At 41.3% G+C, this 55,289-nt stretch carries 42 protein-coding genes; 14 read left to right on the top strand and 28 right to left on the bottom strand.

Going from position 1 to position 55,289, the window contains the following annotated elements; all coding sequences use genetic code 11:
- The first annotated feature begins 449 nt into the window (after positions 1-449).
- The 4 genes from pcaF to A9Z07_RS14225 all read left to right on the top strand — a co-directional run bounded on the left by pcaF (position 450) and on the right by A9Z07_RS14225 (position 6,766).
- Positions 450-1,658 (top strand): 3-oxoadipyl-CoA thiolase, encoded by a 1,209-nt coding sequence (pcaF, locus tag A9Z07_RS14210; RefSeq protein ID WP_062846724.1) that lies wholly within the window; start codon positions 450-452, stop codon positions 1,656-1,658.
- A gap of 16 nt (positions 1,659-1,674) precedes the next feature.
- Entirely contained in the window at positions 1,675-2,457 is a 783-nt protein-coding gene (gene pcaD, locus A9Z07_RS14215) for a 3-oxoadipate enol-lactonase (protein WP_069579504.1), read from the top strand.
- Positions 2,458-2,614: 157 nt separating this feature from the next.
- A complete protein-coding gene (locus A9Z07_RS14220) occupies positions 2,615-4,024 on the top strand; it encodes an MFS transporter (RefSeq protein WP_069579506.1) in 1,410 nt (469 codons plus the stop codon).
- 324 nt (positions 4,025-4,348) lie between these two features.
- On the top strand, positions 4,349-6,766 hold the full coding sequence (locus tag A9Z07_RS14225; RefSeq protein ID WP_139126648.1) for a penicillin acylase family protein: 2,418 nt from the start codon (positions 4,349-4,351) through the stop codon (positions 6,764-6,766).
- Between the two features lie 70 nt (positions 6,767-6,836).
- Here the strand turns inward: A9Z07_RS14225 and A9Z07_RS14230 are convergent, their stop codons facing one another.
- The 13 genes from A9Z07_RS14230 to A9Z07_RS14290 form a co-directional block, all read right to left on the bottom strand.
- Positions 6,837-8,324, bottom strand: coding sequence for an NAD-dependent phenylacetaldehyde dehydrogenase (locus A9Z07_RS14230; protein ID WP_069579509.1), 1,488 nt, complete (start codon positions 8,322-8,324; stop codon positions 6,837-6,839).
- A gap of 43 nt (positions 8,325-8,367) precedes the next feature.
- The gene (locus A9Z07_RS14235) at positions 8,368-9,975 is read right to left on the bottom strand and encodes a GMC family oxidoreductase (RefSeq protein WP_069579511.1); all 1,608 of its coding nucleotides are present in this window, start codon (positions 9,973-9,975) and stop codon (positions 8,368-8,370) included.
- 66 nt (positions 9,976-10,041) lie between these two features.
- Positions 10,042-11,259, bottom strand: coding sequence for a hypothetical protein (locus tag A9Z07_RS14240; RefSeq protein WP_139126649.1), 1,218 nt, complete (start codon positions 11,257-11,259; stop codon positions 10,042-10,044).
- Positions 11,260-11,402: 143 nt separating this feature from the next.
- On the bottom strand, positions 11,403-13,718 hold the full coding sequence (gene tynA, locus A9Z07_RS14245) for a primary-amine oxidase (protein WP_171258983.1): 2,316 nt from the start codon (positions 13,716-13,718) through the stop codon (positions 11,403-11,405).
- A 203-nt stretch (positions 13,719-13,921) separates the two neighbouring features.
- Positions 13,922-14,836, bottom strand: a complete 915-nt coding sequence (gene feaR / locus A9Z07_RS14250; RefSeq protein ID WP_004771104.1) for a transcriptional regulator FeaR — start codon at positions 14,834-14,836, stop codon at positions 13,922-13,924.
- 143 nt (positions 14,837-14,979) lie between these two features.
- Positions 14,980-15,939, bottom strand: coding sequence for a p-hydroxyphenylacetate 3-hydroxylase reductase component (locus A9Z07_RS14255; RefSeq protein ID WP_171258984.1), 960 nt, complete (start codon positions 15,937-15,939; stop codon positions 14,980-14,982).
- A gap of 66 nt (positions 15,940-16,005) precedes the next feature.
- A complete protein-coding gene (locus A9Z07_RS14260) occupies positions 16,006-16,959 on the bottom strand; it encodes a PDR/VanB family oxidoreductase (protein ID WP_062846715.1) in 954 nt (317 codons plus the stop codon).
- Between the two features lie 34 nt (positions 16,960-16,993).
- The gene (locus A9Z07_RS14265) at positions 16,994-17,731 is read right to left on the bottom strand and encodes an SDR family NAD(P)-dependent oxidoreductase (protein WP_069579519.1); all 738 of its coding nucleotides are present in this window, start codon (positions 17,729-17,731) and stop codon (positions 16,994-16,996) included.
- Between the two features lie 9 nt (positions 17,732-17,740).
- The gene (locus A9Z07_RS14270; RefSeq protein WP_069579520.1) at positions 17,741-18,226 is read right to left on the bottom strand and encodes an aromatic-ring-hydroxylating dioxygenase subunit beta; all 486 of its coding nucleotides are present in this window, start codon (positions 18,224-18,226) and stop codon (positions 17,741-17,743) included.
- A gap of 10 nt (positions 18,227-18,236) precedes the next feature.
- Positions 18,237-19,514: an aromatic ring-hydroxylating oxygenase subunit alpha gene (locus A9Z07_RS14275; protein ID WP_069579522.1), complete on the bottom strand. Its 1,278-nt coding sequence runs from the start codon at positions 19,512-19,514 to the stop codon at positions 18,237-18,239.
- Between the two features lie 30 nt (positions 19,515-19,544).
- Complete coding sequence (locus A9Z07_RS14280) at positions 19,545-20,069, bottom strand: nuclear transport factor 2 family protein (RefSeq protein ID WP_069579523.1); 525 nt, start codon at positions 20,067-20,069, stop codon at positions 19,545-19,547.
- Between the two features lie 41 nt (positions 20,070-20,110).
- Complete coding sequence (locus A9Z07_RS14285; protein ID WP_062846713.1) at positions 20,111-21,277, bottom strand: acyl-CoA dehydrogenase family protein; 1,167 nt, start codon at positions 21,275-21,277, stop codon at positions 20,111-20,113.
- 18 nt (positions 21,278-21,295) lie between these two features.
- Positions 21,296-22,408, bottom strand: coding sequence for an amidase (locus A9Z07_RS14290; protein ID WP_069579525.1), 1,113 nt, complete (start codon positions 22,406-22,408; stop codon positions 21,296-21,298).
- Between the two features lie 147 nt (positions 22,409-22,555).
- Here A9Z07_RS14290 and A9Z07_RS14295 point away from each other — a divergent pair, with 147 nt between their 5' ends.
- Positions 22,556-23,023: a MarR family winged helix-turn-helix transcriptional regulator gene (locus tag A9Z07_RS14295; RefSeq protein ID WP_004771095.1), complete on the top strand. Its 468-nt coding sequence runs from the start codon at positions 22,556-22,558 to the stop codon at positions 23,021-23,023.
- 52 nt (positions 23,024-23,075) lie between these two features.
- Here the strand turns inward: A9Z07_RS14295 and A9Z07_RS14300 are convergent, their stop codons facing one another.
- From A9Z07_RS14300 to A9Z07_RS14315, 4 genes are all read right to left on the bottom strand, one after another.
- On the bottom strand, positions 23,076-24,068 hold the full coding sequence (locus A9Z07_RS14300) for a 3-hydroxybutyryl-CoA dehydrogenase (RefSeq protein WP_069579527.1): 993 nt from the start codon (positions 24,066-24,068) through the stop codon (positions 23,076-23,078).
- A 1-nt stretch (position 24,069) separates the two neighbouring features.
- Positions 24,070-25,176 (bottom strand): NAD/NADP-dependent octopine/nopaline dehydrogenase family protein, encoded by a 1,107-nt coding sequence (locus tag A9Z07_RS14305; RefSeq protein WP_069579529.1) that lies wholly within the window; start codon positions 25,174-25,176, stop codon positions 24,070-24,072.
- Positions 25,177-25,260: 84 nt separating this feature from the next.
- Positions 25,261-26,271 (bottom strand): helix-turn-helix domain-containing protein, encoded by a 1,011-nt coding sequence (locus A9Z07_RS14310; protein ID WP_069579530.1) that lies wholly within the window; start codon positions 26,269-26,271, stop codon positions 25,261-25,263.
- Positions 26,272-26,359: 88 nt separating this feature from the next.
- The gene (locus A9Z07_RS14315) at positions 26,360-27,703 is read right to left on the bottom strand and encodes a spinster family MFS transporter (protein ID WP_004771091.1); all 1,344 of its coding nucleotides are present in this window, start codon (positions 27,701-27,703) and stop codon (positions 26,360-26,362) included.
- Between the two features lie 396 nt (positions 27,704-28,099).
- Between A9Z07_RS14315 and A9Z07_RS14320 the strand changes: the two genes are divergently transcribed.
- Positions 28,100-28,492 carry a hypothetical protein gene (locus A9Z07_RS14320; protein ID WP_005256493.1) on the top strand — a complete coding sequence of 131 codons (393 nt, stop codon included), beginning with the start codon at positions 28,100-28,102 and terminating at the stop codon, positions 28,490-28,492.
- 69 nt (positions 28,493-28,561) lie between these two features.
- Here the strand turns inward: A9Z07_RS14320 and A9Z07_RS14325 are convergent, their stop codons facing one another.
- Positions 28,562-29,413 (bottom strand): LysR family transcriptional regulator, encoded by an 852-nt coding sequence (locus tag A9Z07_RS14325; RefSeq protein ID WP_069579532.1) that lies wholly within the window; start codon positions 29,411-29,413, stop codon positions 28,562-28,564.
- A 122-nt stretch (positions 29,414-29,535) separates the two neighbouring features.
- Here A9Z07_RS14325 and A9Z07_RS14330 point away from each other — a divergent pair, with 122 nt between their 5' ends.
- Complete coding sequence (locus A9Z07_RS14330) at positions 29,536-30,240, top strand: FMN-dependent NADH-azoreductase (protein ID WP_069579534.1); 705 nt, start codon at positions 29,536-29,538, stop codon at positions 30,238-30,240.
- Between the two features lie 323 nt (positions 30,241-30,563).
- On the top strand, positions 30,564-30,923 hold the full coding sequence (locus A9Z07_RS14335) for a hypothetical protein (RefSeq protein WP_005256487.1): 360 nt from the start codon (positions 30,564-30,566) through the stop codon (positions 30,921-30,923).
- 527 nt (positions 30,924-31,450) lie between these two features.
- Here the strand turns inward: A9Z07_RS14335 and A9Z07_RS14340 are convergent.
- Complete coding sequence (locus tag A9Z07_RS14340) at positions 31,451-31,891, bottom strand: hypothetical protein (RefSeq protein ID WP_062846708.1); 441 nt, start codon at positions 31,889-31,891, stop codon at positions 31,451-31,453.
- 143 nt (positions 31,892-32,034) lie between these two features.
- On the bottom strand, positions 32,035-33,396 hold the full coding sequence (locus A9Z07_RS14345) for a PQQ-dependent sugar dehydrogenase (RefSeq protein WP_069579536.1): 1,362 nt from the start codon (positions 33,394-33,396) through the stop codon (positions 32,035-32,037).
- 168 nt (positions 33,397-33,564) lie between these two features.
- Between A9Z07_RS14345 and A9Z07_RS14350 the strand changes: the two genes are divergently transcribed.
- Together A9Z07_RS14350 and A9Z07_RS14355 are read left to right on the top strand one after the other, a co-directional pair.
- Positions 33,565-34,092 (top strand): GNAT family N-acetyltransferase, encoded by a 528-nt coding sequence (locus tag A9Z07_RS14350; protein WP_081406438.1) that lies wholly within the window; start codon positions 33,565-33,567, stop codon positions 34,090-34,092.
- A 289-nt stretch (positions 34,093-34,381) separates the two neighbouring features.
- Complete coding sequence (locus tag A9Z07_RS14355; protein WP_069579539.1) at positions 34,382-35,308, top strand: LysR family transcriptional regulator; 927 nt, start codon at positions 34,382-34,384, stop codon at positions 35,306-35,308.
- Positions 35,309-35,379: 71 nt separating this feature from the next.
- Here the strand turns inward: A9Z07_RS14355 and A9Z07_RS14360 are convergent, their stop codons facing one another.
- The 3 genes from A9Z07_RS14360 to A9Z07_RS14370 form a co-directional block, all read right to left on the bottom strand.
- Positions 35,380-36,540, bottom strand: a complete 1,161-nt coding sequence (locus A9Z07_RS14360) for a M24 family metallopeptidase (RefSeq protein WP_069579542.1) — start codon at positions 36,538-36,540, stop codon at positions 35,380-35,382.
- Positions 36,541-36,619: 79 nt separating this feature from the next.
- The gene (locus A9Z07_RS14365) at positions 36,620-37,693 is read right to left on the bottom strand and encodes a porin (protein ID WP_062846703.1); all 1,074 of its coding nucleotides are present in this window, start codon (positions 37,691-37,693) and stop codon (positions 36,620-36,622) included.
- A 271-nt stretch (positions 37,694-37,964) separates the two neighbouring features.
- Entirely contained in the window at positions 37,965-39,242 is a 1,278-nt protein-coding gene (locus A9Z07_RS14370) for an MFS transporter (protein ID WP_069579547.1), read from the bottom strand.
- A gap of 524 nt (positions 39,243-39,766) precedes the next feature.
- Between A9Z07_RS14370 and A9Z07_RS14375 the strand changes: the two genes are divergently transcribed.
- A complete protein-coding gene (locus A9Z07_RS14375) occupies positions 39,767-41,278 on the top strand; it encodes a hypothetical protein (RefSeq protein ID WP_069579552.1) in 1,512 nt (503 codons plus the stop codon).
- Between the two features lie 95 nt (positions 41,279-41,373).
- Here the strand turns inward: A9Z07_RS14375 and A9Z07_RS14380 are convergent, their stop codons facing one another.
- The 4 genes from A9Z07_RS14380 to gudD form a co-directional block, all read right to left on the bottom strand.
- Complete coding sequence (locus A9Z07_RS14380) at positions 41,374-42,087, bottom strand: FadR/GntR family transcriptional regulator (protein ID WP_005256470.1); 714 nt, start codon at positions 42,085-42,087, stop codon at positions 41,374-41,376.
- Between the two features lie 240 nt (positions 42,088-42,327).
- Positions 42,328-43,914 carry an aldehyde dehydrogenase (NADP(+)) gene (locus tag A9Z07_RS14385; RefSeq protein ID WP_069579554.1) on the bottom strand — a complete coding sequence of 529 codons (1,587 nt, stop codon included), beginning with the start codon at positions 43,912-43,914 and terminating at the stop codon, positions 42,328-42,330.
- 30 nt (positions 43,915-43,944) lie between these two features.
- Complete coding sequence (gene kdgD, locus A9Z07_RS14390; protein ID WP_069579556.1) at positions 43,945-44,856, bottom strand: 5-dehydro-4-deoxyglucarate dehydratase; 912 nt, start codon at positions 44,854-44,856, stop codon at positions 43,945-43,947.
- 265 nt (positions 44,857-45,121) lie between these two features.
- Positions 45,122-46,456 carry a glucarate dehydratase gene (gene gudD / locus A9Z07_RS14395; RefSeq protein WP_069579558.1) on the bottom strand — a complete coding sequence of 445 codons (1,335 nt, stop codon included), beginning with the start codon at positions 46,454-46,456 and terminating at the stop codon, positions 45,122-45,124.
- A gap of 279 nt (positions 46,457-46,735) precedes the next feature.
- Between gudD and A9Z07_RS14400 the strand changes: the two genes are divergently transcribed.
- The 3 genes from A9Z07_RS14400 (at position 46,736) to A9Z07_RS14410 (ending at position 50,717) form a co-directional block, all read left to right on the top strand.
- Entirely contained in the window at positions 46,736-48,100 is a 1,365-nt protein-coding gene (locus A9Z07_RS14400) for an MFS transporter (protein ID WP_069579562.1), read from the top strand.
- Between the two features lie 70 nt (positions 48,101-48,170).
- A complete protein-coding gene (garD, locus tag A9Z07_RS14405) occupies positions 48,171-49,718 on the top strand; it encodes a galactarate dehydratase (protein ID WP_069579563.1) in 1,548 nt (515 codons plus the stop codon).
- 123 nt (positions 49,719-49,841) lie between these two features.
- The gene (locus tag A9Z07_RS14410) at positions 49,842-50,717 is read left to right on the top strand and encodes a DMT family transporter (protein WP_069579566.1); all 876 of its coding nucleotides are present in this window, start codon (positions 49,842-49,844) and stop codon (positions 50,715-50,717) included.
- Positions 50,718-51,359: 642 nt separating this feature from the next.
- Here A9Z07_RS14410 and A9Z07_RS14415 read toward each other — a convergent pair.
- The coding region (locus A9Z07_RS14415; protein ID WP_319822840.1) for a calcium-binding protein at positions 51,360-55,289 on the bottom strand (3,930 nt) is incomplete at its 5' end.

The raw sequence follows: 55,289 nt of genomic DNA on the forward strand, positions 1-55,289 counted from the left end.
CAGGCGTTGACGGGTGCTCAGTTGATTGATGCGACTCAAGCTTAAGGATTGAAATCCCCCTAAATCCCCCTTTGTTAAGGGGGACTTCACCTAAACAATAGAGTGAGGTCTCCCTCCTTTTTAAAGGAGGGATTAAGGGAGGATTAAAAGGAAAAAGTGACGAAAACTAGCTGTTGGTATGGGATTAAACACCTTAAGACTCCGTCGTACCAAGCTTTTATTAATTAATGGCCAGTGCTACTACCGTCACTGCCTGTAAATGAAAGTGATTTTCGAAAATCATTTGTATAGGCAATGCCTTACTTTTTAAGGATAAAAAGTAACAAAAATCCTTTGTTGGACTGATGGTATATCCATATACCACAGTCCAACAGGCGACATCCATGTCGCCATCGCGAAATAATGACTGAGAATGGCTGAAAGGCCCGAAGTAAAGGACAAGATTTAAAATGAAAAACGCTTATATCATCGATGCCATCCGTACTCCATTTGGTCGTTATGCAGGTGGTCTTGCACCATTACGTGCAGATGATTTGGGAGCCATCCCACTTCAGGCCTTGATGCAACGCAACCCAAGTGTCGATTGGCAACAAGTGGATGATGTGATCTATGGCTGTGCCAATCAGGCGGGTGAAGATAACCGTAATGTTGGACGTATGTCAGCATTATTGGCAGGCTTACCTTATCAAGTGCCTGCAACCACAGTGAACCGTTTATGTGGTTCATCACTGGATGCCATTGCCATGGCTGCGCGTGCCATTAAAGCCAACGAAGCTGACCTGATTATTGCGGGCGGTGTGGAAAGTATGAGCCGTGCCCCTTATGTGATGGGAAAATCTGACAGTGCATTTGGTCGCAGCCAAAAGATTGAAGACACCACCATGGGCTGGCGTTTTATCAATCCAAAGCTCAAAGAAATGTATGGCGTGGACACCATGCCACAAACTGCGGAAAACGTGGCAGAGCAATTCAATATCAACCGTGCTGATCAAGATCAGTTTGCTTTAAACAGCCAGCAACGTACTGCAACTGCACAAGCCAAAGGCTTCTTTGCCCGTGAAATCATCCCTGTAACGATTCCACAGCGTAAGGGCGATGCCATTGTGGTGGATACGGATGAGCATCCACGTGCATCAACAACTTTAGAAGCTTTAACCAAACTTAAAGGTGTGGTGAAAGCAGAAGGCACAGTGACAGCAGGTAATGCCTCTGGAATTAATGATGGTGCTGCTGCCTTATTGATTGCTTCGGACGAAGCCGTCGAAAAATATCAACTCAAACCACGCGCCAAAATCATTGCAGCCACCACAGTGGGTGTTGAACCTCGCATTATGGGCTTTGCACCTGCACCTGCGATCAAGAAACTACTTAAACAAGCCAATCTCTCTTTAGCGCAAATGGATGTGATTGAGCTAAACGAAGCTTTTGCTGCACAAGCTTTGGCAGTCACCCGTGATTTAGGTTTGGCAGATGATGATGCCCGCGTCAATCCGAATGGCGGTGCAATTGCCCTAGGTCATCCATTGGGTGCGTCTGGTGCGCGTCTAGTGACCACAGCTTTAAACCAGCTTGAACAGATCAAGGGACAATATGCCTTATGTTCGATGTGTATCGGTGTCGGTCAAGGCATTGCATTGATTATTCAACGTGTTGATTAAAAATTAAGGAAGAGTAATGTCAGTTTTTCAGTCTGCCGATGCACAGATCAATTATCAAACTTTTGGAGATCCCAACTCCCCTGCACTGGTATTTTCCAATTCTTTGGGGACCAACTACGGGATGTGGCAACAGCAGTTCAATTATTTTAAAGAACGCTTTTATGTGATTTGTTATGACACACGTGGTCATGGTGCATCATCAACGCCGCAAGATCCTTATACCCTGCAACAACTGGGTGAAGATGTCATCCGTTTACTGGATCATTTGAAGGTTGAAAAAGCCAGTTTTTGTGGAATTTCCATGGGTGGCTTAACGGGTCAATGGCTTGCGATTCATTATCCACATCGATTTAGTCATGTGATCATTGCCAATACTGCGGCAAAAATTGGTCAGGAACAAGCATGGCTGGATCGTGCAAAATTAGTTAGAGAACAAGGTTTACAACCCATCGCAGCGACTGCCGCATCTCGATGGTTTACAGATCCCTTTATCCAAAGCCAAACGGCGATTGTCAATAACTTGTGTAACGACTTAAGTGCTGGCAGCGCAATGGGTTATGCCAATTGTTGTGAGGCTTTGGCTAAGGCGGATGTTCGTGATCAACTCAAAGCGATCCCTATTCCTGTTTTAATTATTGCTGGAACACAAGACCCTGTCACTACAGTTGCTGATGGGCAATTTATGCAACAGCAGATTCCAAATGCCCAGTTAGTAGAAATCAATGCCTCGCATATTTCGAATATTGAACAGGTCGATGCATTCAATCAGGCAGTGTTCGACTTTATTACTACAACTTAATTAAAACAAAGTGCTGCTTCATAAGCAGCGCAAGATCGTAGCACTAAAAACACGTTCCACCTGAATAAGCTTTGCCATAGAAATATATTTATTTAAATCAATAGTAAGCCATTATTTTTTGACCGATGTGCCTTGGTCGCTGCATAAGGATCATGCAATGCATAATAACAACTCACAACACCATACGGTTTCAGCACCTTCATTTTTCTCTTCAAATCTGAAACGAGCTTGGCTAATTACGGCACTTTTAGTGCTGTTTCAGATGATTAATTTTGCAGATAAAGCTGTTTTAGGTCTTGTTGCCGAACCCGTCATGGCTGAATTAGGACTCACGGCGACCCAGTTTGGTTTTATTGGCAGTGCCTTTTTCTTTTTGTTCGCAATCTCGGGTATCGCCGTTGGCTTTATTGCAGAAAAAGTTCAAACCCGCTGGTTACTTCTGATCATGGGATTAAGTTGGGCACTGTTACAGTTCCCTATGCTATTCGGTGGTGGTTTAACAACCTTATTGATCACACGAATAGTACTCGGTGCAGCAGAAGGCCCTGCTTCATCCATTTCATTAACCCATGTACAAGGTTGGTTTGAACCCAGTGCCCGTGGTTTCCCAAGTAGCCTTGTCGCTTCAGGAACCATGCTTGGGCCAATTATTGCAGCACCTATTTTGGCCTATATCATTGCGCATCCAGATTGGGGCTGGCGTTGGGCCTTTGGCTTTCTGGGTATTATCGGCATCATCTGGAGTCTTTTCTGGCGTTGTATCTGTAAAGAAGGCCCTTATAGTCATTTTCATCAAGCCCAAAATTCAGCGACTTCTTCTATAACAGAAAGCAAAGAAGCTGAGACCAGTCGCCAAAGCATCATAGATTTTGTAGATCAATTAAAACCCGTCCCAATTTTCAAAATCTTTTTTTCTCAAATGTTTATTGCGGCCTTCCTCGCTGGCTTGGGCTGCTTTTGGTCTTTAGGATTTTTAACCACTTGGGCAGTTAAATATATTGCATCCATCCATCAGTTCTCGCCTGAAATGATTGCCTTTATTTCTAGCTTTCCGTGGATTTTAGGCGCCCTCACCTTGGCACTTGCTGGCTATATTTCAAAAGTACTTCTACAAAAAGGACAAAGTGTTCATATTGCTTTTGGTGTTGTTTTTGGCTTACTACTTCTATGTTCGGGTGCTGCCTTTTATTTGCTCTCCTTTTCAACGGGAAGTCTCAATCTGATCCTGATCACGGTTGCAGCAGGATTTTCCATGTGTTTTCCGCTGGCAACCATGACCGTCAGTTATAGTGTTTGTCCACAGCAACGTGCCGCAGTCATGGCAACACTGGTGGCAACCGCCTCTATAGGCGGAATCATTTCCCCAACCATGATTGGATATTTAATGGACCATGCAGGTTATATCAACTCAGGCAAAGGCGTTCCACTCAGTCCACAGATGTTAGAAAATTTAACGATAGGCATGAATCAGGGATTTAGCTCTATTGGTTTGTATCTGGTTGTGGTTGGGATTCTCAATATCGTATTACTGAATCCAGATCGGTTAGCTAAAAAATTGATGCGTTAGTTCTGCTCATTCGTCAAACAATCATCTTAATGCCCCGAGCAAAAAGCAGATGATTGTTTGATCTATTATTTTTCTTAAATGAATTTCTCGAAACCGATAAAACCTTGTCTCATAAAGTATAAAGATATACCCACAAGGTAATGGAAAATTACATAGATAAATCATCATAATTTTATTCAATGAACAAGGTATGTTCAGCGGTGTATTTCACTCCCTTCAACAGAAGATTTTCAAGTCATGTCTTTGAAACGATAACGACAATAAGGATATTTAAAATTGATCAATCATAGCCCCCTCTATAGCGCTACTTTGCTTAAAAATGGAATGTTAGCGTTAGGTTGTACTTTGCTCATAGGATGTAATTCACCTTCAAATTTAGAAACAACGCCTCACCCACAACAAATCACAATTAAGCGAGATCACTTTGGTACGCCCCATGTCTATGCAAAAGATAGTTATGGGCTTTTTTACGGTTATGGCTATGCCGTCGCAACTGATCGTTTATTTCAGATGGAAATGTCAAAACGTACAGGTTTAGGTACGGTCGCTGAAGTATTGGGTCCCGATTATGTGCAATATGATATTGCAACCCATAGTCGCTTTAACCCTGAAAATATCAGACAACAAATTGCGCGACTCTCTCCTGAAGATCGTGCAATTTTTGAGGGTTATGCAGCAGGTTTCAATAAACGCGTCAAAGAAGTTTTAGCCAAACCAGCACTCATGCCAAAAGAATTTGTTGATTATGGCTTTAAACCCTCAAGCTGGGAAACAGAAGACATAGCAATGGTTTGGGTCGGCCTCATTCTCAATCGCTTCTTTTCAGCCAGTTCAGAAGTTTCAAACTTAGACTTGCTCACCCAACTACAAAAAGAAAAAGGGCAAGCTGAGGGTCTGAAAGTCTATCAACAATTACGCTGGCTAGATGATCCCAAAGCGCCAACAATTATTCAGTCCGAACAAGCACCACAGTTTTCAGCACAACAGCAAACTATCCCGAAAAAGGTTTTGCCTATCTCCAATCAGGCAGCAGAAAAATATTTAGCACAAGCACGTATTGCGCTGGGTAAAAGCGTGATTGATGGTGTTCCAACAGCTAGCAATGCTTGGGTAGTAAAGGGAGATAAGACCATTGAGGGTCAGACTGTTTTATATAATGGCCCGCAACAAGGCTGGTATACCCCTGCGATTACCTATGCAATTGGACTACACGGCGCTGGCTATGACCTAACAGGAATTACCCCTGTCGGTTTACCTGCCATTTTATTTGGCACCAATGGCAAAATCGCATGGGGTTCTACGGTAGGCTCACTCGATACTAACGATGTTTACCAACTCACTTTAAATCCAAGCAATTCAAAAGAATATTTATACAAAGGCGCTTATATTCCATTTGAGCACAAGCAAGTAAAAATAAAAGTTAAGAATCAGGCCGACCATATTTTAGATGTTTATAAGAGCAAACAAGGCTTTGTCAGCACATGGGATGAAAAAAATCACACCGCCTATGCTCAAAAACGTAGCTGGGAAGGTGTAGAAATTGAAACCTTATTAGGCTGGGCCAATGCAGCCAAGGCCACCAACTGGAATGAGTTTCTTGCTCAAGCTAAACGTGTCGCAGCCTCTATTACTTGGTTCTATGCCGATACCAAAAACAATATTGGGGTCGCTGCGTTGGGACGTTTACCGATTCGCCCCGAAAACCAGCATATTCAACTTCCTGCACTTGGCGATGGTTCAATGGAATGGCAGGGTTTCTACGATTTCTCGCATAATCCTAAACAATATAATCCTGAAAAAGGTTATATCAGTAGTTGGAATAATAAAGCATATGCAGGTTTACGTTCTGACTCATCGAATTTCTCTTATGTTGATCGTGTCAATGAACTGATCGAACCTTTGGAAAGCAAACCAAAGTTAAGCCAGCAAGAGATTTGGGACATTAATAAAATAGGTGCTTGGTCGGATTTAAACGCACGCTATTTTATTCCCTCTATAATCAAAGCCGCACAAAGTGACAAAGCCACGGCCCAGGCTAAAAAAGTCGCACCGCTATTGGCAGAATGGGATCTAAAATTACGCCCAGATCGTGAAGGGAAAAATTATCAAGGTGCAGCGCCAGCGATTATGCGTGCATGGCTGAATCAGATGATTGTCTTGGTGTTAAAACCGAACTTATCAGAAAGTATTTATCAGCGTTATACCGATACGCTTTATCCAGTCAATAATGATCCACGTAGTGCCCAGCCAGCCAGCGCCTCAAAATTAATCTGGAATGCATTGCAAGGAAAACAGGCGAGCGTTCCTCAACAGGTTGACTTCTTAAAAGGACAAACAGCAGATGAGGTTGTCTTAAAAGCTTTAGAAAATGCGCTGACTGAACTTTCAAAACAGTATCACTCTACTGATCCGAATGACTGGAAAATTCCAGTGGCGACAATGGGCTTTTCCAGCAAAAATTCAGTCGGTATTCCATGGGCTGATCCATCACATGAACAACAGCTCAGTACTTATGGAAATACAGGAAGTGCTACTTTTAGAGTGGTGTTAAATCCAAATCAGGTCACAATGTGTTCGATTTTAGCCCCAGGACAAAGTGGCTTTATCAATCAAAATGGAAAAACTGATGCCCATTTTGCAGATCAACTGCCTTTATTTGAAAGTTATAAGTGTAAAGATGATGCAGTGAGTGAAAAGGAAATCGACCAAGCAACTCAACAAAGCATCACTTTAAACTACTAACGTTTTAGTCCAATTTTTATGTTAAAGACTGAGGTTTGTTATTTCTAAAATGACAAACCTCTTTATTGACTTAATAGCGAATCATGACCGATTTTAATTCGGTGTAATCTTCAATAAATGCATCTGAAAACTCTCTGCCAACTCCTGAAGCTTTCACCCCGCCAAATGGAACGGATGGATCTAAGAATGTGTGCATATTGACCCATAAGGTTCCTGCTTCAATTTTAGGAATTAAACGTAAAGCTTTAGATAAATCATTTGTCCAGATACTTGCGGTTAAACCAAAGCGCGACTGATTCATCAGTTGAACAAGTTCTTCGTCAGTTTCGAAAGGCATTACCCCAACCACTGGACCAAAGGTTTCTTCTGAAAATAAAGGGTCATCCGTATTTTTGAAGGAAATTAAAGTCGGCTGTACAAAATACCCAGTCTGATCTAGGGCCTCACCTCCAGCAATAATCTGGTTGTTGGCTTTAGCCATATCTAAATAGTGTTTTACTTTATGAAAATGTGGCTGATTAGAGAGTGGGCCAAACATACTTCCTTCATCCATAGCCGATCCAATTTTGAAACTCGAGAGTGCTTTAGAGAGTTTTTCGACTAGTTCATCATGTTTTGTATGATGTACAAAAAACCGCTCTGGCGATGCGCAAACCTGTCCTTGATGCACAAAAGTTGCTTGCAGCAAAGTCGGTAAAATCTCATCAATATTTGCATCGGCCAAAACCGCTATGGCATTTTTACCACCCAGCTCCAGACTTACACGGGTTAAATCACTGCTCATTGCGAGTTTACCAATGGCAATGCCAGTTGGAACTGAACCTGTAAATGAGACTTTCTTAACCAGCGGCGATTCAATTAAATATTGCCCTGTATCACCCTTACCTGTAACCACATTAATAACACCCGCTGGAATACCTGCTTCAATGGCAAGTTCAGCTAAACGTAATAAAGATAAGCTGGCAAACTCACTTGGTTTAAGCACAATGGTACAGCCCGTTGTTAAAGCTGAACCGATTTTCCAAACACCAATCATCAGTGAAAAATTCCAAGGCACAATCCCTGCAACCACACCAATCGGTTGTCTTAAAGTAAAGGCCGTATATTTTTCACCTTGCATAGAAGGAATAGAGGGTTGCATGGTTTGACCATTAATTTTAGTTGACCAACCCGCAAAATATCTTAAGAAAATAACAGATTGTGCGACTTCAAGGTGTCTTGAAATATTGATAAGTTTTCCAGTAGATAATGACTCGAGCTGTGCAAGTTCTTCACCATATTGCTCAATTAAATCGGCTAACTTGTTCAGTTTAACGCCACGTTCATACGGCGTCGTTTCAGCCCAAGCATTTTGAAAAGCATGTTCAGCACTTTTCACGGCGCTTTCAACATCGTGTTGACTACCAATACTAATTTGAGCAACCACTTGTTCAGTCGATGGATTTACAATATCCACTTTATCTAAAAGCTCGGCAGCAACTAATTTTCCATCAATAAAATGTCCATGTTGACGTGTCATAAATTGCTGTACGCTTGCTAAAATCTGAACTTCACTCATTTTCTTTTCCTCTTTTCATTTCTAAATATTGATATGACAGCAACTAAGCGACTTGATTCAAAATAAAGTCTGCACCGCGCTCACCAATCATGATGGCAATTGCATTGGTATTACCACTTGGAACTTGTGGGCAAATAGAACAATCCACCACACGTAAGTTATGAAAACCATGTACTTTAAGGGTCTGATCTGTGACCGAATCTTGCGGAGCATTGCCCATTTTGCAGCTACCTGCGGGGTGATAAACCGTTTTAATATTCTGGCGCATCCATTGATCAATCGCTTCAATATCATCAGGATCGACATTTGCAGGCTCAATCACTTCTTTGACAATCGCTTTCAATGCTGGTTGTTGTAATAAGCGAAGTCCGGCCTGTACTGCACGGATATTTGCGTCAATATCTTCTTGATGACCTAGATAATTAGGGTCAATGACAGGTAAATCTTTGGGATCTTTACTGCTTAAACGTAAAGTCCCACGTGCTTTTGGCTGTACATGTCCGACTTTAATGGTAAGGCCATGTGCCTGAGCCACTGCTTTTTCACCAGGGGTATTATCGAAATTATCGAGCACAGGTAAAAAATGAAATTGGACATCAGGTCGACCATTGTTATTGGTATCAATAAAACCACCACCTTCTAAAATATTGGTGGTTAGCAATCCTGAACGCGTAAAACACCATTGTAAAAAGTGTCGTACTGCGGCTAAACCTTGGTCTTCACCGAGCAGACTATTATTGGTTGTTACAGTTGCATTAATCGACATATGCAAATGATCATGAAAATTGTCACCTACAGGTAAATCACGAATGCATTCTATTCCGAGTTCATCTAAATGCTGTTTTGGGCCAATTCCCGAAAGTAATAAAACCTTAGGACTGCCAATAGCACCAGCACTCAGAATGACTTCTTTTTGAGCCTGTACCGTAATTGGTGATTTTCCGCCAACACTATAAGTCACCCCAGTAACCTGATCACCTTGAGTTTCAATTTTATGGACTAAGGCATCAGTAATCACTGTGAGGTCTGGGTGGTTTTCGACTGACTTTAAATAGGTTTTTGAGGTACTCGCCCGAGAACCATTTTGAGTAGTAGTTTGATAAAACCCTACGCCCGCCTGATCCCAACCATTAATATCGTTAACATAGTTCATCCCCATTTGTTGACCTGCCTTAATACAAGCAAGCGTTAAAGGATGGCGATAGCGGTTTTCACTGACAGGTAAAATGCCATCTTGTCCATGATATTCATCAGCAAGACTTTCATTTTTTTCTGCTTTCTTAAAAAAAGGCAGCACATGTTGATAAGACCATTGATTGCATCCCCATTCCGAGGCCCATAAATCATAATCTTGTCGTTGGCCTCGGCAATAGATCATGCCATTAACCGAGCTTCCACCTCCCAACACTTTTCCTTGTGCAAGGATCATTTCACGATGATTACAATATTTCTGCGGCACGGTCATGTATTGCCATGATTTCTGCTGGAATACTTTAACCACTGTCGCAGGTATAGTATGAAACATACTGCTATCTCGGCTTCCTGCCTCTAGAACAAGAACACGCCCAGCCTTGGCTTCTAATAGTCGTGCTGCGACCACACAGCCTGCTGAGCCAGCACCAATCACGATATAGTCATATTGTGTATTCATCTGATTTCATCCTCATTTTATTTCTATAAATGCACCGCCAATAAACACGGTCTCCTTCACCCTGATTTAATAGATGTATTGCAGAATCAACTGCGCATACACATTGGTCTTAACATCGTAATTTTGAGTACCACCGCTATGGATATCGTGTTTTGGTTTATAGAGCCCGACTAAAGGAATAACGTTGAATTTTTTATTAACCGACCAAACCGAAAACACATCCAGCTCATGTCCATCCACATTGGTAAAAGACTTATTGACTGTTTTGAACTTATAGGCCAAAGCACCCAACATAAAGTTTTCTTTTAGATTCATGCTGTAAGAGACTTGATGAATATCTGCATTTTTATTGAATGGACCAGCATAGTTTCCAGCAACTTCACCTTGAAACCATGTACCAAACCCGACCGTATTTCCATAAAACATTGGATCGTATTGGTCTGAAAAGTGACTAAAACGGTAGCCTAATGAGGGCGTATATTTTGAAGATAAAAAGTTATAGTTCAGTGCTAAATAGCCAGCATTTTCTTGACCCTCTTTTTTATCTTGTACAACAAACTCAGTTTTAACTTGCAGCTCTGGTAAAGGTTGATAATTCAAACGTAAAGCATAGTTTTTAAGGTCTTCGCGCCCCGAAACCTGTTCAGCATCTTCAAGATCTAATACATCTAAATAAGTAAACCCAACACCTTTATCTTTAAGCTGATACATCAGATCAGTTACAAAGAGTTCTGGGGAAAATTGTGCTTTATTGTCCGACTTTAAATAAGCCAGCTTTAGCGTCGTATTCTCTTGCAGTTTGTATTGAAGCAAACTGGTAAAATCAAAGCTTCGACGTGCCGCCAGATAATAGGCGCCGCCCCGATCGAGTGTGCCATCCGCAGGTGTTTTACCGAGGTTTAATGCATCCCCCGCAATGAAAAAACCGTCACCAATCATGATATTTTGCCGACCAATACTTAAATCATAGGTCGTTAACTCATCTTTATTGGTACCATCTTTAAAACCAATGATCCATTCATTCACATCTGTTTTACGTTCTTTGCCATTACTATTTTGGCCTGCGTCACCATCTCCAAAGGTTGCCGAACTAATCCCGCTCAAACTTGCATAGAGCTGGTTGTTGTTAAATGTATATTGTCCTTTGACGCCATATTTAAGATGGCCTTCTTGCCAATTGATTCTTTCATCCTCTAGGTTTTCGCCGTTATAGCTTTTACCGCTACTAAAAGCCCCGAAAGTTGCCTCAAAAGTCGGTTTAATTTCTAGCTCACTTGCATGCACAGTTGAAAAAAATGAGACAAAGAGAGTCCCTCTCATAACTTGAGAAAGTAGCGTTTTCATACAAAATTCCTTTTTTGTCAGCGGACTGCTGGACGCTCAGCTTAGGGTAAGCTCACGTTACCCTTTCTGGCTCATCTGCACTTTTAGTGATGGTCGTGCTGCGTATTTTGCTCTTCTTCACCCAAATTCAACGTCGGGGTACTATCAAAGAAATTCCACGGTTTGATCAAGGTATAAACCCACTCTGTTGGCATGATCGGCCATTCTTCAGCACGCGCCACATGGGTGGTGCCTGTGGTCATCCAGACCACGAGGTCTTTATTTTCAATATTGTCATTGTTGCTAATGAATTGACCTAAGCCTGTGTCATGAGTCGAACGGTTGGAATATTTGCCTTCAGGATAGCGTTCATCTGGATTGTACTGCGTCACCCAAATTTGCTTATCCATAAAGTTCAAACGTTTAAATAACCATTCATCTTTGGAAAAATTGGCTCCTTTCGCCACAGGGTGTGTTCCACCTGCAAATGGAATCAATTGGTAAGAAACAGGATTACCCAATTTATTTTCCTTATTGAAATTCGTGAGTAAACGAATGGTAGATGGATCAAATTTTTCAGCCGCATTTTGCTCATTGCTAATCACTTTACTGTCAATTTGCATCGTGCTTGTACGCACACCACCTCTGTCATTGGCCTTCACCACAGGGTCCATGTGCATAAAGCTGTTGTTTTCCCCATCTACATCCATATCCAAGCGGAAGTTATAGATGTGTTGATGGGTTGTACCCACAATATTATGGTCAATCAGAGTGCCATATTTAGTGTCTTCTTTGGCGGTACTGTCATGCATGGTGCGTGACTTAACACCTTTAACCGCTTCAATACCCGTTGCACCTGCATTAATGCCAATTACACCATTTTGGGCAAAGACCCAGTCAAACATGTAATCGTAATTACCCACTGTGCTAATCCAGCGCACCACAAGTTCACGGCGTGCTTCACTTGCGTCTTGATCACCAAAAATTTCCTGGTGTTTATATTCAGGCCCTGCATAGCGCTCAAAAATGGCGATTGCATTTGGAATCACTTGTGGCTGGCCTTTATAGTCTGCTATGACCGCATCCAGTAATACTGCATTTTCTGGTGCGTCAGTTCCCAGTTGAATGGCTGATGTGAGTGTTCCCATCCCATACTCACCTGAGTCCAGATACGATTTAAAGTACCAGCCCATATCTGGATCACCATATGGAACCACCATACCGCCCAGATTACCTTCATACATGACCTTGCGTTTTACGCCTTTATCTTTGTATGTCACAGTTGAAAGTTGCAGGCCAACACGAGAGTCTAGTGCGACATGGAAACACCAATTTCCCCAATGTACGGTTTGTCCTGTAATGGTAAAATTCTTGCCTTCAGGCTCACTTATATTGAGCGGCTTAATTTTAGGTGGTTTAGTATTTTTGGTGGCATAAGGACGATCTACCATTGGAACAGGAATCATTGCCCCTTCTTCGATTTTAATAATTTTTTCTTTATCCAGATCCACCACAGCGACCAGATTTTCAATCGGGTGTGCCCAATAATTGCCATCTCCCGTATCGAGATAAGACACAACTTTTAAAACGTTAAGCTGTTTATCCAAGCCATCTTTACCGCCAAAATAGCCGACAGTTAATGGATTGGTAATCACTTTCTTGACATCTGTGATGCCACGTTTACGTAAAGCATCCTGATATTCTTTGCTTGCTTCAATCACACGTTGTACGGTCTCGAAGTTATCCAGTAACACCATACCATGCGTATCTTTAAGGACATTCCATTTCGTGACTTGCTGTGTATTCAGATTTACTTCACCTTCAATCGCTTGGTTGCCTTTTAATAAAATAAAAGAGGCCATGCGATCATCTTTATATTCTTTATGATTGATAAAGAAATCCCAAACTTTGGCTTTTTCAGGTTCTTTCAGTTTTAACTCGGCAAAACGCATATTTTTATAGGCATATTTTGAGCGATTAATCACATCAAAAGTCTTTTTGATTTCATCTGTATTGAGGCTATTGAGCGGATGAAAGGTATTTTCAATTTTAAAAGTTTGATCTAAACCCGACTGGAACACTTCATTGAAAAAGTCTTTCCCAATAACGGGTTTGCCATCTTTAATGAGTAACGGGACACTCAGCTTTAAGGGTTTTCCATTCACCAAGACCTGATCTGAATTAGGTTTGGCTCTGACCTGCATGGAACCTTTGGTAATGGTATAGCTATTGGTAAAATCATCTTTAACAACTTTAGCGCCCTGCTCACTCATGTTTTGATAAAGCGGTACCATTTCGGCATGTCCACCATGCGCATAAGCCTGCGTAGTCAAGCCCCAACAGCTCGCAGCAATGGATAGGTTAAGCGCTAATATTTTTTGTATATCTTTGAATAATTGTTGTTTAAGCATCATCTTCATCCTTTTCTGTCTATCCCTGAACGATCTTTGATGGATCGTTAAAATGCACTTTCCACTGTGTGAAACAGGTAAGATCAACCTAAGATTTTGGTTTTCTTTGGTCGTTCAAACCTTTCCTTATTGATTTAATTTCAACACAGTTGCATCGGTCTAGCTTGTTCAGGAATGACCTCGAACTTGTCTAAAAATGACATCAAAAATGCTTAAGCCAACATCGTTTCCCTGAACTCTTTCGGAGAGATGCCATAGGTTTTTTTAAAGATTTTTGAAAAATGAGCGCCATCCCAAAAACCCCATTTCAAGGCAAGCTGGGTAATCGAACTTTGTTTATTTCTTTTATCCAGCAGATCTGTTTTGACTCTTTCCAAACGTTTGAGCTGTATATATTTGTTAATCGATAGGTTTTCTTGGACAAATAATCGATAAAGATGCCGTAGCGATACACCAATATGTGCGGCAATGAGCTTGGGAGAAAGATCAGGTTTAGCTAAATTCTCAATAATATAGCGCTCGGCTTTTTCTAAAAGATTATCGGCATGATTCATATTTTTATAATTAATGGTCGGCTTGATTAGAGCAATCAGTGCATCTTCAAATGCATTGCCATCTTCGGTTGCATACCAAAGCTTAATATTTTCAGGCGACATATTTTTCAGAATATTCTTGAGTAAAAAACCGCTCATATTTTGGGTAATGAGTTTGCCAAAATACTCCGAACTAATATGCTCTTTCAGTAACTTTTCCCGCGACAGATGCACCGAAATTTGACTGACCAAACCTTGTGGAAACATCGAAATGGTTTCAACAGGATCAAGTAAAACGATATCACCCTCATTCAAGGTTAAAGTTTCATCTTTATAATTCAGCAGCATTTTTCCTGAATATTGCAAAATCAAAAAACAAAACCGATTATTGACCCGATCGACCTCATCCGCTTTCCGGACAATTTTATTGGCATTATTTTTGATAAAAGCAATCTCGGTATCACCCAATAAAAAACACTGCACCTCACCAATGAATAAATTACGGGTACCATCAAAATCCGTTTCAAAATTGCCGCATACATTTTTAATATGATGCGTCCAGCTTAACAGTGCATCACTTACATATTGGTTCATCCGCTCACGTCCTTGTTGCTACGGTATTCACGCGTTAAATTTTTCTGTCAAATATACGTCCTTGCACATTCTTTTTATTGATTGCTTAGAGAGTTGATATAAGAAAGCTGATAAATCGTTTCAACTTATCAGCCTCATCCTGCTTATGCTACACCAGCAAAGTCTCTTAACATGGTAATAAAAATATCTTTTTGCTCATCTGAGTATTTTTCAAACACCTCATTTTGATGGCTATCTGCAATATCAAATAGATAGTGTGCAGTTTTTTTGCCTTTTTCGGTCAGTTTAAAAAATCCGTCGCTCTCAATCAGCAAACCGTCCTTTTGCAAAATCGATGCAGCCTGCTCCACTTCTCGCATCGGCATGGCAATATCACGTGGCAAATCTGCCTTATTCGACGCAGTCCCACTACCGAGCACCAATAATAAACGTGCTTCACTGGTGCGGAAACCAGTTACCAGTTGCTTGGGAATATAATCGGTCTGATAAAACTTGAATGCACGGCTCATCAGATAACAAACATTGCTATATAAATGGCCCTGATGCATTTCACCAATGTCTTCAGCTTCTACCGTCTCTTTTAACTGGAGTAAGGGATGAGGAATCACACCAGAGTAAGCCCCTTGATGATAAACCAGTGGACTACGTCCTTCATCACGGAAACGTACCACTTTGCCAATAATAATCCAGTGATCACCACCTTCAATAATGTTATGACGCTCACATTCAAACACCGCAGAACAGTGATCCAGAATGGGGGCCTGACCTGCCCCAGTCTGATAACTGGTGCCTTCATATTTATCGATATTACGGCGTGAAAATTTATTGGATAACTCGATCTGCGAGCCCGATAGAATATTCACGGCAAAATGTGAAGCCTGTTCAAATACAGGGAAACTAGATGAGTTTTTATCAATACTCCATAAAATTAGCGGTGGATCTAAAGACACTGAATTAAAACTATTGGCAGTCACGCCCACCTTTTCACCTTGTTCATTTTGCGCGGTCATGATAGTGACACCTGTCGCAAAATTTCCCAAAGCACGTCTGAATCGCATTGGATCTATTGTTATTTCATCCATTGATTTTAGTGAATTCATTATTCTCTCCTGAATCTTTTATCCTGTTTCTGGCCGATATTTGATACCAATTTATCCTGATTAAATCGCTTAAATATCCAGTACCAATCGTGCTGACTTAGAACGTGAACAGCACACCAATATCTGCTCGTTACTGGCTTTTTCTTCATCGGTAAAATACACGTCGCGATGATCAGGTTCACCTTCGATCACATCGCACATACAGGTACCGCAAACACCTTGTTCACATGACATTTCAATCTCGATGCCTTCACGCGCCAACGCCTGCAAAATGGTTTCTTCAGCATTGACCATAATGATCTTGCCACTTTGCTGCGCCACGACTTCAAATGCATCACCACCTGTTTCAACTTCAACCTGAAAATATTCCTTATGGATTTGCTGTTCGGGAAAATTCTGTGTCAGGGCTAAATTGATCACCCAATCCATAAATCCATTCGGGCCACAGGTATAAATATGACTATCTTTATCAATGTCTTGAATGGCGGATTGGAAAAACTCACGGTGACTCGCCCCTTCAGATTTAAAATGAAAGGTGGTGAAAGGCGCCAAAATGCCATGTTTAATTTCATCGACAAAAGCACAGCGCTCTGGGCTTGCGCCACAGTAATGCAGCTCAAAAGAAGTACCTTCCTGTGCCAACTGATAAGCCATCGTAATCAGTGGGGTAATCCCGATACCTCCACCCACCAACACAGCATGTTTAGATTTCACTAAAGGAAACAGGTTTTTCGGTTCACTGACCTGAATCTGCATGCCATCCTTTAAATCATCAAAGGCCGACACTGAACCACCACGTGATTCTGGATCGCGTAAAATCCCAAGCCTAAACTTACCGACATCATTCGGGTTTTGACATAATGAGTACTGACGCACCATGCCATTCGGGAGGTGCACATCAATATGCGCACCCGCTTCAATTTTGGGTAATACGGTCGAATTTGCAGATTCAAATTCCATGACTGCAACATTCCCACCTTCGACATGACGGTTTTTTACCACCACGTTATACAGTATCGTCATGATTTCTCTCCCTGATATGCATCTCGCCTAAGGCTTAACGCATAAATAATCCACCGTTAATATCCCATGTTGCCCCTGTCACAAAAGCTGCACTTGGACTTGCCAATAGCGCACAGGTCTCAGCAATAAATTCCATGCTGCCTAATGCCTTGACGGGAATATTTTGAATAAATTGCGCCATTTTTTCGTCAGACACGACGCTGTGCACAATCGGTGATTCCATTGGCCCAGGCGCAATCGCATTTACGGTAACGCCTTGGGCTGCAAACTCTTTGGCAAAGATTTTGGTCAGGGTAATAATGGCGCCTTTAGTCGCTGCATAATGCGCACCAGTGGCAGTACCGCCATTTTGTCCAGCCAGAGATGCCATATTGACGATACGACCATAACCTTGCGCTGCCATATATTTGCCAATGATCTGGCAAGACTGGAATGTGCCACGCTGATTCACTTGCGTGATCATGTCAAAATCCGCCGCGCTAATTTCTAAAACAGGCGTTGCTTTGGTCATGGTGGCATTGTTGATTAACACATCCAGTTTTGAGAATGTCTGCTGAATCCACTGCACGGCTGCATGGAAATCAGCCTCAACGGAAATATCCAGTTTCAGTGGAAATAGATTCTCTGCATGTGGGCTACGTGCTTTGGCTTGCTCTGCTTTCTCTAAAGTACTGGCAGACAGGATCACCTGATGCCCTTGCGCTGCAAAATATTCGGCAATGACATTCCCTAAACCAGAAGCGGCACCTGTGACTAAAACAAACTGTTTCATTTTTTGCTCCTAGAGAATGTAACTGATACCCGCCAAGGTATCGGTCGAGTTAACTAAATTGATAATTTTGCGGTTAATCTTAAACCCTTGTTCTGCATCACGAACCAGATGGAAAGTGACGTCAGCGGTATAATGTTTAAGATTTTCTTTGCGGAACTCACGTAAGTTTTGTGCGCAACGTAAGACAATTTCACCATCTTCATCTTTAAGAATACGAACACGTGACACACTACGTACCGTATTTGCTTTTGGAGATGCTGAAATCGCCTCGCCATTTTCCAGACGGGTAACGCGTAATTTACGCATGTGATGATCGTCATAAGCATAGTTCAGATTATTTTCATAATCCGTCAGTTTTGGATCGATCGGGATGATGTACACACCTTTTTCATTCCACAGATCCAGCCAGCTATCATGCTCAGAATGATCCAGCATATCCGCTTCTGCCCAGACAAATGCAGTCACTTCATTGAGTAAATTTAAATCGGTTTTCATGGCACTCTCCTTAAGCCGTCATCAACTTTTTCCACTGCTGATAAGCAGCACGCATCCCAGTTTCAGCACTCACATCGCTCTTTAAGCCATCTTCAGTTTTGACTTCACCTGGCAGACCGCGATTCAGCATAATCCATAAATCATTACCGGCATTGGCACCATGTTGTACACGCTCCCATGCTTCTGAATCATCTGGTGTACCGAAGCCAAACGGCCCTTGGAAATGTTCGTGTAGACGTAAACGATACTGGTTGGCAATTTGTGGGCCACCATCCATGGTAATGACGGAATGATGAATTTCAGTTTCATTGACAGAAATCGGTTGCATGACACGGAAGAACGCCATTGAGCAGGCAATATTCGGGAAGATGTTCAGGTTAAATCCAGAACCACCCACCGCACGTACAATACGGCGTACTTCCAGTTCTTCATGTCCTTCATCACGCAAGGCTTGAGCCAAGTCTTCAAAACGTTCCTGAATCGGGCGTTCCATCAACTCTTCATCCAGATCAACCAGTTCAGGAATCATCACCATCACACTGTGACCATTGCCTAAGTCTTCGACATAGCCCGGTTGATTTTCAAAGTTAAACAGTTCTTCGGTTTTTTCATCGACTGAACTTAAGAATGACTTGTGTACCAATGGGAAGTGGTAAGCATCGGTAGTATTTTCCAGCTGGATTTTCCAGTTACCCGGAAAACGGAAACGGTGTTCACCTAACACTTTGATCGGATAACCTGCGCCTTGTTTCATGAATAAATCGATCCACTTTTTCGCAGCGCCGAGGAAATCTTCTAAAGGTTCAATATCCTGTTTAAAGGTCGCGAAAATCATGCCGTTGTATTCTTCAACACGCAGGCTGATTAATGGAAATTCAGATTTATCCAGACATTCGCCATAGCTTTCAGGTGAAGGCACGCCGCGTAATGAACCATCCAGTGCATAGCTCCAACCATGATATGGGCAAACAAAACTGTTGGTTTTACCTTTTTTATGTTCGCACACGGTTGCGGCACGATGACGACAACGGTTCAGCAGAACATGCACTTTTTTCTTACGGTCACGCACCGCTACAACAGGTTGCTTGCCAATATTGATGGTCTTATAACTGCCTGCATCAGGAATCTCGCTGGCATGTGCCACCCACACCCAAGTGCTGTAATAAATCTTTTCCATCTCTTCTTCAAAGATGCGTTCATCTTTATATAAAGATGTGTGGGCACGATCACTTTGAACTAACTCGTTGTAATCCATTTCAATGTTATGCATTGGAATAATACTGTTCATATCAACTATCCTTTTCGATCTATCCATTAGTTACTGAGACGGTACTGGCAATGTGGCTGTACTATCCCAGTGAGATACAGGGCGACTAAAAATGTTTTCAGTCTGAAAATGTTTGATCTTCCAGCGACCATCGCTTTGCTGTTTAAATTGCACGGTGAGTTTGGCGGCATTTAAATGGCTACGACCATCACGGAAGGTTGAGGTTTGCAACATCAACCAACTGGCATTGGCCTGATCTGCTTCGATATACATTTGCTCTGAGCTAACAAAATGCGCATTCATGACAAAATGCGACTGCTTTTGGGTGTAGCTTTTGAACATGTCATAAATGGCTTGCCATGAAGCGTAACGACCAAAAGACTGCGCATATTTTTCGCCTATGCCTTCCCAGATGCTGTCCTGATCAAATAAATCCATCAATTCATTCAGGTTGGTATCAGCATTCAAGGCATCACAAATTTCCATATAACGGTTAATGCAGTTACGGATCGCATTTTGGGCTTCAAGCTGTTGTAGACGTTGTAATATCGCCGTTAAATCCACTTGCGCATTCATGTCATTCATCCTTGCCATTACAATCTTTAATCCAAACAGACTTATAAATAACCCGGTGCTGGTTTCATGCCAAAGCTGACCAAACCTGCATTCTGTAAAGTGGCATCGCCCATAAAGGCATGCTGGGTCACCACATTGGTATCATTCACAAAGCGGCTAAATGGGTTATGGGTATAAATCGCGGTCATGCCTGCCAGCATCTGGATTTTGCGCGTTACACGGGCACAAACACGAGCCACATGGGTGCAGGACAAACGCATATCACTGATCTGTTCTGCGCTTGGGGTACGTCCTGCCAACACTTCATTCCAGACGATTTGCATGGTGTCATAGAACCAGACGCGTGCAGCCTTAAACTCAGCTTCAGCTTGGGCAAACTCATATTGAGTCACTGGACGATTGGCAATTTCGGCCCCACCAGTAATCGAAGATTTACCGGGTGCCAGTTTTTGAAATTCTTCGAGCGCTGCGGCTGCAACGCCGATCCCCACCACGGTTAAGACCTGAGTGGCTAAAGATAAAGATGGATATTTAAAAAATGGCTCTGGGAGTTTTGAAGGTTCACCACGGACAAAAGTCCACTCCTTCGCCACCAACACATCTTTCACCACCAAATCATGGCTGCCTGTACCTTTCAGACCGACCGTGTCCCACGTCATATCGATTTGAGCTTTATTGGCTGGCATCACCGCCATACGCGGTAGACCTTGGGCTTCGTTGTCCTTTTGTGGAGAAATGCCAACACCGACAATATCTGCGCCCATACAGCCACTGGAAAATTTCCAGCGCCCACTCACCACCACACCTGCATCGGTAATTTCAGCGGGTTGTGGAGGGAAAATGCCACCTGCAAACACAATATCAGGGCTATCTTTATACAACTGCTCAAGCGTTGCTTCTGGCAAACTGCCCAAATAGGCAGGACTCATACCAAAACTCGCGACCCAACCGACTGAGCCATCGGCCTTAGACAATTGTTCGATCAATTCACAAAACTGTTTTGGAGACCATTCATTGCCGCCAAAACGTTTTGGAACCAAAGCACGGTAAACACCAATCTGTTTTAGTTTGTCGATGATGTCCTGACTGACATAGGCCTGATTATCGAACTCCCCTGTGCAGGCACGTTCACGAATTTCCTGACATAAGGCATCTAATTGCGTTGTATTGCTGTCCATTACAAATTCCTTTGTCGCTAAATGATTCATTCCCTAATTCCTTGTCATTTATTGCGCAGCTTTCACGATATATTTCGCAATCGCACACAAATATTCATCCGCATTCCGTTTCGCCACAATTTGCAAACCCACGGGTAGACCTTGTTCAGTTTCCAGTGGTACTGAAATCGCAGGATGCCCAGAAAGATTAAATGGTCGAACCAGACCAGTAAGATTTAAAAAAGCCACGGTATTTTCAGCATCAGCAACCTTAGGTGGCAGCTGCGGCAAAGTCGGTAAAATCAAGGCATCGTATTGGGTCAGCAAAGCATCAATCTCAGCGGTAAAATTTGCTTTAACCTGTTCTGCCTGTTTGACTTGGGCCAATGTGGTTTGGGCTGCTTTCAATAAACGTCCATTGACGTCAGCACCCAGTAAGCCTGTTTGAGTCAACTCACCGTAAGCCTGCCAATTTTCATAATTAATGATCTGCATGCCCGCATCGAAGGCGGCTTCAAAGCCTTCCAGCGTCACAGCTGATGCTGTCAGATTGGCTTGGTTCAGATATTGCTGGATCGTCTCAATGACGACTGAATCAGCAGCGACATTGAGCCACGCTAGTTTCGGTGCCTGTGCTAATTCAGCCTGTGCATGGAACGTTGGATCAATGATTTGCATAGCGCTTTCAATCATTTCGACTGAATTTGCAAAAGGACCAACACAATCCAGTGAACTGCTTGCTGGATGGACACCTTGACGGCTAACTCGCCCAAAGGTTGGTTTTAACCCAAACACTCCACAACATGCCGCAGGCATACGAATCGAACCGCCTGTATCCGTGCCTAATGTGAAATCTGCCAGACCAGCTGCAACTGCCGCCGCAGAACCGCTAGATGATCCACCTGGAATCAATTCAGGATATTTCGGGTTAATCGCCGTACCAAAGGTATGGTTAATCCCTGTGATCCCGAAAGCCAGTTCATGCAAATTGGTTTTCGCCGTAATTTGACAATCTGCTGCCAAAATACGCTCGACGACTTCGGCATTGGCAGTTGCGGCTTGACTCTGCATCAAGGCTTTACTGCCCGCCATCGTTTTCATGCCTTGAATATCAATGGAATCTTTCACCATGACCTTCAGTGCACCTGTACCTTTGTGTACCTCTTGTACAACAATATTCATTCACTTTTCCATGTATTTTTATAATTAATACAAATATCGGAAAAAGTAATGTAATTGTCAAGTATTTTTCATGATGAAGAACAAAGAAAATGTTTCTAATTTTTGTATAATGATCATCGTCCATTTTTATAAAGTTACGACTTGGCTATGCTTACTCATTTAGAACAATTTCTACCTAACAATGAACCGAGCAGCTTACAAAGCTATCCTTTTTTCTGGATCTCGCAGGTGAATGGTAAATACACACAGCTTATTGAAAAATCAATAAAAAAATTAGGAATCGATAATACACGTCGTAAAATTATTTTAAGTACCAATGCCCTGCAACAAGCGAGCATTACCGAGATTGCCAACCTTTCTACACTCAAACTGACGACGGCAACCAAAGCTATTTATCGTCTGGTTGAAGATGATATTGTGCAAGTTTTTTCATCAGAAGCAGATGAACGCATCTCAATGGTCAAACTAACCGACAAAGGTAAAGAGCTGGTCGAACAAATTAATCAGATCAGTCAGGTGACCTTATCTGGGATTCTGAATGCTTTTGATGATGCTGAACTGCATCAGCTGAATGGTCAATTGAAAAAACTGTTTGATTTGATGCCATCCAGCTAAAATAGCAAAAAGCCCATGTCTATTCAGAGATGGGCTTAGGTTTCAATCAAATCTATTGCTGATTGAAAATATTAAACGGCGGTTTGAGCTGATTTGCGGCGATTCGGTCTGAAAAAGTATGCAGTACTTGCTGTTTATAAGCTGCAATATCAACTTGCTGATAATTATAAAAACCCTGCTTTTCTCTCAAGCCATTACGTTGCTGTCGCATATTCTCGGCAATAATCTCAGGCGTTCGATAACGCTCCCCAAGTTCTTGCTGTAAATATTGTGAAGCATAATACAGAATATCGCCACCTCCCCAGTCAATAAATTCCAGCAAGCCCAATACAGAAAAGCGCAAGCCAAAACCAGTCCGAATGGCAATATCAATATCTTCTGCCGAAGCCACACCTTCTTCCACCATTCGCGCCGCTTCATTCATTGCTAGCGCCTGAATCCGCGGCACGATATAACCTGCTCGAGCATTACAGACCACAGGCACTTTGCCAATTGCCTGCAAGAAGCTTTTCAAGGTATTTACCGCCTCATCTGAAGTTTGCTCAGAACGACTTAACTCAACCAGCGGAATCAGATAGGCAGGATTGAGCCAATGCGCATTCACCACCCGTTCTGGATAAGAAATCATGTGCGCAATATCCGTGACCAGAAAGGTTGACGTCGTCGATGCAACAATACAAGTCGGCGTAATATATTGATCCAGCCAAGTAAAAATATCTTCTTTGGCTTGCCTGACCTCGGGTACACCTTCCATCACCAGATCACAGTGCGCTAAGACCGATATTGAAGCCTCGCGAGTTAAAATTTTAATCTGATCCAGAATAAATACGGTTTGTTCAGATTGAATAAACTGGATACTTTCCAGCAACTGCAATTCTTGTTTTAAGTCGGTATGGATCTGAGCCTGATATTGCTCAAACTCAGCCTCCGTGCGTTGTCGAGCATCGATTAAAGCCACGTTTAATCCCGCATAGGCAAAGGCAATTGCAATGGCTTTGCCCATTCGCCCAGCGCCGAGTACGGCAACCTGTTGAATTGGGTTCATCCTAGACTCCTTGCTGCAAAGTCGCTTGCAACTCAGCTTTGCTTTTATCTGCCAGCCCCAGATTCTCAAACGTCCGTCCGTCCTGATACAAATCCTTGCCTGTCACCGCAGAAGCAATATTCAGTAGTCCTTCTGCCACTGGGGTAGCGACACCAGCCCAACGTCCCACTGATACCAGAAAGGATAGCCCCAGACGCGTATCTTCCAGCATATAACGATGTGTCTGTAAGTTGATGTCCTCACGCCAGTCACCACTATCTGTTAATTTGCCATGTGCCCCACGGCCATACATCCATTCATCGCCTTCTCCATCTTTATTGTAGTGGTCTGCCAGCGGAAAATGCGGTGCAGAATAACCCAAAGCTTCACGTACATGCATACGCTCTGCGTCAAGCTGATTGGTGACACGGCGAATCGACGGTTGTGTGCCTTCATTATGAATATCCCAAGCCTCAAAATGTTCCAGTGGCCCCGCGTTCATCAAAATCAACGGTGGATGAATAATCGGGCCAGCATTCATTAATGCACCACTCAAGCTGTCTTCAATTGGCTCAACACTTGGATACGCCTGTTTTAAAATTTGGAATGCATGCTGGGACAAATTGCTTGGCAATACCCCCGTTGGTAAACGGGTTGCATAGCCACTCACCACGATCTGATTCACCCCGTGCTTACGTACCAAATACGGTAAGGTTCCTGTTTCGGCAAAAGCCACTTGTGCTGTGTTACCTGCCTCGCGCATGGCTTTGGCAAAAATAAAAGTACCAAAGGTTGCAGGCGGTAAATACACCACTTGGCCCGCTTGAAAGAAAGGTGCAGCCTGCTGAGCCAAATCCAGATGTGTGGTTGCGGGTAAAGGAATAATAATCAGCTCGGCATGCTGAATGGCATGTTGTAAATCATCGGTCAGATTAATCTGACTCTGTTCAAAACCGACTGTGACGCTACGATCTCCTTGATAATCTTTAATCTTGAGTTCGCCTGTTGCCGCCAACTGTTGCAATGCGTCGCGGTCACGGCGCCATAATTTCACATCATGGCCTTTTTCTGCCATTTCCGCCGCTGCTGCATAACATCCGTGTCCACCGCCGAGTACTGTAATTTTCATGTGCGTTCCTGCTACTTGATTTGTTATTCAGCATAGAATGGTCAACGTAAACGGGCTTATCCAAATGCGCAGTGATTATTCCATTTACGACAGTGTTTCACCCAGTTGCACAGGATTCGTTTTTAAGGTGTGTGAAGGCAGACAGCCGAAGCGCTTTTTATACAAGGTAGAGAAATGCCCAAAACTTTGAATGCCATGATCCAGTAAAATATCGGTCACAGTTTGATGTTCCACGGCTTGCTGTAAAGCGGAATGTACCCGTTCCAGACGTTGCTCACGGATATATTCGACGGGTGTCTGCTGTAGATATTGGCTAAAGCCCTTTTGTAGACTTCGGATCGATACCTCACAATATTGACTCAACGTTGCTAGCGAAATCGCTTGATGCAGATTGTCCTGAATATACTGCTGCGCTTTTTTGATATAGCCTGGCACAAGCTGCTGACGCTGTGCATTCAACTGCTCACTATAATTATTGGGGATTTTAAGCAAAATCAGCTCAATCAGGTATTGAGTAAAACTGGCTGAAATAAAGCTCCAGTTCTGAATATTGTAATAAGCATGACAGAGATAATTCAGCGTTTCTACAATTGAACTGATCCCTTCCGCAGTACAAGATAAACCGCTATCAAACCAGACTGGTGCCTGACTGGTATGGCCCAGCATTTTAAACAGCTGGGTTTCGATCTCCTGTTTGGACAATTTCAAAATAATATTACGGCAATGCTGATTGGTGACAATCTGCTGTCGGGTATGCGGATGAGTGACCGACATAATACCTACGGATTGTAGCAGTTGCTGGTTTGCTGCCCCGACCTGACATTGCCCTTCCTGCGTAATCCTGAACAGGTAAAAACTCGAACTGTCATCAATACAGATCACCACGGGTGCACTATATTTCAGATCATACAGCGCCCCATTCCCAAAACTAAAACCATTTAAGCGCGTGTTAAGCGGCTCTTGTGTCTCAACATCAAAACGATGCGGACATAGGTAATGACTGATTTGATCTTTAATGGTCTGGTAATCATTGGACTGAAATAATAAAAATTCATCCAGATAATGCAAAGGATCCAGTTTAAACGTCGCTTGCATCACTTCACTCCCTTGTTATGAATGTCACGGGCAAAGCACAAAGCCCATTGCAAAAGAATGGGCTCTTAACACTTGCACTTTGATCAGATCAAGAAGCATGTTCCTGTTGCATACTGTCGCTAAATGCCTGACAGCCTTTTTTCAATAGAATGAAGGCTAGTACACAAGAGATCGTCCCGACAATTGACAGTGACATTCCAACCATCAATGGATTTTCAAAGATTTTATCGGTAATCAATGCCACCAATGTGGTGCCAATCCCGACCGCAACCAGATTACTAATCAACAAGAAAACTGCTGAAATTTGTGCACGTAATTGATTCGGCGCCAGCATTTGCATGGCGGTGGTTGAGATCGGCATCGGGAAGGAAGCAAAGAACATCGCAGGCACCAGAAACACCACCGACAACCACAACTCATTCACTTGCGTAAACACCATCATCGGGATAATTAAACCGACAATACCAATCACGCCCGTAATCATTGGGGCATCCTTACGACCCTTCTGAATAAACCAGTCATTCAACCAACCCGCACAGAATACGCCTAGAATATTAGCCACCAATAACACACTGCCCAGCATATAACCCGCTTCAGTCGGGGTTAAACCAAACTTACGCATATAAAATGCGGGCGACCAGCTGATCAGGCAATACAAAGCCATTGCGTAGAAGGTAAAGCCTAAATAATGACATTTAAAAGTACGGCCATGCTTTTTGATAAACTTAAACGCATCTTTCATGCTGGTCTTTTCAACCTGCCCCTGTGCATTTAAACGTTGGCCTTTACGCTGCGGCTCTCTTACCGTCAATAAAACCAGTAAACCGATAAATACCCCAGGTAGACCGACAATAATAAATGCAGCTTGCCATGCCTTGAGTGCACCAAAAACTGGAACCATGATGGTATCCATATTTTTCAGTAAACCAATCACATAACCACCCACCAGAAAAGCAATACCGCCACCAACGAAGGAACCTATCGAATACACCGCCACCGCACGGCCCAGCTTGTCTTTACTAAACATATCGCTAAACATCGAATAAGCCGCAGGTGACAAAGCAGCTTCGCCCACACCCACACCCATACGACTCAAAAACAGTTGAATAAAGTTTTTACTTAGACCACAAAATGCCGTTGCAATACTCCAGAACACCACCCCGATAGCAATGATTTTTGGACGTGAAAAACGGTCTGCTAGATAAGCCAGCGGCAAGCCCATAAAGGCATAAAACAATGAAAAGGCCAAACCATGTAATAAACTGAACTGTGTATCGGAAAGACCAAGATCGGCTTTGATTGGCTCAATCATCAGCGCGAGTATTTGCCGGTCGATAAATGAAAATATGTAGGCCAACATGCAGAGTAATACCACATACCATGCATATATATTTGAGTGAGCACGTGTTGGCTCTGTTGAATGCGTATCCATCTTGCTTCCTTGTCAATGTATTTTTATGCGTCTTCTTATTGAAGGCTCCGTTGACCAGAACTCATCTCCTTTTCTGGCAGACCTTCAATAAGGTAAATTTCCTCCTTCTATAATTATTATTTTTACATGGAATTTTCCATAATATTTTGGGTATAAAGTTATACCTTTTTTACCAATTCAGCACGCAATATTTATCATTTTACTGTGGAGTAAAGATTAAAAAATGGTTTTAATAACACTAAGCAATTGATAAATTAGTTCTTATTTCAGAAACAAGGTTAAACTTGAGTCGACCTCAACAAAGGAAATTCAAATTTATTTTAAAATGATATTGAATTTTACATTTATTTTTGTTTTAAAATAAAGCGAGATAATCAATTTTCAATGGAAATGAACATGGCTCTTATCAAAGAACAGGCAATCGAAAGCATCCATAGCATGCACGTCCTGATCGAGAAGATTTTTAGCGGAAAACACTCAGAACAAGACCTTCCCCTACTGATTGACTATTTTGCCGATCACTTTGAAATGGTCGGTGCAGCAGGCAAACGTATTTCATTAGAAGAAGTTAAAGGTTTATTTGCGAATAATCAGGGAAAAATGCCTGATATCCAGATTGAAATCTATGATGAGCAGATTTTAATGCAAAAACCAGATGCCATTGTTCTCACTTATACAGAAAAACATACCAAAGCGTCTGGCATTCTGATCCGCCGCTCTTGTGCATTGATTGAAGAAATTGATGGCAAAATGTTGTGGAGCTATTTGCAAGAAACGTTCTTACCTTAAATCAACACGGTGACTGGTTCAAACGCAGTCATTCATGAGTAATCATGAAATATTGGGTTTGAACCGAAATCATTCATTTAATTTTCGCTCCAGCCATTCAATTAAATCGTGTGTCTTACGATTGCTGAGCTTGTCTTTATCTGGAATGTAATAACACAGTTCTGACTGAATCGACTGAGTCTGACATTGCTGGATCTGTTGCATTTTTAGTAATCGACTCATTAACGTGGTAGAGGCAAATACAAATCCATTGCCAGCCAGTGCTTCCTGAATGCCAAACAGTTCCTGATCAAAAGTTTTCACGATAAATTTTGAGGGTTCTATGCCATTTAGCGCACACCATTTTTCTAAAGGGGGTGCAGCCAATGTCTTGTTTTTCCACGCTGTAGTAAAAATCACAATAGGTTCATCGCCAGCAGCAAGCGGATCAATCTGTTGTCGGCCAAACAGATTAAATGTTTCGTAGCGAATAACCTCTGAAGCAGGCACCGTCGCAATATTGCCCAAACGTACAGGCAAATTATAGAGTTGCTGGTCTAAGGCCTCTCCTGTTGAAACCTCTACAGAAATATCGGGATGGATCAAAGAAAACTCATGCAATGCTGGGATTAAAATCAAAGCCGCTAAAGATGAAGTCGTCGTTACTTTCAGCACATTGCTCGCTAGCCTAACCTCTTCCACAGCATTCTCAATTGTTCTAAATCCTTGCGAAATCTGCTTCGCTAATTTTTCCCCGATCTCGGTGAGGACAATTTTTCTAACTTCGCGATGGAATAAATCAACACTTAACCGATGCTCAAGCTTGGCAACATGATGCGAAATCGCAGTAGGTGTCAGCGAAAGTTCCTCAGCTGCCAGTTTAAAGCTGCCTAAGCGCGCGGCTGACTCGAATGCTTTTAATGCCTGTAAAGAAACGTGCATGCCACGCTCCTATAAAAATAATAGATGACTTAAAATCATCTATAGCTGTGATTTACTCGTTTGTCTAGTGCTCTACTTCATTCCAAAATAGCTATATATTAAATCAATCAGAGACGGATCAAATGAGTACAATCTTACATATCGATGCCAGTATTCGCGCTGCCAACAATCCTAACCCAAACCATAACTCTATCTCCAAAAACATTGCCCATCACTTTATACAAAGCTGGAAAAAACAGTTCGCTATAGATGAATATATTTATCGTGATGTAGGCATGAATCCACCACCTTTTATTACTCAGGAATGGATGGGTGCAGCATTTACACCAGAGCAAAAAAGAAGCGCAGAACAACAACAAATACTTGGTCTTTCAGATCAATTGATTGCAGAGATTGTGGCGGCTGAACTCATCATCATTTCATCGCCCATGTACAACTATGGCATGCCAGCTCAGCTCAAAGCCTGGTTTGATCAAATCGCTCGCGTGAACAAGACTTTTGATTTTGATCTTTCACGCGGTGACTTTCCTTTGCAACCGACATTGTCTGGCAAAACATTGGTGATTATTAGCTCAAGCGGTGAATTTGGTTTTGAAAAAGGCGGGGTTAGAGAACAGATGGGTCATCTGATACCTCACCTGCATACGGTGAGCAAATATTTAGGAGTAGATAAAATCTATGAAATTGCTTCTGAATATCAGGAATTTGTGGATGATCGTCATCGACAATCCGTAGAACATGCCTATGCAAAAGCAGAACATCTTGCGATCGCGCTCAGTCATGAATTAAATCATCTGACCGAACCCAAAGCTGTAGCGATGACTTAGTTTTGCTTAGGCCACGCAACATATTATTTTTAATGAAGAATAAGGCAACCATTCCCAGCCTTATTCTTGCAGAAGCGATACTCATTTATCTGGGGCAACAATACGCTTAAAAGTTCCAGTTCTTAGAGCGCTGGGTGAGAGTAAAAGTATTTACATGAACTATAAATACTTATTTCATGTATCCGCTAGAATCAACCATAATGCGTTATGTATACAACTGATCGCGTAAGATAGACATATACTTTTTCCAAAGTGAGCAAGTTATTTCCCCCCTTCTGATTTGGCAACGTCAAAGTCATCAATAGAGAAAACAGGATAGTTTTATGGATAAACCTATACTATGCCCCAAATGTGGTTCTACAGAAATTGAAACACGTAATCATGACAAGTTATTGAGAACTACAGGCGGCGTATTACTCACGGCCGCAGGAACCACGGCGGGTACAGTTGGTGGTGCTGCAAGTGGAGCATCAATAGGCGCAGCAATTGGTACAGTTGCAGGCCCTTTAGGTGTGATTGTCGGCGGTACAGTAGGAACGTTTGTCGGTGCAATTGGTGCAGGTATCACAGGTGGAGTAATTGGAAATATTTTCGGCAAAAAAGCAGGTGTTCTGGTCGACAAGAATATTTTTCAGGACTATCGCTGTCTGAAATGCAAATATCGTTTTAAGCAAAAAAAGTAATACATCGTTCATTTTCTTGAGTTTGGAGGATGCGTTGTTAGACCAATTCTCCAGATGCTTTCATTCACATTGAAAACTCTCTCTCATTATTTCAATTCTAATTTCATCTCCTCTGCTATCTTGTATTTCTTATTTTTTAAAAAGCAAAAGTCCAAATAAAAAAAATCCCAAGCTCTTGGGGAAGAGAATGGGATTACGATATACACATTCATCAAGAAGTTCATCGTTAGTGCGCTATTTATATCACGCTTTATTTTATAAATACATAATGTGTCACACAAACTATACATAACCGTCTATCTATTCCCACTTTATATCATTAAAGGTCATTAAATTAATCTTTCAGAACAATTAAATAATAAAAATCTAAAAAATGAATGACAGTCCTCTCACCGTCGACACTGAAGCTTTGTTTCGAAGATTTTCTTAAATGACAGACACAATAAAAAAAGGCTTCTATAAAAAGCCTTTTTTAAAAAATAATTCAATGGAATGGAAAAGCGTTGTAGCGCAATGATTTTTTTAATTTAATTATTCTTATATTCATCACTTTCAAAATACGATTTGATCTGCTCAGCAGAACTGGTTTTCAACTTATCCAGAATAATGCTCAGATCACGTTCAAATGTAAACTCTGCTGGTATTTCCTCATGAATCGGCGGAAGCCTCTTCACGCCCCCTTCAGTAATCCGTTCAATAAAGCCAGCTAACCACAATACAAATTCATCTTTATTCTTATAGTTGGGGACTAAACTAACATCAATACTAATATGGTCTTTGGTCGGCTTATCCTGAAAGCCTTCCACGAAATCGATGTAGTTATACAATAATTTTAAGTCGGTATCTTTAAGTTCTTCACGTAACTGTTTAACAATGAAATTGAGACAATCTTGAAGTGGAACGTTAAACTTTTTTTCCTCTTCAAAATGCCTGTAAATATTATCAGCGATACGCAAATACTGTGGCATGACGCTATCCTCATGTTGTTATGTCCCATTGAGTATGGAACCAAAAGTTTAGTAGATTTGTAATGTTTTACAATGAAGATGTATTTTATATAAACTTTATATGAATAACGACATTTTGGATAGCGCAAAATTAGATGATATATCTAATTTTTCTGCTGATACTTTTGCGTTGGGCTTTCATAGGTCGTTTGTGCCACAGGTGAGACACGCCAGACTGTATTACCCACATCGTCAGCCACTAAGAGCGCTCCTGAAAAATCAATTGCAACGCCAACTGGACGCCCCAAAGCTTGACCTTTCTCATTTAAGAAACCTGTGAGCACATCTTGCGGTTGACCATAAGGCTGTCCATTTCGAAAAGGCACGAAAATCACTTTATAACCACTATGTGGTTTACGGTTCCATGAACCATGCTGTCCAATGAATGCGCCACCACGATACTGCGGCATAAGCTCTGTTGCATAGAAGGCCAAGCCCAAAGAAGCAGTATGGTTACCTAAGGCATAATCAGGTTTTAGTGCACGTGCAACCAGCTCAGGATTTTGTGGTTTTACCCGTTTATCGACATGTTGACCATAATAACTGTACGGCCAACCATAAAAGGCACCGTCTTTAACAGAGGTCATATAATCGGGAACCAGATCACTGCCGAGTTCATCGCGTTCATTAACGACCGTCCAGAGTTGTCCACCCTGTGGTTGCCAGCCCATACCATTTGGATTACGTAGTCCCATTGCATAGGGTCTGACCTTGGCAGTGGCAATATCATATTCCAGAATCTGTGCCCGACCTTGTTCCTGATCCAGCCCATTTTCCCCGACATTACTATTTGAACCTACCGTGATATAAAGTTTGGTTCCTTCTGGATTGGCAATCACATTTTTAGTCCAATGATGATTGAGCGGCCCCGCGGGTAAATCCAGCACCTTAGTCCCTTTCGCCGTTATTTGGGTTGCATCCTCCTGATAGGGATAACGCATCAGCGAATCCGTATTGGCGACATAAAGCATGTTCCCCACCAAGGCCATACCAAACGGCGAATTTAAATTTTGTAGAAAAACCGTATTCTGATCTGCAATGCCATCGCCATTGCTATCTCGTAATAAGCGAATCCGATTGGCACTTGGCAATGAGGAGCCTGCACGATTCATTACCATTTTCATGATCTTGCCGCGAATGCCCTTGCTATCCTCTGGTTTTGGCGGTGCATCTGTTTCAGCAACCAGCACATCACCATTCGGCAATACATACAACCATCTCGGATGATCTAGTCCACTGGCAAATGCCTGAACTTTCAGACCTTCAACAGTAGTAGGCATCTTGCCCTTTGGCCAGCCTTTAGCGGGTGCAATATTAACAGTCGGAATCAATCTCGACTGCGGTTCTGGTAAAACGGGCTGTGGACCAAAACTATCGCTAATCGAATATTGAGAAGATGGCGTACAACCTGTAAATATCAAAATAAGACTGCTTCCAGTCAGGGAGAATAACAACCGTAAAGACATCAGGAATTTTCCTTGTTATTTTAATGACTACAGACAGCATAATTCGATCTATACATGAGGTATAGCTGATTTGATTAACAGATTGTCTCTAATGTAAATAAACTGTTTAAAACCTGTCTTAGCCGTTAAAATATAAACAAATACAAAGAGAAGGAAAACAGCATCAATATTATTTTAAGACCACTTCAATATTCAGAAATTGACTTGATCTGGCAACACATTCATCGACGTGAATTGATTACCCAAAATTATGTCAATCAACAGTGTTTACAACTCGTTGACTGTTTTTATGATGTTCAGCATTGGGATGCTTATCATCTGCAAAATGATCCGCCTAAATTAAAACAGCTCTACCACCAACAGGCAGAATTCATCGGGGCCTTTAACGGTCAAGGAAAAATGGTCGGCATTTCCGTGGTATCCAATCAGATCATTCAGGATTATCCAGATGCCAAACTTTTGCACTATTTTTATGTCGATTCCGATCAGCAAGGTCAAGGCATTGGTGCACAACTCATGCAGGCAGCGAAAATATCTGCAATAAAGCTAGGTGCAAAATATCTTTATATTTCTGCCACACCCAGCAAGCGAACTGTTGATTTTTATATGAAACATGGCGCTCAAGTATTGGACAAACCCGATCAGCAGTTATGGCAACTCGAGCCAGAAGATATTCATTTGCTGTGTGAAATTTGAGTTTGTTGGGAAAAATGAGACGTACTTTCGATTCATTTTTTCCTCAGCTTACTGGAGCTTTTTCTGGGGCTGCTTAAAACATTAACAGTTCGATTTTTTGGCTGAATCTTAAGGGTTATTCTCTTGATGAATCAAATAGAGATCGTGCACGCTTGCCAAGAAATCTTAAAAATAATCCTAGCGGATTTACAGCGTAAAAGTGAATGCATCATCACATGAAAATAAGATTAGTATTCACTCACGGAAAGATTATAGAATCGAGTTAGATATATTTTTAAAACAGCATATCATGGATGATTTAGATTCGTTTTTTAGTTCTAGGGTGAAGTTTAAGAACCTAAAAATTCTTTCCTTGTTAGAGCAGCATAAATCTCTGACCAAAGTCGCGCAGATGATGCATATGACCACATCTGCCGTTTCCAAAGCTCTTGCAGAAATTGAAGCCAACTATGGTGAACAACTCTTTAGAAGAGAAGTTGGGCAACTGGTTGCCCTGCCCGAATGTTTAATCCTGATCGACTCCTATTTAAAAATAGAAGCACAACTTCGCGAAGGTCACGACAGAATTGCCTCACTCAGAGGTGCACGTGCCAGTAAAATCTCAATCGGTATACATGCACCTTCATTGGAAAATGCACTTGCCAATGCAATTGTACGTTTTAAACAGCTTTCTCCTGAAACAGAAATCAGTATTAAAGCTGGCGATAAAACATCTTTACTCTCTTATTTACGGGCAGGTGAAATTGATTTGGCGATTTGTCGGGCCGAAGTCGATGACCTCGAACATGATTTACGTGCAATTTTATTACATGAACATCAATTGATATTGATTGCCAGTCATCATCTAAACATTCCTGCCGAACATAAAGATTTAAAAGATTTGTTAGATTACCCATGGTGTCTGACCGCTCCAAGCTGCCCTGTGCGTCAATGTTTCGACGCGAATCTGGTGGCCAGAGGACTAAAACAGCCTAAAAATCTAATTGAAGTAGATAACCCACCGCATCTGATTCTAAATATCATGGAGAAATATCCTTCAATCACCGTCACGTCCAGCAATCTCGCGAGGCTGCTTCATAAAAATAATAATCTTCATATCTTAAATCGTGAATTAAGTTTCACCATCAAGCCTCAAATCATCATCTGGAATAGTCGAATTCCGCTCAACAGCAATGTTAGAAAATTACGTGATCTGATTTGTTATGAATCCAGATAAAGTCATTTAAACAGACTCAAAATTAAAGGCCTAGCTAAAATCAAGATAGGCCTTTATTGACTTATTTAAACTTAGATCGGAAAGGTCAACTCGGCCATTTCAATTGGCCCATCGGTCAACATCACAGGACCCTCAGGGCCGATCAAGACCGTATCGGAATGGCGAAAACCGCCCACACCTTCAATATAAAGTCCTGGTTCAATGGTAAAACACATTCCTTCCTGAATCGGACGATCATAACCTTCGGCAAAGAATGGCGCCTCATGCCCAGTAACGCCCATACCATGTCCGGTACGATGTAGCAGATAATCCCCCATTCCAGCTTTTCGGAAATAGTCATTCACTGTTCGATCAACCTCACTCATTAATTGACCGGGTTTTGCCATTTCGAATGCAATACGACGACCTTCCAGCATAATCTCAAACGGTTTTTTCGCATTTTCTGGCACTTTACCCAGAAAAAAGGTTCTTTCAACTTCAGCGCCGTAACCGTTCATCACGGCATTTACAATCGATACATGTGGGCCGCCCGGCTCCATTCTCATATCAATATTGGTAAAGTTATGCGGATCATGAGACACACTTGGCGGCTGAAATACTGCCGAAATTCTGGTAGCGAACGGATTAAGTTCTCTACTATCGGTCAGCAACCGAGTAAAAATAAGCTCTCTCACCTGACCAATCATTTCCATCAAGTTCATACCCGGATACGCAGATGACAGTAATAGATTATGTCCTTCTGTTGCTAACAGACATGCATAAGCCAGACGTCCTTTTTCATAATCCGATTTGATCATACGTAGATCATCAATGATATCAGTACGGATACGCTCGCCAGGAATTTCAGAATAAATCTGTAAGGGACAAATTGATTCAACACCAATACGCGGATTGCTCTCAAATAGTTCTTTAAATCGATCACTCCATGCCCGACCTGCTGGCGCTGGAAATTCAAAATATGGAATAAGTTCAATCTCACTCACAGCACGAGTTTGAACATGCGGAATTTCCAGTTGAGGGACAATAAACTTTGGTACACCCTTTTGAGGAATCACCAAGACAAAAGGCCGCTCATGTACTGCATTTGCAAAATTGGTTAAATAAAAAATATTATCTGGACAAAAGGATACATAATGATCAAGACCTTCCTTCTGCATCTGTTCCTGAACGCGTATTAATCTATTCTGGATTTCACTTTTAGATGGTGGATAAAATATTGGTTCAATATTCATTTTTTGCTCCTTAAAAAAATGGATTTGTGAAATAGAGTTAATTTAAGAAATTAAATTGATTTCACGACATATTTAAAAACTAGAAGGAAAACTTTAAACCCACCCCATAAGTTGAAGGATCATCTCCAGCACCACTTAATGCAATATCATTGATTGTATAAAATGAATTTTCATTATTATCGACATAGGCTGCACGAATATAAGCATCCAAGTGTTTATTAATATGATAATTGGCACCTGCCGAGTAAACCATCGCACTCCGATCCTGCTGATCAACATCACGTCGATAAACAGAAGCTTTTAAACTATACTTCGGCTGTTCAAAATTAATCGCTGCACCATAAACCTGAGCAGAAGCAGCATGTGGACTATCAGGTTTAAAATATCCTGCCGTACCAATTAAAGTTAAATTTTTATTCATTCTTCTTAGAACAAGCGCACGATAATCCTTGGTTTTAACATCGCTTAAAATCTCTCCTTTATAATTTACTGAAAAGTTGCTAATCAGTTCATTATAGGATCCACTTACTCGATTTACCCCATCATCATAAATCGCCAAAATGCCATAGTTTTTCGCATCCGTTACATAAGAACCCTCTCCAACCATCTGGTTTGGAGAATAGAGCATGGTCAACGAAGTATTTTTAAATGTTGGGGTGGTATAACTGACTGCCCGACTGGTTCTGAAATCATAATTAGGGGCACCAGCGCCAAGGTCGTAAGCCTGAATCGCAATCGCTGTCGGGGTAAAAGGAGCGGCAAATAACTCTTCTAATGCACCAGCAACAGCAGGCATAACTCGTCCATACACCAGCGTTCCATACTGTTTGGACTGCAAACCTAAGTACTCTGCACGAGCAAAAGTCGTCTTCCGCACAAATTCCATTTTGCGTAAATCGATCATTGACTCTGCATTTCCAATAATAGACAGGTCGTCATTTAATTTAAGATTCAGTTTTAATCCTAAGCGGCTTGCATAATCCATCCCACTTTGAAACTCATGTGAGTCCTGTACATCTGAATGAGAATAATTTATCCCGTAATCCAGTACCCCATATACTTTAAAGGGAGAGTTTTCATCACCAACGCTAATATCTGCAAAAGCTGCTACTGGTAATGTGCATATACTTAAACATAAAATAGATCTAAACATTATATTTCACTCCATGAACCAACATTTTTCTATTCCTTTAAATTACACAAACTCTTTATTTTTTTAAATTGATATCTTTTCCATCGCAGTTGAATATTTTTCTACTCAAATATTTTTAGGAAAACTTATACAAATAAAAAACCTACTTTTAAAAAGTAGGTTTGAATAAAATATTCACAACAATTTAAGCCAAATTATTAAGCAACACTCAATTAAAATTTAATCCTTTATTTCAAATGCGCTAGATAAGCTTAATATTCATATCAACAACTCAAACAACCAGTTGTGATGCACGTAATTTGACGCCTCGATGACAGAGTAAAAGCGAGGTAATTGAAATAATCGCTGCAACCGAGAGATAAATCACAGGCGCCTGTAAATTGCCTTTACTCAATGCATAGGTTGATACAATCGGGGATAAAGCTCCAAATAAAGTAACACCCACGTTATAACCAAGTCCTATTCCCAAAGCACGTTGTCTGGCTGGGAAATAATCTGAAATAAATGGGAAATAGCCACCGATCATCAGGCCTAAGCCGCTGGCACACACAAGCTGGAACAAGAACAAGCGACTTGCAGAAGGTACTGCCAATAAATATTCATAAAGCGGAATACCGATAAACGCACAGAGAATGACACCGGTATACATCACTACCATTCTGTTTGATTTATCTGACCAAATGCCGCCGATGATTGAAAATATAATGATGAACAGTGTCGCCAATGTTGAACTTGCGGTACCAATAACAGGTTCAATCCCCATCCCTTGCTTAGCAAAAGATGGCATAAAGATAATCACCAGATAAACCACAGCGGAACCAAAACCAGAAAGCGAAGCGACCAACATCACTCTTTGAAAAATCTGACCGAATGTTAATTTAGGCACGACTTTATTGGCCTGATCTTGAACCAGTACCTCACTTTCCTCCATATAGCGACGTAAGTATAAGCCTAAAGGTATAACTGCAAGGCCAATGAAGAAACCAATTCTCCAGCCCCAGTCTAAAGTGGCTGCTTGCCCCAAAATGCCATAAATAGATAATGCGATACCAGAACCCGTTGCAAGCGCAAGATAAGTTGAACTATTAAATAATGCACCATAATATCCTCTACGCTGTTTAGGACAACTTTCCATTACTAAAGAAACAGCAGCGCCAAATTCTCCTGATGCAGCAAGTCCAGCAACCAATCTTCCCAACACCACCATGGCTGTACCAAGATATCCACTTTGCGAATAAGGCGGAGCCACTGCAATTAAAAGTGTACCTACCCCCATCAACATGACGGTTAAAATCATTGCTGATTTACGACCTTTACGATCTGCATAACGTCCAATGAAATAAGCGCCGAGTGGTCTGACCAAAAAGCCCACTGCAAAAGTGGTAATCGCAGCTAAAGTCGATAAAATTTCATTTTCAGCAGGAAAAAAATTATGTGCGATCGCGAGAGCGAAATATCCATATAACGTAAAATCAAGCCATTCCAGAAAGTTACCCGCAGATAATCCGAGAAATGAGCGTCTATTAATCGTGTGCTTTTCTGTACGCATGATGGTCTCTCCTGACCTAGCATCTATTTGTTAAATTAAAGCTACACAAAAGTACGAAACTATAAAATTGACAAATTTTCCATCGTGGTTGAGTTTTTTTCTATTCACGTTTTCTCTAAATTACAAAGCGCTATATTCAAATCATGAACTGTATTTTTATTTATTAAACATATGAACAGTCTTTGCAAGCAGATGATATGAGATCAACCTGATTTCCCCCTCATATCTTCATTGCTAATCAGTGCTTACAAGTTACGGTAACACCTCCAAAGTAATATTTTACCTATCCAAACCAAATAGAATAAAAACCAAATTCTCTCCTAAACCACTGTAATTAATATTTTTTAGATAACAATCTGGTCTTTTTGATGTGATTTACCCTACCCCAAAATCGTGATGAATTGCCCTATTTCCGCTATTTTTAATTTCATCATTTAGACTTATGCTGGAAACATAAATATGGATGAGACAAAGAGTCCCTCTACTTTTTTGAATTTTAGCATTCAGTAGATTGGAGCAGCGCATTGAGTAATAGATCACAGTCAAATATGGATGGAATACATTTTCCAATTCAGCCCGGCAGAAACAAGCCCAGTACGACAGATACCGCAAAGAAAATCTTATACGCAGCACTAAAAAGTGTCGATTCTCCTTACGCCACTCAATTAACTGCTGAAAAAAACTGGAGAAAGAAATATCCAGTTTATTTTCAAGAGCTGGTGAAAACAGGCATTCGTTCTGTACAGAATCCTCTTCTCATTGCTCAGCAAGGCTTAGATACAGCTAAAAAGTCATTTCACTTTTATCGTGCTGGACAGCAAACGTCTTTAGAACAAGCCATGGCTGATGTTAAAGAACAGCCTTTTGAAAACTTTGTGCTGAAAGGTACAGGCAGCCCGACGATTGAGCCGTGGTATATTCCGTTTAAAGGACAAAAACTGCAAGGTGAAGCCTTACTTAAGCAGATTGATCGCTGGGAACAGCAACAGATCATCGAACCCACTCATGCCAAAGCATTACGTCTTTTGCAGGCTCATCCAGAATGGTTTGATTTGTCCTCTCGTACCATGGTGCTCTTCGGGGCAGCGTCTGAAGCTGGGCCTTTAAGCTGGTTAGCCAAATGGCGTGCGAATATTGTTGCGATTGACTTACCGAATCCAAAAATCTGGCAAAAAATTACAAATACCATTCAACAAGGCAATGCCACACTGATTGCACCGCAAATCACTTTGCAAAATGGTGAAAAACAGCTGGGCGCAAATCTTCTGACTCAAACACCAGAAATTGCAAACTGGTTAAATACATTTGAGCAACGTTTAGATCTGGCTGGGATTGCATATCTGGATGGTGAAAAACATGTTCGTGTTTCTATTGCCATGATCAGCATTATGGAACAAGTTAGCCGTCAAAAAGCCGATAGCAGCATCATGTTTATGCTAACGCCAACCGATATTTATGCCATTCCAGAATCGGTTGTAGCGTCGATCCAGCAGAAAATTAAACAGCGTCCACTTGTTGAGAAATTACTGACTAAATCGATTCATAACATCTCGTTAAGTCATTTTTTTAAATCGAATATCGAACAGTTGATTGAATCAGATAACGGCCAAAAATATGGTATTTCGGATTGTATGGTGATTGAACAAGGCCCTAACTATGCCCTTGCGAAGCGCTTGCAACAGTGGTTTGCCATTTGTACCCGCGCACGTGGTCAAAAAACGGTTATTAATATTGCACCGTCAACCACCACACATTCAGTTGTTAAGAATCCAATTCTTAAGGCGGCTTTTTCAGGGGCTGATTTGTTTAAGGTCGAAACCTTTAGTCCTGAAACCACAAATGCCATTATGGCTGCGCTGTGGGTGCATGATTTAAATAATCCTGAGAGTGCAACCAATCCAGAAAGACCACTCGAACATCCTTTCGAGCTGATTATGGAAAATGCGAATCATGGTGGTTTATGGCATGTTCCTTATTTGGCGAGAACCGCGCTGCCATTTGCGGCAGCTTATGGCTGGGTGAGAGAGAAGTTTTAGTTTTAGGACCTAAGAACTCAAATGAGAAATATTAAAAAAGAGAGCGGATAGGCGCTCTCTTTTTTATCACACGAGATTCAAGATTAAATCGATGCTTATTGCTTAAACTTTTTAATGCTTTTAGAAAGATGAGCTCGCATCATTTGTCGAGCTAACAAACCATCTTGATCGACAATTGCGTTATAAATATTGACATGATCATGGTGAACCGCTTTTAAATATTCTTCACGATTTTCAGGACTTTGCTCAATAGATTTCAGGCGTGCGCGCGGAATAATTTTTTCGCCCAGATACTTTAAAAAATCGACGAAATATTGATTTTCCGAAGCTTCAGCAATCGCAATATGGAAATCATAATCTGCTTTTACTGTGCCATCATTTGCATCTGAAGAAATATGATGCTCAAAGTCCTCAAGCGCAGCTTTCATTTTATCAATGTGAATTTGCTTACGGCGCTCTGAGGCTAAAAACACAGCTTCAGATTCAAGACTCATCCTAAGCTCAAGTAAAGAAACAATATCGTTAATGGTTTCTAAGCTGGCATTCGACAACAAAAAATTCTGTTCAATGGTTTGCTCTTTAACAAAAGTCCCAATTCCGTGACGAGTCTCGACAAAACCTAAAGAACGCAACTCGGTAATCGCTTCACGAATGACAGAACGGCTGACTTCAAATGTTTCAATCAATTCCAGTTCCGTTGGAATCTTCTCTCCAACTTTAAATTCTCCAGACTGAATTTTTTCGATTAGTTGTTCTACAATAATCTGGCTTAGTTTTTTTGTTGATCTAGGTTTAATTGCGCTAGACATAATCTGAAGAACTCATGAAATATTTAAAAAAATTAGAAAATTCATTCTACTATAATCTTAACCGATAGTCATATTTGCTTTTTTATTCCCCTAAATACCTAAAATTTAATTTATTTATGTTACTCATGCATTTTCATTCAACGAGAAAGATGTGATCACTTGCACTTAGTAAAATAGTAATGATTGGCTGATTAAATGAGAGATATGCAGCTCAATACTTTAGCTTGAGCTGCACAATTTTTAAATTTGAGCCTGACTTAACTGCCCATTCACCAGACGATTAATCTTTAGAGGATTACTATCTTTTAACGCATCGGGTAACAATACTTGTGGCGTATTCTGGAAACAGACTGGACGTAAGAAACGTTCAATTGCGCCCGTACCGACCGACGTTCCCCGCGCATCACTGGTTGCAGGGAAAGGGCCACCATGCACCATCGCATCAGACACTTCAACTCCTGTCGGGAAACCATTAAACAATACTCGACCCGCTTTACCAGTTAACAAGTGAAGAAGCTCACCTGCTTCAGATAATTCATTTTCATCGCCAATAATTGTTGCTGTAAGCTGCCCACCTAAAGCCCCAATCCCTTTTAACAAAGTCGCCTCATCGTCCACGCCAATCACAATGGACATCGGCCCGAAAACTTCATGCTGTAGTTTTGGATTACCTGACAATAAAACAGATTGATCCGCTTTAAATAGATGTGCTTTTGCTTGAGAAATGAGCTCAGCATCTTGCCCTGTCGCAATCATTTCAAAACCAGCTTCACTGTTTAAAGCATCAATACCTTGACGGTAGCTTTTTAAAGTCCCTTCATTCAGCATGACCTGTGGCACAGCTTTTTGCGTACTTTCAGCTAAAGCTGCTACGAACTTGTCAAATTCAGGACCTTGTACGCCTAAAATTAACCCTGGTTTTGTACAGAACTGACCACATCCCATATTAAACGAGGCAACCGTGTCCTGAGCGATTTGTTCACCACGAGAACTCAGCGCTTGAGATAAAACCACGACTGGATTCACACTGGACATTTCAGCAAAGAATGGAATTGGCTGAGGACGGCTCTGCGCAAGGTTATAAAGCGCCATGCCACCTTCTAGTGAACCCGTAAAACCAGCAGCTTGAATCAGTGGATGTTCTACCAAGTTTGCACCAATACGAGCACCAAAAATCATGTTGAATGTGCCTTTAGGCATATCGCAAACTTCAATTGCTTTTTCAATAGCTTCTGCAACAAGCTCGGCAGTCGCCATATGTCCAGAATGCGCCTTAAACACAACTGGACATCCTGCAGCTAAAGCAGCCACGGTATCTCCACCGGCAGTTGAAAATGCAAGAGGGAAATTACTCGCACCAAACACAGCAACTGGCCCTACTCCAACTTTGTATTGACGCAAATCAACACGCGGCAAAGGCTTACGTTCTGGCAATGCCACATCAATACGAGCACCGTAAAAATCGCCGCGGCGTAAAAGTTCAGCAAACAGTCGTAGCTGACCAGTAACACGGCCGGTTTCCCCTTGAAGACGAGCAAGCGGCAAGCCTGTTTCAAGTGAAGCGACTTCTTGCAAATTCGCACCTAACGCCTCGATTTGACGAGCAATTTCTTCAAGGAAAGAGGCACGTTGCGCTTGAGAGGTTTGGCTATAAACCGAAAAAGCGTTATGCGCAGCTTGAGCAGCTTGATCCACCTCTTCAAGTGTTGCCTGACTAAAAACATAACCAGTTGGTTGATAGTCTTTTGCACCCACACTTTCTAGAGCGGGTGTATTTGCAGCAACGCGTTGACCATTAATAAACTGTCGACCATTATTTTTACTCATTTTAAAGCTCCAATGCCTAAACAGTTAAAATTATTGCGGACCAAGTGTCGCAATGAGAGCAGCCAAATCTTCATAGTCTGCTGGAGTTAAATCACTTAATGGTGGACGCACTGGACCAGCATCGTGTCCAACAATTTTGGCGCCTGCCTTAATCATGCTGACGGCATAACCTGATTTACGGTCGCGAATTTTAATCAGTGGCAAGAAGAAATCTTTAATCAAACGATTGGTTGTTTCAAAGTCATCACTGCGAAGCGCGTTATAAAACTCCATTGCAGTCTTTGGAATAAAGTTAAATACAGCTGATGAATAAACTGGGCAACCTAAGGCTTTATATGGCGCTGCAAAAACCTCTGCTGTTGGCAAGCCACCTAAATATGACAAACGGTCACCCATCGTTTGAGTCACTGCCGTCATCATATCGATTTGACCAGAGCTGTCTTTAAAGCCAATTAAGTTCGGGCACATCTCGGCTAACTTTTGGATTGAATCGAGATTGAGTCTTGAAACGCTACGGTTATAAAAAATTACGCCAAAGTCGACTGAATTACAGACTTGCTTAACGTGTTCGATCAAACCTTCTTGGCTTGCTTCAGTTAAATAATGCGGCATTAACAGAATACCGTGTGCACCTAAGCGCTCTGCTTCTTTTGCCTGTTCAATCGCTTGACGTGTCGGACCACCTGCCCCAGCAATAATCGGTACACTACCTTTACAAGTGTCAACCGCTGTTTTAATCACGTCAGCGTATTCATTTCCAGTTAATGAGAAAAACTCACCTGTACCACCCGCAGCAAATAATGCACTTGCGCCATAAGGAGCTAACCATTCAAGACGTTTTGCATAAGAATCTTTATTAAAGTCCCCATTTTGGTCAAAGTCGGTCACCGGAAAAGAAAGAAGACCATCAGAAACAATGTTTTTTAACTCAAGAGCATCCATTACAAAATATCCATCTGCGTTTATGTCGTCAGACATCTTACATCATAAGTTTTCTTCTGATCAATATCTTTTTCCCATGAAAGTTTAAAATTTTAAAAAAGATTAATTTTTTCCAAAATATGACAATCCAACTACTTGTTTTATAAGATATTTAAAAAATATTTTAATGTAAAAGTGAATAAATAGACATAAAAAAGCTGCTCGTATGAGCAGCAAAGTTTGAAAACAATCAAAAAAGCGAATTATCTAGACATATCGCTAAAAATTAACGAACTAGACATGGCTTTTTATTATTAAACGACCAGTTAGGGATTAAATATTGCATTGCATCGGCATCATTACGAGCCCCTAAACCTTTTAATTTATACAGTTCATGGGCTTGATTAATACGATCCCAGTCCAGCTCGACACCAAGTCCCGGTGCGGTTGGCACCTGAATTTTACCGTCCTTAATTTCAAGCGGCGCTTTCGTTAGCTGATCTGTACCTTCTTGCCAAATCCAGTGAGTATCAATTGCCGTTACCTTACCTACCGCCGCGGCTGCAACATGGGTAAACATCGCAAGTGAAATATCGAAGTGGTTATTCGAATGTGAACCCCACGTTAAGTTATACATATTGCAGAGCTGTGAAACTCGAACCGAGCCTTCCAATGTCCAAAAATGCGGATCGGCTAAAGGAATATCAACGGCTTGCAATTGAATACTATGCGACATTTCTCGCCAGTCGGTCGCAATCATATTGGTCGCTGTCGGTAAACCTGTGGCACGTTTAAACTCGGCCATAATTTCACGACTTGAATAACCTTGTTCTGGACCGCACGGGTCTTCTGCATAGGCCAACACACCTTTAAGATGTTTGCCTAAAGCAATGGCTTCGTCTAAAAACCATGCCCCGTTTGGATCAAGCGTCACACGTGCTTCTGGAAAACGGCGCGCGATAGCTGTAACAGCTTCAGCTTCTTGTTCGCCCTGTAACACGCCACCTTTTAATTTAAAGTCTTTAAATCCATAACGGTCATAAGACGCTTCTGCTAAACGCTGCACAGCCTCAGGTGTTAACGCTTTTTCATGACGAACTTTATACCAATCATGGTTATGCTGAGGTGTTGTCGCATAGTCTAATGAAGTCTGTTTTCGGTCACCCACAAAGAATAAATACCCTAAAACCTCAACTTCGCTACGTTGCTGGCCCTCGCCGAGCAAGCTCGCAACGTTCACATTTAAATGCTTACCAAGCAAATCAAGTAATGCTGACTCATAAGCCGTTACAACATGGATTGTAGTACGTAAATCAAAGGTTTGATTGCCTCGCCCACCACTGTCACGGTCTGCGAAGGTCTGCTGAATTTTTTTAAGTAGATTTTTATATTCCCCAATCGGCTGTCCTTCTATCAAGGCTTTCGCATCATTTAAGGTCGCTAAAATTTTTTCTCCGCCCGGAATTTCTCCAACCCCAATATTTCCAGAATTATCCTCAATAATAAGTATGTTACGAGTGAAATACGGTCCATGAGCGCCACTCAAATTGAGCAGCATACTGTCATGTCCAGCAACGGGAATTGCTCGAATTGATCTAACGATAGGTGTAGAGGTCGCCATTAAAATACTCCTTGGCATATTGAGATTATTTTCATTTGTAAAACTTATAAGACATCATATGACTTGTCAATATAATGTATCGAAAAATTATTTTTATCAGCCTACTTGCCAAAATAATATTTTTAATCATATGATGTCATACATCTAAGGCGCGGTTTAGAATAGGACTTTAGGATAGAGACAGAAATTTCATTTCTCCTTTATCCTATCGATGAATTTGACATGACGTCACCTATTTCACGGATATGCAAATAGGTCGATTATTAAAAGAGTTTGTATATGGATAATTTGCAAACAAATCTTGCTGCTGTGAGTCAGCCAAGAGCAAAACATAATAAAACGCGCTATTACATTTTAGCGATGATTTTTTTAGTTACTTCATTAAATTACGGTGATCGGGCGACGCTTTCGATGGCTGCCGCTCCGATGTCGCAAGAGCTTGGTTTAAGCACTGTGACCATGGGATATATTTTCTCTGCATTTGGCTGGGCATATGTCATCGGTCAAATTCCAGGTGGATGGTTACTCGACAAATTCGGTGCACGGAGAGTTTATTTCTGGAGCATTCTGCTCTGGTCATTTTTCACGATTCTCTTAGGTTTTGTTGATATTTTAGGTTCTATCCCTCTTATTATTGCTTCATTATTTATCTTACGTTTCTTGGTTGGATTATCTGAAAGTCCTGCATTTCCAGGCAATAGTCAGATTGTTGCAGCGTGGTTCCCAACCAAAGAACGCGGAACTGCCGCAGCGATATTTAACTCGGCTCAATATTTTGCCACTGTCATATTTGCACCATTCATGGGATGGCTGGTTGCCCATATTCATTGGCAATCTGTGTTTTGGATTATGGGTGGACTAGGCATTGTGATTGCTTTTATCTGGTTAAAAGTCATTTATAGCCCAGAAAAGCATCCTACGATTAATTCAAATGAGTTCAAATATTTACAAGCAGGCGGCGCCATTACCAGCATGGGTGAAAATCAGCTTAAATTTGCTGATGAAAACAACAAGATGAATTTTAAAAATATTAAGAAACTACTCTCCTCTCGTATGCTTCTCGGTATTTTTATTGCTCAATATTGTATTACCTGCTTAACCTATTTCTTTATTACTTGGTTCCCTGTTTACCTTGTAAAAGAACGCCAAATGTCGATTTTAGAAGCTGGTTTTGCGGCTGTATTACCAGCGCTTTGTGGATTTATTGGTGGTGTATTAGGCGGTGTGATTTCCGACAAACTCATCAAGATGAATAAATCTCTGACCTTCTCTCGCAAATTCCCTATTATTTTTGGCATGTTGCTCTCAACCAGTATCGTGGTTTGTAACTATGTTGATTCGCAAACAGCCATCTTGTTCTTCATGTCACTGGCCTTTTTTGGCAAAGGTTTTGGTGCCTTAGGTTGGGCTGTCATGTCGGATGTCGCACCAAAAGAAATGGTTGGTTTGTCAGGTGGATTATTCAATACCTTCGGCAATACAGCAGGCATTGTGATCCCTATTGCGATTGGCTATATCATCAATTCGACAGGTTCTTTCAATGGTGCACTTGTTTTTGTAGGTGTACATGCGGTCATCGCAATTATTTGCTACCTGTTTATGGTCGGCAAAATCCAGCGCTTCGAGTTAAAACCTACTTCTTAAAACTTTAAGTCATAACGCTTAAATAAATTAAGCGTTATGCCCTCTCTTCAAATGTATACAAGGAACGATCATGCTGAAGCCTCTCCTCATAAAAATTAGTCCTCTCGATAATGTTGCCATTGTAGTGAATGACGGGGGTTTACCACCCTCTACACCTATTGAAGAATACCAACTCACCCTGGTTGATCATGTGCCACAAGGACATAAAGTTTTATTAGAGTCATTAAAGCAAGGTGAAGCAATTGTTCGTTATGGGGAAATTATTGGCTATGCCAATAAAGATTTACCCGCAGGTTCATGGGTAAATGAAGCCGTTACCCAAATGCCTGAGGCACCTGAGTTAGATGATCTTGAGTTAGCAACTCGTCCTGATCCAAAGCTTCCAGCCTTGAGCGGATATACATTTAAAGGTTATAAAAATAAGGATGGCAGCGTCGGCACAAAGAATATTTTAGGTATTACGACCAGTGTGAATTGTGTCGAAGGTATTGTCGATTATGTCGTTAAAATTATTGAACGTGATTTACTTCCTAAATATCCTAATGTAGATGGTGTAGTCGGATTAAACCATTTATATGGTTGTGGTGTGGCAATTGATGCACCTGCTGCAATTGTTCCTATTCGTACAATTCATAATCTTGCACTCAACCCGAATTTTGGCGGGGAGATTATGGTAGTGAGTTTGGGCTGCGAAAAAATGCAACCCGAACGACTTTTAAATATTCCTAAAGAAAACAAATATATTCCCCTAGCAAACGAAGATATTATTCAGTTACAAGATGAACGTCATAACGGTTTTGAAAGTATGGTCAATCATATTTTATCCGTGGCAGAACAACACCTTGAAAAGCTTAATCAACGTACTCGAGAAGAAGTTTCAGCTTCTCATTTGGTTGTCGGCATGCAATGTGGTGGGAGTGATGCATTTTCTGGAGTCACCTCTAACCCTGCCGTTGGTTTCGCAGCTGACCTGATTGTGCAATGTGGCGGTACAGTCATGTTCTCTGAAGTTACGGAAGTCCGCGATGGTATTCACCTACTTACTCCACGTGCAGCAAATGAACAAGTTGCCAAAGATCTAATTCGGGAAATGAAATGGTACGATGACTACTTAGCAGCAGGCCAAGTAGACCGAAGTGCCAATACCACACCGGGTAATAAAAAAGGTGGACTGAATAACATTGTAGAAAAAGCGATGGGATCAATTGCCAAATCGGGCCGCTCAGCTATTGTAGAAGTTCTCGCACCGGGCCAAAGACCGACTAAAAAAGGTTTAATCTTTGCGGCAACCCCTTCGAGCGACTTTATCTGTGGTACGCAGCAAATGGCCTCTGGAATTACGGTTCAAGTATTCACAACGGGTCGCGGGACACCTTATGGGCTGGCTGCCGTGCCAGTCATTAAAATGGCAAGTCGAAACAATATTGCAAACCGTTGGTATGACCTGATTGATATCAGTGCTGGCGATATTGCCATTGGGAAGAAAACCATTGAAGAAGTAGGTTGGGAACTTTTTGAACTGATTTTACAAGTGGCGAGTGGCGAGCAACAAACGTGGTCGGACCGTTGGGGTATTCATAACTCACTCGCTGTATTTAACCCAGCACCAGTGACCTAATAAAGTTTAAAAGATGAGGCATCACCTCATCTTTTTCACATTTCCCATATTAATTACGACACATTTCCCTCAAACCAATCACTGCTGCTAAAATAATCCTGAAAGCCAAGAACTCATTTGTATATGCAAAACCAGTCTGCTCCGACACAGCCCTCGACTCAAATTGGAAAAGCCTTGCTTTGTCTTTTGACATCAGCATTTTTGTTTTCCATTATGGGAGTGTGCATCCGTTTTGCGTCTCAAACTGTAGACAATGCCACAGTTGTGTTTTTTAGAAATGCAGTGGGTCTATTTATTTTTATCCCAATGCTGTTTAAACAAGGATTAGACTTCGTTAAAACAGATAAACTCTGGATGCATACTTGGCGAAGTTTGGTGGGTCTTGCTGCAATGTATGGTTTTTTCTATGCCATTGCCAACCTAAAACTCTCGAATGCTATGGTTTTCAGTTATTCCTCTCCTATTTTTATTCCACTGATTGCATGGCTTTTTTTAAAAGAAAAAATCACTAAATCAATGATTTTTGCTGCTGTTATTGGGCTCGTTGGAGTTTTATTTGTTGCTAAACCCGACCAAGGTTTATTTAACGAATTGTCTTTTATTGGCTTGGGTGCATGCTTTTTATCCGCAATGGCTTTTGTCACCGTAAGAGCTTTAACCAGTACAGAGCCGCCTGAACGTATTGTTTTTTACTTCTGTGTTTTTGGTAGTTTAATTTCCTCTATTCCAATGTTCTGGCATTGGCGTATTTTCACTTGGCACGAATTAAGCCTGCTCATTGCCGCAGGACTTTTAGCAAACATTAGCCAACTATTTATGTCGTATGCTTATAGCTTAGCGCCAGCAGGACAAATTGGCCCAATGAATTATATTGCTATTATTTTTGCAGGGATTTGGGGATTTCTTTTTTGGCATGAATTACCCGATCTATTCAGTATTATTGGTATCTGCATTATTTTATTTGCGATACTGCTTTGCAGCCCAAGGTTTAGAAAGTAACTTACTGATTATTAAAAGTTAATGGTGTGGATTCTTTAGTATTCAACTTCGTTTATTGATTTAATTAAATACTATTCTTAATGCCTATCAAAAACCTATCCAATAAAAAAGCCACTTAGAATAAGTGGCTGATTTATAGATAATTTTAGTGGAGATGGCGTCAGTTGAACTTGATCAATAACCTACTGTTTTATTTATATTTTATTTTTATATAGCTCAAGTTTACCCAATCTTGACCCATTATCCCGATGCTGATTATTGCTCTGATCTTGTCTCATCCATATTGAGCTCCTCAACAATATCAATCGTATTTTAAAGCTAGCATTGTCATATTCTTGTTTTGATATACATTAGCTTACGTTTTTAATCCTCTCCTCTGCTTTGATATGTATCAATCTGCTGGGCTGAGCTACTTAGCTCCTGCAAAATGATTTCATCTCATAAAATTAAGTCTTCATTGTAGAACTGAGCATAGTTGCGTTGGGTAGGCTGATGTTCCCCAAAGTAAACTCAAATGGTAGATATAAAAGAATTTACCTTGAAAAAATAGTGTAGATGAGTTCCTTTCTTTAAATTAAGTACATAATTATTATGTAAACCAATAGTTGTAGGGCAGCTAACTACCCTACAACTGTTTAAATATTAATAAATAATTGCCTGATTCAGCGTTAAATCTGCTATCGACAATGACTCAGCTTGGTTAGTAAATATTAGAAGATCTTTCGAAATTTCAGCTGACGGATTACGGATACTCAATGTATTAGTTTTTGCACTAGCATCATAAATAATCTCGATATAGTCAGAAAGATTGGTGTTAGTTGCTTGACTATCTAATATTTGAGACAAATCAATCTGATCTTCTGCCACATTAAAATCACTTACATAATCCACAGCTGTTTCACCTGAAGCATTGAGCAACAATTCAAGAATATCATTGCCCTCATTTAAGATGAATAATTCACTCACCGCCGCATCACTACTCAAGACATTATCACCTGAATCACCTATTACAATACTGGTAACTTCGTCCTCAGCATTGACAGGACGGTCCACACCAAACACCTGATAAATCTGCTGTGAGGAAATACTGCCACCTGTTTCGAAATTGAAAGATTCGACCTCATGTGCACCACCAAGGAAGAAGTCTTTTACTGTAACCTTATTGCTATTGCTGCCATTCACCTTAAGGATCAGGTCATCACCCGATTTAGTTAGATAGTTACCCACCTGGCTAAAGGTAATTCCATTGCCAAAAACCACCTGATCTGTACCCAACTTTTCATCAATGACCATGGCACCAGAACTATAGTTATAGGAGGTGTTAAAGGCATCTAAATCCGTATTTTCAGGTGGTGTGTTTGCTGGCGCACTTTGCTGTGGCATGGTGACGCCAAATGCCCCAAAAATCTGCTCAGCGGTAATTTGCCCCCCAGTTTCAAACTGGAATGTTTCGACCAGATACTGGCCAGCCAGAAAGAAGTTCTTGACTGTAACCTTATTGGTGTTACTACCATTCACTTTCAGAATCAGGTCATCGCCTGATTTGGTCAAATAACTTCCCACCTGATTAAAGGTAATACCATTTTTAAAGATGACCTTATCATTGCCTGAATGTTCTGTAATGGTTAAAGCACCTGTGGTGTAATTATAGACAGTGTCACCTGCAACCTCACTGGAACCCTGATTTCCTCCATCTGTAGATGGCAACGTTAGACCAAACGCACTAAAGATTTGTGCTGCACTTAATGCGCCACCTGTTTCAATTTCAAAATTCTCAACCAAATAATTACCAGCCAGGAAGAAGTTTTTCACTGTTACTTTATTGGTATTACTGCCATTAATTTTGAGGACGAGATCATCACCTGACTTATTCAAATAATTACCGATCTGATTAAAAGTAATGCCATTTTTGAAGATCACCTTGTCATTGCCTGACTGTTCAGTAATGGTTAGTTCACCTGAGCTATAGGTATAAGTGGTATCTCCCACAGGATTTGGTGGTGTTGGGGTTGTTTCTGATGGAATGGTCAGACCGAATGCACCAAAGATTTGTTCTGCCGTCAGTTGTCCACCTGTTTCAAACTGCAAGGTTTCTACCAAATATTGACCAGCCTTAAAGAAATTTTTGATCGTGACCGTATTTGAATTGCTACCATTTACTTTCAGAATCAGGTCATCACCTGATTTTGTCAAATAATTTCCAACTTGACTAAATGTAATGCCATTCTTAAATAGTACAGTATCATTACCCGATTGTTCCGTAATCGTCATTGCACCAGAAGTATATTGATAAATGGTATCACCTACTGGATCAGATGAACCACCAGATGAGGCATTAACTTTGATTGCAATTTGAGCTGCTGTAATGGTATATCCTCCATTCGGCTGCACACTACTAATTGCTTTCTCCCCCCCCAAGAAGTGATCCTTGACTCGGACTAACTGATTTATATTATTATCAATCGTCACAATTAGATCATTATTTTCTTTTGTAAATTTAATTCGATCTTCGGTAATTCCCTGATCCATTAACCAAAGTACATCTGTTCCACCACCTGTTTGATCAATGGTTTTTTGACCATCAGTAAGGTAATAGAAATATTTATCATTGCCTATACCACCATTGAGGATATCATGACCTGCTCCCCCTCGGAGGGTGTCATCGCCATCACCACCATACAAGATGTCATTTCCATCTCCGCCATAGAGGATGTCATTACCCTGATCGCCATGCAGAATATCATCACCCTCATTACCTTCTAGGTAATCCGCATCTGTGCCACCATATAAAGTGTCGTTTCCTGCCTGTCCCCACAAGGTATCATTGCCTGCTTGACCGTAGATAATGTCATTGCCTGCACCTGAATAAACCTTATCATCCCCATCTCCCATTTCAAAGGTTTCATAGGTATCTCGATATCCCCAAACCTCATCATTATTGGTTGTACCATGATAGGTGACATGGTTTTCAATATAGCTATTGTCCCAAGTTGTTGAGTCAGCAAATTGAATTTCATTGATCTTATGATGTCCACCCACAAAGTAGTTTTGGATGGTGATTTGATCTGTTTGATTGCTATGCTTGATAACAAGATCATTGCCATAGCGATGTAAGCTAATGTCAGTAGTTAGGATATTTTGACCAAAGCGTAATACATCAAATGAGACGGCGACATTGGTATAGTTTTGACCTGCTGCGCGTTCAATAATCGTATCTTGCCCATCCCCTAGATTGAACAGATAAACTTCATCACCAAATGAGCCATAAATAGTATCATCACCTTGACCACCTTCTACATATATAGCTCGTTGTACTTCACTTAATTCCGTATCTTGAATTCGATGGTAGCCGTCCGCATCTTGATAAAATTGATCTTGGTTATATTCATTCACAAAGTCCATTTGATTGACATCTATAGTTAAGACATCATCACCAGCACCACCTGAAAGTAAGCCAAGTTCATCATTTACCAAACCTGTTAGTGTTAGCTGATCCTGCCCATCTCCACCGTACAATTTACCCTGTCCAGTTAAAATGTCATTCCCTGACTGACCTTCTAATACACCTTGTCCGCTCAGAATGTCATTGCCTTCACCACCCAGTAGATGCCCAGCGCCTTCAATTTCATCATCACCTACACCACCATCCAGATAGCCTGTGGCATAGATTTTATCGTTACCTGCTCCGCCATACACAAAGTATTGGGTTTCTGGTGTTTCTGAATAGACTGAACGGCCATAAACAATGTCATCACCATCACCTGCATGAATCACATCATGATCGGTTGTTCCCTCAATGATATCGTCTAATTCAGTTCCCTTAACTGCCTGAATATTAAGTGCAGCCTCATCCCATTCTATTTGGTCATCAAAACGAACTTTATTGATTGGCTTATTGAATAGATAGTCACTAAATTGCGACTCTACAATGAGTTGATCGCCTGTAGTACGATGGATAATGATCATATCCTGACCGGCTTTTCTGATAATCAGGTCATCTGGATTGATATTAATGAACTCAATAGTATCAATATCGGTTTGATTCTTTGATTCGTACTGGATGATGTCCTGTCCCCAGCCTAAATCAAAGCGATAAATATCGTTTCCTTGTCCACCAATCAGTACATCATCACCTGTACTACCAACTAGAATGTCATCTGCAGTGCCACCATTCAATTGGTCGGAACCATCGCCTCCATCCAGAAAGTCATTGCCTGCTCCACCATTTAGAACATCATTGCTAGTCCCGCCATAAAGCTGATCTGCGCCCTCACCTGCATCTAACAGATCATTACCAGAACCACCGATAAGGACATCATTACCATTGCCAGCATAGAGTTGGTCATCATCAGCACCACCATCCAGATGGTCATCACCACTCCCCCCATAGAGTTGATCCAGCCCTTCACCACCATACAGTTGGTCTGATGCTGTATGACCATGTATCACATCATCGCCAGCTTCACCTGCAATCGTGCTGCCTGTTGCATAGGCTTTTAAAATATCTGCTTCAGCAGTTCCCAACAGAACTAAAGCTTTAACTGCTTCAACGTCAAGTGTTGTACTGTCTGA

The organism is Acinetobacter sp. YK3 (genome assembly GCF_001729365.1).
Taxonomy (GTDB): domain Bacteria; phylum Pseudomonadota; class Gammaproteobacteria; order Pseudomonadales; family Moraxellaceae; genus Acinetobacter; species Acinetobacter vivianii.

Bases quoted from the DNA above. Each gene is read 5' to 3' on its own strand.
- pcaF (WP_062846724.1), top strand. From the start codon at position 450: ATGAAAAACGCTTATATCATCGATGCCATCCGTACTCCATTTGGTCGT.
- pcaD (WP_069579504.1), top strand. From the start codon at position 1,675: ATGTCAGTTTTTCAGTCTGCCGATGCACAGATCAATTATCAAACTTTT.
- A9Z07_RS14220 (WP_069579506.1), top strand. From the start codon at position 2,615: ATGCATAATAACAACTCACAACACCATACGGTTTCAGCACCTTCATTT.
- A9Z07_RS14225 (WP_139126648.1), top strand. From the start codon at position 4,349: ATGTTAGCGTTAGGTTGTACTTTGCTCATAGGATGTAATTCACCTTCA.
- A9Z07_RS14230 (WP_069579509.1), bottom strand. From the start codon at position 8,324: ATGAGTGAAGTTCAGATTTTAGCAAGCGTACAGCAATTTATGACACGT.
- A9Z07_RS14235 (WP_069579511.1), bottom strand. From the start codon at position 9,975: ATGAATACACAATATGACTATATCGTGATTGGTGCTGGCTCAGCAGGC.
- tynA (WP_171258983.1), bottom strand. From the start codon at position 13,718: ATGAAGATGATGCTTAAACAACAATTATTCAAAGATATACAAAAAATA.
- feaR (WP_004771104.1), bottom strand. From the start codon at position 14,836: ATGAACCAATATGTAAGTGATGCACTGTTAAGCTGGACGCATCATATT.
- A9Z07_RS14260 (WP_062846715.1), bottom strand. From the start codon at position 16,959: ATGACGATACTGTATAACGTGGTGGTAAAAAACCGTCATGTCGAAGGT.
- A9Z07_RS14265 (WP_069579519.1), bottom strand. From the start codon at position 17,731: ATGAAACAGTTTGTTTTAGTCACAGGTGCCGCTTCTGGTTTAGGGAAT.
- A9Z07_RS14270 (WP_069579520.1), bottom strand. From the start codon at position 18,226: ATGAAAACCGATTTAAATTTACTCAATGAAGTGACTGCATTTGTCTGG.
- A9Z07_RS14275 (WP_069579522.1), bottom strand. From the start codon at position 19,514: ATGAACAGTATTATTCCAATGCATAACATTGAAATGGATTACAACGAG.
- A9Z07_RS14280 (WP_069579523.1), bottom strand. From the start codon at position 20,069: ATGAATGCGCAAGTGGATTTAACGGCGATATTACAACGTCTACAACAG.
- A9Z07_RS14285 (WP_062846713.1), bottom strand. From the start codon at position 21,277: ATGAATCATTTAGCGACAAAGGAATTTGTAATGGACAGCAATACAACG.
- A9Z07_RS14290 (WP_069579525.1), bottom strand. From the start codon at position 22,408: ATGAATATTGTTGTACAAGAGGTACACAAAGGTACAGGTGCACTGAAG.
- A9Z07_RS14295 (WP_004771095.1), top strand. From the start codon at position 22,556: ATGCTTACTCATTTAGAACAATTTCTACCTAACAATGAACCGAGCAGC.
- A9Z07_RS14300 (WP_069579527.1), bottom strand. From the start codon at position 24,068: ATGAACCCAATTCAACAGGTTGCCGTACTCGGCGCTGGGCGAATGGGC.
- A9Z07_RS14305 (WP_069579529.1), bottom strand. From the start codon at position 25,176: ATGAAAATTACAGTACTCGGCGGTGGACACGGATGTTATGCAGCAGCG.
- A9Z07_RS14310 (WP_069579530.1), bottom strand. From the start codon at position 26,271: ATGCAAGCGACGTTTAAACTGGATCCTTTGCATTATCTGGATGAATTT.
- A9Z07_RS14315 (WP_004771091.1), bottom strand. From the start codon at position 27,703: ATGGATACGCATTCAACAGAGCCAACACGTGCTCACTCAAATATATAT.
- A9Z07_RS14320 (WP_005256493.1), top strand. From the start codon at position 28,100: ATGGCTCTTATCAAAGAACAGGCAATCGAAAGCATCCATAGCATGCAC.
- A9Z07_RS14325 (WP_069579532.1), bottom strand. From the start codon at position 29,413: ATGCACGTTTCTTTACAGGCATTAAAAGCATTCGAGTCAGCCGCGCGC.
- A9Z07_RS14330 (WP_069579534.1), top strand. From the start codon at position 29,536: ATGAGTACAATCTTACATATCGATGCCAGTATTCGCGCTGCCAACAAT.
- A9Z07_RS14335 (WP_005256487.1), top strand. From the start codon at position 30,564: ATGGATAAACCTATACTATGCCCCAAATGTGGTTCTACAGAAATTGAA.
- A9Z07_RS14340 (WP_062846708.1), bottom strand. From the start codon at position 31,891: ATGCCACAGTATTTGCGTATCGCTGATAATATTTACAGGCATTTTGAA.
- A9Z07_RS14345 (WP_069579536.1), bottom strand. From the start codon at position 33,396: ATGTCTTTACGGTTGTTATTCTCCCTGACTGGAAGCAGTCTTATTTTG.
- A9Z07_RS14355 (WP_069579539.1), top strand. From the start codon at position 34,382: ATGGATGATTTAGATTCGTTTTTTAGTTCTAGGGTGAAGTTTAAGAAC.
- A9Z07_RS14360 (WP_069579542.1), bottom strand. From the start codon at position 36,540: ATGAATATTGAACCAATATTTTATCCACCATCTAAAAGTGAAATCCAG.
- A9Z07_RS14365 (WP_062846703.1), bottom strand. From the start codon at position 37,693: ATGTTTAGATCTATTTTATGTTTAAGTATATGCACATTACCAGTAGCA.
- A9Z07_RS14370 (WP_069579547.1), bottom strand. From the start codon at position 39,242: ATGCGTACAGAAAAGCACACGATTAATAGACGCTCATTTCTCGGATTA.
- A9Z07_RS14380 (WP_005256470.1), bottom strand. From the start codon at position 42,087: ATGTCTAGCGCAATTAAACCTAGATCAACAAAAAAACTAAGCCAGATT.
- A9Z07_RS14385 (WP_069579554.1), bottom strand. From the start codon at position 43,914: ATGAGTAAAAATAATGGTCGACAGTTTATTAATGGTCAACGCGTTGCT.
- kdgD (WP_069579556.1), bottom strand. From the start codon at position 44,856: ATGGATGCTCTTGAGTTAAAAAACATTGTTTCTGATGGTCTTCTTTCT.
- gudD (WP_069579558.1), bottom strand. From the start codon at position 46,456: ATGGCGACCTCTACACCTATCGTTAGATCAATTCGAGCAATTCCCGTT.
- A9Z07_RS14400 (WP_069579562.1), top strand. From the start codon at position 46,736: ATGGATAATTTGCAAACAAATCTTGCTGCTGTGAGTCAGCCAAGAGCA.
- garD (WP_069579563.1), top strand. From the start codon at position 48,171: ATGCTGAAGCCTCTCCTCATAAAAATTAGTCCTCTCGATAATGTTGCC.
- A9Z07_RS14410 (WP_069579566.1), top strand. From the start codon at position 49,842: ATGCAAAACCAGTCTGCTCCGACACAGCCCTCGACTCAAATTGGAAAA.